General features: G+C 71.0%; 54 protein-coding genes and 1 pseudogene (2 of these 55 running past the window's edge). 28 read left to right on the forward strand and 27 right to left on the reverse strand.

Annotated elements, in window-relative coordinates:
- Together E3N83_RS08600 and E3N83_RS08605 are read right to left on the reverse strand one after the other, a co-directional pair.
- Nucleotides 1-1965: the 5' portion of a penicillin acylase family protein gene (locus E3N83_RS08600; RefSeq protein ID WP_238343130.1), read on the reverse strand. It extends 456 nt beyond the left edge of the window; the window shows 1965 of its 2421 coding nt (coding positions 1-1965); it begins with the start codon at nt 1963-1965; its stop codon lies beyond the left edge, outside the window.
- Between the two features lie 78 nt (nt 1966-2043).
- On the reverse strand, nt 2044-2379 hold the full coding sequence (locus tag E3N83_RS08605; RefSeq protein WP_151082880.1) for a TfoX/Sxy family protein: 336 nt from the start codon (nt 2377-2379) through the stop codon (nt 2044-2046).
- Nucleotides 2380-2512: 133 nt separating this feature from the next.
- On the opposite strand from E3N83_RS08605, the gene E3N83_RS08610 reads away from it, so the two are divergent.
- A complete protein-coding gene (locus E3N83_RS08610) occupies nt 2513-3007 on the forward strand; it encodes a CoA-binding protein (protein WP_151082881.1) in 495 nt (164 codons plus the stop codon).
- A gap of 15 nt (nt 3008-3022) precedes the next feature.
- Here the strand turns inward: E3N83_RS08610 and E3N83_RS08615 are convergent, their stop codons facing one another.
- Nucleotides 3023-3925 carry an LCP family protein gene (locus E3N83_RS08615; RefSeq protein ID WP_238343131.1) on the reverse strand — a complete coding sequence of 301 codons (903 nt, stop codon included), beginning with the start codon at nt 3923-3925 and terminating at the stop codon, nt 3023-3025.
- A gap of 11 nt (nt 3926-3936) precedes the next feature.
- Nucleotides 3937-4602, reverse strand: coding sequence for a hypothetical protein (locus tag E3N83_RS08620; protein WP_151082883.1), 666 nt, complete (start codon nt 4600-4602; stop codon nt 3937-3939).
- 186 nt (nt 4603-4788) lie between these two features.
- On the opposite strand from E3N83_RS08620, the gene E3N83_RS08625 reads away from it, so the two are divergent.
- Genes E3N83_RS08625 through E3N83_RS08630 form a run of 3 tightly spaced genes read left to right on the forward strand, consistent with a single transcriptional unit; the run spans nt 4789 to nt 9329 of the window.
- The gene (locus tag E3N83_RS08625; RefSeq protein WP_151082884.1) at nt 4789-8601 is read left to right on the forward strand and encodes a multifunctional oxoglutarate decarboxylase/oxoglutarate dehydrogenase thiamine pyrophosphate-binding subunit/dihydrolipoyllysine-residue succinyltransferase subunit; all 3813 of its coding nucleotides are present in this window, start codon (nt 4789-4791) and stop codon (nt 8599-8601) included.
- Between the two features lie 10 nt (nt 8602-8611).
- Nucleotides 8612-8788 carry a DUF6104 family protein gene (locus E3N83_RS19520; RefSeq protein WP_191908020.1) on the forward strand — a complete coding sequence of 59 codons (177 nt, stop codon included), beginning with the start codon at nt 8612-8614 and terminating at the stop codon, nt 8786-8788.
- A 25-nt stretch (nt 8789-8813) separates the two neighbouring features.
- Nucleotides 8814-9329 (forward strand): nitroreductase family deazaflavin-dependent oxidoreductase, encoded by a 516-nt coding sequence (locus tag E3N83_RS08630; protein ID WP_151082885.1) that lies wholly within the window; start codon nt 8814-8816, stop codon nt 9327-9329.
- Nucleotides 9330-9750: 421 nt separating this feature from the next.
- Here the strand turns inward: E3N83_RS08630 and E3N83_RS08635 are convergent, their stop codons facing one another.
- The 5 genes from E3N83_RS08635 to E3N83_RS08655 all read right to left on the reverse strand — a co-directional run bounded on the left by E3N83_RS08635 (nt 9751) and on the right by E3N83_RS08655 (nt 16043).
- Nucleotides 9751-12594 carry a penicillin acylase family protein gene (locus E3N83_RS08635; RefSeq protein ID WP_151082886.1) on the reverse strand — a complete coding sequence of 948 codons (2844 nt, stop codon included), beginning with the start codon at nt 12592-12594 and terminating at the stop codon, nt 9751-9753.
- A 64-nt stretch (nt 12595-12658) separates the two neighbouring features.
- Nucleotides 12659-13342: an SDR family oxidoreductase gene (locus E3N83_RS08640; protein WP_151082887.1), complete on the reverse strand. Its 684-nt coding sequence runs from the start codon at nt 13340-13342 to the stop codon at nt 12659-12661.
- Nucleotides 13339-14307 (reverse strand): zinc-binding dehydrogenase, encoded by a 969-nt coding sequence (locus tag E3N83_RS08645; RefSeq protein ID WP_151082888.1) that lies wholly within the window; start codon nt 14305-14307, stop codon nt 13339-13341. Before E3N83_RS08645 ends, E3N83_RS08640 begins: the two co-directional genes overlap by 4 nt.
- Nucleotides 14308-14465: 158 nt before the next feature.
- Nucleotides 14466-15581, reverse strand: a complete 1116-nt coding sequence (locus tag E3N83_RS08650; RefSeq protein WP_151085061.1) for an NAD(P)-dependent malic enzyme — start codon at nt 15579-15581, stop codon at nt 14466-14468.
- Nucleotides 15582-15743: 162 nt separating this feature from the next.
- Nucleotides 15744-16043, reverse strand: coding sequence for a S24 family peptidase (locus E3N83_RS08655; RefSeq protein ID WP_238343132.1), 300 nt, complete (start codon nt 16041-16043; stop codon nt 15744-15746).
- Between the two features lie 125 nt (nt 16044-16168).
- On the opposite strand from E3N83_RS08655, the gene sodN reads away from it, so the two are divergent.
- The 3 genes from sodN to E3N83_RS08670 all read left to right on the forward strand — a co-directional run bounded on the left by sodN (nt 16169) and on the right by E3N83_RS08670 (nt 17942).
- A complete protein-coding gene (sodN, locus tag E3N83_RS08660) occupies nt 16169-16570 on the forward strand; it encodes a superoxide dismutase, Ni (protein ID WP_151082889.1) in 402 nt (133 codons plus the stop codon).
- Between the two features lie 135 nt (nt 16571-16705).
- Complete coding sequence (locus E3N83_RS08665; RefSeq protein WP_151082890.1) at nt 16706-17125, forward strand: ATP-binding protein; 420 nt, start codon at nt 16706-16708, stop codon at nt 17123-17125.
- A gap of 1 nt (nt 17126) precedes the next feature.
- A complete protein-coding gene (locus E3N83_RS08670; protein WP_151082891.1) occupies nt 17127-17942 on the forward strand; it encodes an RNA polymerase sigma factor SigF in 816 nt (271 codons plus the stop codon).
- An 11-nt stretch (nt 17943-17953) separates the two neighbouring features.
- On the opposite strand, the gene E3N83_RS08675 is transcribed toward E3N83_RS08670, so the two are convergent.
- Complete coding sequence (locus E3N83_RS08675) at nt 17954-18370, reverse strand: hypothetical protein (protein WP_151082892.1); 417 nt, start codon at nt 18368-18370, stop codon at nt 17954-17956.
- Between the two features lie 188 nt (nt 18371-18558).
- On the opposite strand from E3N83_RS08675, the gene E3N83_RS08680 reads away from it, so the two are divergent.
- Complete coding sequence (locus E3N83_RS08680; protein WP_151085065.1) at nt 18559-18810, forward strand: WhiB family transcriptional regulator; 252 nt, start codon at nt 18559-18561, stop codon at nt 18808-18810.
- A 6-nt stretch (nt 18811-18816) separates the two neighbouring features.
- On the opposite strand, the gene E3N83_RS08685 is transcribed toward E3N83_RS08680, so the two are convergent.
- Nucleotides 18817-20289, reverse strand: coding sequence for a sensor histidine kinase (locus E3N83_RS08685; RefSeq protein WP_151082893.1), 1473 nt, complete (start codon nt 20287-20289; stop codon nt 18817-18819).
- A 99-nt stretch (nt 20290-20388) separates the two neighbouring features.
- Between E3N83_RS08685 and E3N83_RS08690 the strand changes: the two genes are divergently transcribed.
- The 5 genes from E3N83_RS08690 (at nt 20389) to E3N83_RS20330 (ending at nt 24011) form a co-directional block, all read left to right on the forward strand.
- A complete protein-coding gene (locus tag E3N83_RS08690) occupies nt 20389-21234 on the forward strand; it encodes a DUF2785 domain-containing protein (protein WP_151082894.1) in 846 nt (281 codons plus the stop codon).
- Between the two features lie 52 nt (nt 21235-21286).
- Nucleotides 21287-22972 carry an acetolactate synthase gene (locus E3N83_RS08695; RefSeq protein ID WP_151082895.1) on the forward strand — a complete coding sequence of 562 codons (1686 nt, stop codon included), beginning with the start codon at nt 21287-21289 and terminating at the stop codon, nt 22970-22972.
- 5 nt (nt 22973-22977) lie between these two features.
- Complete coding sequence (locus tag E3N83_RS08700; RefSeq protein ID WP_238343133.1) at nt 22978-23475, forward strand: GNAT family N-acetyltransferase; 498 nt, start codon at nt 22978-22980, stop codon at nt 23473-23475.
- Nucleotides 23472-23828 (forward strand): thioesterase family protein, encoded by a 357-nt coding sequence (locus tag E3N83_RS08705; protein WP_191908021.1) that lies wholly within the window; start codon nt 23472-23474, stop codon nt 23826-23828. The genes E3N83_RS08700 and E3N83_RS08705 overlap by 4 nt, the downstream gene beginning before the upstream one ends.
- A gap of 108 nt (nt 23829-23936) precedes the next feature.
- Entirely contained in the window at nt 23937-24011 is a 75-nt protein-coding gene (locus E3N83_RS20330) for a 50S ribosomal protein bL37 (protein ID WP_396408713.1), read from the forward strand.
- A gap of 69 nt (nt 24012-24080) precedes the next feature.
- Here E3N83_RS20330 and rsrA read toward each other — a convergent pair whose 3' ends face one another.
- The 5 genes from rsrA to E3N83_RS08730 form a co-directional block, all read right to left on the reverse strand.
- Complete coding sequence (rsrA, locus tag E3N83_RS08710; RefSeq protein WP_151082896.1) at nt 24081-24335, reverse strand: mycothiol system anti-sigma-R factor; 255 nt, start codon at nt 24333-24335, stop codon at nt 24081-24083.
- Nucleotides 24332-25015, reverse strand: a complete 684-nt coding sequence (locus tag E3N83_RS08715) for a sigma-70 family RNA polymerase sigma factor (RefSeq protein ID WP_238343134.1) — start codon at nt 25013-25015, stop codon at nt 24332-24334. Before E3N83_RS08715 ends, rsrA begins: the two co-directional genes overlap by 4 nt.
- 72 nt (nt 25016-25087) lie before the next feature.
- Nucleotides 25088-25738: an alpha/beta hydrolase family protein gene (locus E3N83_RS08720; protein WP_151082897.1), complete on the reverse strand. Its 651-nt coding sequence runs from the start codon at nt 25736-25738 to the stop codon at nt 25088-25090.
- A gap of 7 nt (nt 25739-25745) precedes the next feature.
- Nucleotides 25746-26519: an SOS response-associated peptidase gene (locus E3N83_RS08725; RefSeq protein WP_151082898.1), complete on the reverse strand. Its 774-nt coding sequence runs from the start codon at nt 26517-26519 to the stop codon at nt 25746-25748.
- A gap of 54 nt (nt 26520-26573) precedes the next feature.
- Complete coding sequence (locus E3N83_RS08730; protein ID WP_191908022.1) at nt 26574-27335, reverse strand: hypothetical protein; 762 nt, start codon at nt 27333-27335, stop codon at nt 26574-26576.
- Nucleotides 27336-27479: 144 nt separating this feature from the next.
- Between E3N83_RS08730 and E3N83_RS20215 the strand changes: the two genes are divergently transcribed.
- The 4 genes from E3N83_RS20215 to rsgA are packed head-to-tail and all read left to right on the forward strand — an operon-like array spanning nt 27480 to nt 32837.
- A complete protein-coding gene (locus tag E3N83_RS20215) occupies nt 27480-29927 on the forward strand; it encodes a sigma-70 family RNA polymerase sigma factor (protein WP_191908023.1) in 2448 nt (815 codons plus the stop codon).
- Nucleotides 29928-29979: 52 nt separating this feature from the next.
- Complete coding sequence (locus E3N83_RS08740; protein WP_151082901.1) at nt 29980-30510, forward strand: DoxX family membrane protein; 531 nt, start codon at nt 29980-29982, stop codon at nt 30508-30510.
- 34 nt (nt 30511-30544) lie between these two features.
- A complete protein-coding gene (aroA, locus tag E3N83_RS08745; RefSeq protein ID WP_238343135.1) occupies nt 30545-31837 on the forward strand; it encodes a 3-phosphoshikimate 1-carboxyvinyltransferase in 1293 nt (430 codons plus the stop codon).
- Between the two features lie 10 nt (nt 31838-31847).
- Nucleotides 31848-32837 (forward strand): ribosome small subunit-dependent GTPase A, encoded by a 990-nt coding sequence (gene rsgA, locus E3N83_RS08750; RefSeq protein ID WP_151082902.1) that lies wholly within the window; start codon nt 31848-31850, stop codon nt 32835-32837.
- On the opposite strand, the gene E3N83_RS08755 is transcribed toward rsgA, so the two are convergent.
- Complete coding sequence (locus E3N83_RS08755) at nt 32834-33307, reverse strand: DUF2231 domain-containing protein (protein ID WP_151082903.1); 474 nt, start codon at nt 33305-33307, stop codon at nt 32834-32836. The genes rsgA and E3N83_RS08755 overlap by 4 nt on opposite strands.
- Nucleotides 33308-33379: 72 nt before the next feature.
- Between E3N83_RS08755 and E3N83_RS08760 the strand changes: the two are divergent.
- A pseudogene (locus tag E3N83_RS08760) lies at nt 33380-34263 on the forward strand (inositol monophosphatase family protein).
- Between the two features lie 33 nt (nt 34264-34296).
- On the forward strand, nt 34297-34731 hold the full coding sequence (locus E3N83_RS08765) for a CBS domain-containing protein (protein ID WP_475442112.1): 435 nt from the start codon (nt 34297-34299) through the stop codon (nt 34729-34731).
- 19 nt (nt 34732-34750) lie between these two features.
- Here the strand turns inward: E3N83_RS08765 and E3N83_RS08770 are convergent, their stop codons facing one another.
- Nucleotides 34751-35332, reverse strand: a complete 582-nt coding sequence (locus E3N83_RS08770; RefSeq protein WP_151082904.1) for a hypothetical protein — start codon at nt 35330-35332, stop codon at nt 34751-34753.
- A gap of 255 nt (nt 35333-35587) precedes the next feature.
- Here E3N83_RS08770 and E3N83_RS08775 point away from each other — a divergent pair, with 255 nt between their 5' ends.
- Together E3N83_RS08775 and E3N83_RS08780 are read left to right on the forward strand one after the other, a co-directional pair.
- Nucleotides 35588-35962: an FKBP-type peptidyl-prolyl cis-trans isomerase gene (locus E3N83_RS08775; protein WP_151082905.1), complete on the forward strand. Its 375-nt coding sequence runs from the start codon at nt 35588-35590 to the stop codon at nt 35960-35962.
- 5 nt (nt 35963-35967) lie between these two features.
- A complete protein-coding gene (locus E3N83_RS08780; RefSeq protein ID WP_151082906.1) occupies nt 35968-36195 on the forward strand; it encodes an RNA-binding S4 domain-containing protein in 228 nt (75 codons plus the stop codon).
- Between the two features lie 34 nt (nt 36196-36229).
- Here E3N83_RS08780 and E3N83_RS08785 read toward each other — a convergent pair whose 3' ends face one another.
- The gene (locus E3N83_RS08785) at nt 36230-37492 is read right to left on the reverse strand and encodes a DUF445 domain-containing protein (RefSeq protein ID WP_151082907.1); all 1263 of its coding nucleotides are present in this window, start codon (nt 37490-37492) and stop codon (nt 36230-36232) included.
- An 83-nt stretch (nt 37493-37575) separates the two neighbouring features.
- Here E3N83_RS08785 and E3N83_RS08790 point away from each other — a divergent pair, with 83 nt between their 5' ends.
- The 7 genes from E3N83_RS08790 to egtD all read left to right on the forward strand — a co-directional run bounded on the left by E3N83_RS08790 (nt 37576) and on the right by egtD (nt 46204).
- Nucleotides 37576-37980: an FAD synthase family protein gene (locus E3N83_RS08790; protein WP_151082908.1), complete on the forward strand. Its 405-nt coding sequence runs from the start codon at nt 37576-37578 to the stop codon at nt 37978-37980.
- A gap of 109 nt (nt 37981-38089) precedes the next feature.
- Nucleotides 38090-39628 carry an MXAN_6640 family putative metalloprotease gene (locus E3N83_RS08795; protein ID WP_151082909.1) on the forward strand — a complete coding sequence of 513 codons (1539 nt, stop codon included), beginning with the start codon at nt 38090-38092 and terminating at the stop codon, nt 39626-39628.
- A gap of 221 nt (nt 39629-39849) precedes the next feature.
- On the forward strand, nt 39850-41616 hold the full coding sequence (locus tag E3N83_RS08800; protein ID WP_151082910.1) for an ABC transporter substrate-binding protein: 1767 nt from the start codon (nt 39850-39852) through the stop codon (nt 41614-41616).
- Between the two features lie 109 nt (nt 41617-41725).
- Nucleotides 41726-42736, forward strand: coding sequence for an ABC transporter permease (locus E3N83_RS08805; protein WP_151082911.1), 1011 nt, complete (start codon nt 41726-41728; stop codon nt 42734-42736).
- A gap of 61 nt (nt 42737-42797) precedes the next feature.
- Nucleotides 42798-43808: an ABC transporter permease gene (locus E3N83_RS08810; RefSeq protein ID WP_151082912.1), complete on the forward strand. Its 1011-nt coding sequence runs from the start codon at nt 42798-42800 to the stop codon at nt 43806-43808.
- A 129-nt stretch (nt 43809-43937) separates the two neighbouring features.
- The gene (gene egtB / locus E3N83_RS08815) at nt 43938-45227 is read left to right on the forward strand and encodes an ergothioneine biosynthesis protein EgtB (protein ID WP_151082913.1); all 1290 of its coding nucleotides are present in this window, start codon (nt 43938-43940) and stop codon (nt 45225-45227) included.
- Entirely contained in the window at nt 45224-46204 is a 981-nt protein-coding gene (gene egtD / locus E3N83_RS08820; RefSeq protein ID WP_151082914.1) for an L-histidine N(alpha)-methyltransferase, read from the forward strand. The genes egtB and egtD overlap by 4 nt, the downstream gene beginning before the upstream one ends.
- A gap of 59 nt (nt 46205-46263) precedes the next feature.
- Here egtD and E3N83_RS08825 read toward each other — a convergent pair whose 3' ends face one another.
- The 8 genes in view from E3N83_RS08825 to E3N83_RS08860 are tightly spaced (at most 31 nt apart) and all read right to left on the reverse strand, a layout consistent with a single transcriptional unit that may run on beyond the window.
- Nucleotides 46264-47931 carry a glucoamylase family protein gene (locus E3N83_RS08825; RefSeq protein ID WP_151082915.1) on the reverse strand — a complete coding sequence of 556 codons (1668 nt, stop codon included), beginning with the start codon at nt 47929-47931 and terminating at the stop codon, nt 46264-46266.
- A gap of 24 nt (nt 47932-47955) precedes the next feature.
- A complete protein-coding gene (locus E3N83_RS08830; RefSeq protein WP_202879360.1) occupies nt 47956-48762 on the reverse strand; it encodes an ABC transporter ATP-binding protein in 807 nt (268 codons plus the stop codon).
- Complete coding sequence (locus E3N83_RS08835) at nt 48755-49765, reverse strand: ABC transporter ATP-binding protein (RefSeq protein WP_151082917.1); 1011 nt, start codon at nt 49763-49765, stop codon at nt 48755-48757. Before E3N83_RS08835 ends, E3N83_RS08830 begins: the two co-directional genes overlap by 8 nt.
- On the reverse strand, nt 49765-50709 hold the full coding sequence (locus E3N83_RS08840; protein ID WP_151082918.1) for an ABC transporter permease: 945 nt from the start codon (nt 50707-50709) through the stop codon (nt 49765-49767). The genes E3N83_RS08835 and E3N83_RS08840 overlap by 1 nt, the downstream gene beginning before the upstream one ends.
- Nucleotides 50706-51692 carry an ABC transporter permease gene (locus E3N83_RS08845; RefSeq protein WP_151082919.1) on the reverse strand — a complete coding sequence of 329 codons (987 nt, stop codon included), beginning with the start codon at nt 51690-51692 and terminating at the stop codon, nt 50706-50708. Before E3N83_RS08845 ends, E3N83_RS08840 begins: the two co-directional genes overlap by 4 nt.
- A gap of 31 nt (nt 51693-51723) precedes the next feature.
- Nucleotides 51724-53391 (reverse strand): ABC transporter substrate-binding protein, encoded by a 1668-nt coding sequence (locus tag E3N83_RS08850; protein WP_151082920.1) that lies wholly within the window; start codon nt 53389-53391, stop codon nt 51724-51726.
- Nucleotides 53388-55325 carry a GH39 family glycosyl hydrolase gene (locus E3N83_RS08855; protein WP_151082921.1) on the reverse strand — a complete coding sequence of 646 codons (1938 nt, stop codon included), beginning with the start codon at nt 55323-55325 and terminating at the stop codon, nt 53388-53390. The genes E3N83_RS08850 and E3N83_RS08855 overlap by 4 nt, the downstream gene beginning before the upstream one ends.
- Nucleotides 55322-56172, reverse strand: partial view of a LacI family DNA-binding transcriptional regulator gene (locus E3N83_RS08860; protein WP_151082922.1) — the 3' portion only. Its footprint extends 193 nt past the window's final position; the window shows 851 of its 1044 coding nt (coding positions 194-1044); the start codon falls outside the window, past its right edge; it ends in the stop codon at nt 55322-55324. The genes E3N83_RS08855 and E3N83_RS08860 overlap by 4 nt, the downstream gene beginning before the upstream one ends.

Genomic DNA, 56172 nt, shown 5'->3' on the forward strand with positions numbered 1-56172 from the left:
GCTCAGCGGGTGCCGGTAGTCGAACGGCACCTTCCAGACCCCGGTCGTGGGCACCCGGGCCGCGAACGCGTCGAAGATCTGGTAGCCGACGGAGCCCTTGTTGCTGTGGCCGTCCCAGGCCGCGAGGATCCTGCAGGCGCGCTTCTTGCCGGTCCGTGCGCAGGCCCGGTCGAGCGCGCCACCGGCGCGCATGACCTCGCCGGCCCGGACCCGGTTCTCGAACTCGGTGGCGCGCAGCGTCCGCGGGCTCTCGAGGTCACCCTTGGCCAGGCCGTCGCGCCCGGCGAGGCGGTCCATCACGTAGGCGTCGACCATCCGGGTGCGCATCGTGCGCTGGCAGCGCTCGCACCCGATGATCGAGGCGTAGCCCTCGATCGGCGACTTCGGGTTGGGCAGCCAGTAGGAGTCGTTGGCGTTGGTGACCCAGTCACGTCGTACGACGGCGGGCAGGTGGTGCGGCCCGAAGATGCCCGGCCGCTCGGCCCCCGCGTCGGTGCCCCACTTGCAGGACGAGTCGGCGCGGGTCCCGTCCAGACCGGGTAGGCCGGCGACGATGTTCAAGAGGCGACCTGTCGTGGTCAGGCAGCGGGCGACCTCGGCGTTGGAGACGTGGGGCACCACCGAGTGGTCGGCGTACAGCACCCGGCCGTCCCGGTCGGCCGCGGTGGTGTTGACCCACGGCATCCCGCCGCCGGCGTCCTGGCGCCGGAGCAGGTCGCGGACGTCGTGCGCCTTGCCCATGTTCAGGAAGGTGTCGATCGTGCGCAGCTGCTCGGCGTTGGCGTCGCGGATGGCCCAGAAGCTGGTCGGCGACCAGGGCATCAGCACGCTCGGCGCGTTGATCACAAAGCCCTGCGGGGTGCGGTAGAGGTCCTCGGGGATCTGCTTGATCGACCCGTCCTTCTGCCGCGCGGCGATGCTCACCACGTCGTGCATGAGGGTCTGCGTGCCGTGGTCGGTGGCGTAGGAGAGACCGCCGAGGTAGGGGTACTCGTACGGTGTGAAGCGGAAGGCGGTCGAGACGGTGTGGCTCCACGCGACGTTCTTGTTCCAGCCGATGTTGACCACCGGCGACCCGATCAGGGAGGCGCCGGCGACGTCGTACTTCCCGGGGATGGTCAGCTGCTGCTGGGTGAAGCGGTAGCGGCCGACCCACGGGAAGTGCGGGTTGCCCAGCAGCATGCCCTTGCCGGTGGTGGTGTCCCGACCGCCGACGGCGGTGGCGTTGGAGCCGAACGCCGGCCCTCGGTCGCGACCGAGTCCCTTGAGCAGCGCCGACCGGTCGACCGCCCCGGGACGGGTCGGCAGTGCCTTCGGGGTGACGCCCGGTGCCGGCGGCGCCGCGTTGACGATCGAGGAGACGAACTGGGCGTCCGAGGCGTTCAGGTTGGCGATGTAGATGCCGTACCAGATGTCGAGCGGGGTGACCGGCTGGTCGAGGTACGCCGCTCCCTTGCACGCCGGGTCGGTGACCTGGTGGGCCTTCTCCCACGAGTTGATGCCGGCGGCGTAGCCACGGACCATCCGGCGGGCCTGCTTGCCGGGGCCGGCGAGGGGGTCGGCGAGCAGCCCCTCGACGACGTGCCGGTCACGCAGGTCGGTGACGAACGCGTCCACCTCGAGGTTGCTGGCATCGATGGCCGTGCCGTCGTTGTAGCGGTGGTCGGCGCCGAAGTAGCGCGACCGCTCACCGCGACCGGTCACGAAGGTGTCGGCCAGGGTGCAGATGGAGGATCCCGCCGCGGCGTACCCGGACCCGAAGCCGAGACTGCCCCAGGTCTCGGCGGTGATGTGCGGGATCCCGTGCGCGGTGGTCCTGATGGTCGCCCGGTAGCGCGATGCCGCCTGCTGCGCGGCGGCGGTGGCCGCGGCCGGGCTGCCGACCGCGGACGGGGCCTGGAGGGACAGACCGACGAGAGCGAGGCCGGACGCGGTGGCGACGAGGGCACGGGAGAGCAGGGGCATGCGGTGATCATGCCGGAGTTCGGGGCCGAGCGGGGGTGCCGAAGGACCCGGACTCCGGATCGCCCGACGCCGGTGTCGTCAGGTCGTGGGCGCCAGCGACTTCGCGTGTGCCAGGCCACGCTCGACCCAGCGCTCCAGGACCGCGTCGTCCTCGATCACCTCGGGGGCGACGCGGAGCCAGCCGGCCATCGGCGCGCGGTTGCCCATCTGCATCAGGGTCACGCCGGGCTCGTCGAGGAGAGCGTCCGACTCGTCCGGTTCGACCCGCACAAGCAGACCGCCCTGTCCGCTCGCGGAGACGCTCAGGTGGCCGTTCACCAGGAACGCCAGGCCACCGAACATCTTCTTCTCCACGACCGGCTCGCCGGCGACGTGCTCGCGGATCCGGGCCGCAAGGGCCTCGTCGTACGCCATGACGGCACGGTAGCCCGTCCAGGACGGGACCGTCGTCGGGCAGGACTCGGGACATCCTGCTCTGCCCGACGACGTCCGGGCGGCGTCGAATGGAGGTGGACGCCACGACCGCGGCGTCGGTGAGGAGCGTGCGATGAAGACGTCGAAGGTGGCCGAGAGCTTCCTGGCCTGCCGGCGGGTCGCGGTGACCGGAGTGTCCCGAGACTCGGCGAACCACGGCTCGAACGTCGTCTACTGCCGGCTGCGCGAGCGCGGCTACGAGGTGTTCGCGATCAACCCGAACGCGGAGACCGTCGAGGGCGACCGCAGCTACGCCCGGCTGGAGGACGTGCCCGGAGGCATCGACCTGGTCGTGATCGGGACCCGGCCCGAGCGCGCCGAGGAGACGATGAAGGAGTGCATCGCCCTGGGCATGACCCGGGTCTGGATGCACCGGGCCTTCGGTGGCGGCAGCGTCGACCGGAGCGCCGTGGACCTCGGTCGCGCCCACGGCATCACCGTGATCGACGGGGGCTGCCCCTGCATGTTCGCGCCGACCGATGACGGGGCGCACCGCTTCCTGCGTCGCGTGTGCATGCTCACCGGCGCCGTGCCGCGCCAGGTCCCGGAGGCGGTCGTCGGCGGGTGACGTCCAGCTCGCCGGTCAGCCGCAGTGCGACAGGGTGCCGTCGTGGCGGATCTGGTTGCCCATGTCCTGCGCCTGCGAGACGTAGGGCAGGACGATGCTCGCGCCGTACGACGAGGTGCCGATGCCGCCCTGGACGACGCACGAGCGCACCTTGTGCGGGTCCACCTGTGCCAGCACCTGGGCCAGCCGGAACAGCTCCGCGGGCGGGACGTTGGTCGACAGGTGGCTCATCGCGTCCAGCACGCCGCTCTCGATGAACCCCGGCTTGCCGGCGTTGGCCCGCACCTTGGCCTGGATCGCCTTGAGCACGATCTCCTGGTGCTCGGAGCGCTGGAAGTCGCCCCGGGGCAGGGTGTGCCGGATCCGGGAGTAGGCCATCGCGTCGTAGCCGCTGAGGTGGATCCGCCCTGCCGGGAAGCCGCCGGGCTTGAGCGGGATGTCGCTGAACGCGTAGGGGTTGTCGACCTCGATCCCGCCGATCCGCTTGACCATGTGCATGAAGAACTGGAAGCGGGTGACGAAGACGTACTTCGGCTGGACGCCGATCAGGTTGCCGATGGTCTGGCCGAGCAGCTGCGGGCCGCCGTAGTAGAGGGACGCGTTGATCTTGTCCATGCCGTGGCCGGGGATGTCGACCCACGAGTCACGTGGCACGCCGATGATGCTGGCGGCGTGCGTCTGGGTGTTGATCGTGACCAGCTGCAGGGCGTCGCCCCTGGTGTGGGTCATGTCCTCGCCCGGCCGGGCGTCGGAGCCCACGGCCAGGATCGTGATCAGTTGGCTGTTCAGGGCCGCGGCGTTGCCCTGGTCGATCCTGACCAGCGTCCACTCGGTCGGCTTCACCGCGGAGTCGGGGATCGTCAGGGCGACCACGCCGAGCACCAGCGCGAGGGTCGCGATCCGGGTGACCTGCTTCATCCGGCGCCTCATCACTTCACGCCCTGGGACACGTCGTACCCGAAGATCTGCCAGTGGCCCTGAGGGTTCCGGGTCAGGAACAGCCGACCGGCCACGGTCACCTTCTTCACCTTGTCACCCGTCGTCACGAACCTCAGCCGGACCCGGGCGGTCACCCCGGCCGGCCGGCCCTTCGGGGCGAGCACGTCGAGGGTCACCTTGCGCTGTGTGACGGTCACGCCGTCGATGTGCCGGCCCCACGTCTGGTTGGTCATCAGCTTCGGCTGGTGGCGGGCGTCCGCCGCGGCCCGGGTGGTGAACGTGTCGAACGCGTGCGGGTAGCTGCCGGTGGGGTAGCTCACGCCGACGAACGCCCCTTCGAACCAGCCGTCGACCGCGGTCCGGACCTGCGTCTCCAGGGCTCCGCTGCGCTTCTTGAACTCCTTGCGGAAGTGCTTGCGGACGGTCCCGGAGACCTGGCCGAGACTGACCTGGGTCGCCATCGGGGGTGAGCCCCCGTCGGTGGCCGAGGCACCGGGCGAGCCGGCCGGCCCACCTTGGGGGGACGACGAGTCGCTGCCACCGCAGCCGCCGGTCGTCAGGGCCACCGCCAGCAGCGCCGCCGCGACCGTCGTACGACGTCGCGAGAGCGGTCGGGAACGGGTCGGCCGGCCGTGGTCCCGGAGGGGTGGCGACACGTCGAGACGGGGCAAACCACGGTCCTTTCGGCGGTCCGAGGACGGGGAGACAGGGGGTGGTGGTGCTGATCGGTTACACCTTGCACCAACCCGGCACGGTACTTCGGCATTTGTTCGCGTGGGGGACTACCTTTGGTGACGCACCCGACCACCACGCGCACGTATCCGGAAGAGGCGAAGCCACCCGTGCCGCAGCAGCAGACCAGCCCGTCCGACTCCACGCCCGGTTCCGCAGGGCCCTCCTCCGACTTCGGAGCCAACGAATGGCTCGTCGAGGAGATGTTCGAGCAGTTCCAGCGTGACCCCGGGAGTGTCGACCCCACCTGGGCGTCGTACTTCAAGGCTCACCCCGGCGGCGGGAACGGCACCAACGGCACCAACGGGACGGCGAGCGCGAGCGCCGCGGCCCCGGTCGCTGCGGAGCCCGCGAAGCCCGCCGCGCCCGCCCAGCCCGCGGCCAAGGCGGCGGCCGGCGCCGCGGCCGAGTCTCCGGTGAAGCCCGCCGCTCCCGCGCCACGGGCGACGCCGCGACCCGAGACCAAGGCCGCGGAGCCCGCGAAGGGCACGACCCAGCCGGTGCCGAAGGAGAAGGCCGACCCCGCTCCGGCCGATGCGAAGGACCAGCCGACCTACACCGTGCTGCGCGGCGCCCCGGCCCGCACCGTCGCGAACATGGACGACTCTCTGACCGTGCCGACGGCGACCTCGGTGCGCTCGGTGCCGGTCAAGCTGCTGTGGGACAACCGGATCGTCATCAACAACCACCTCTCCCGCGCCCGCGGCGGGAAGGTCTCCTTCACCCACCTGATCGGCTACGCGCTGGTCAAGGCGCTCAAGGCCACCCCGGAGATGAACGTCGGCTTCGACATCGTCGACGGGAAGCCCACGCAGATCACCCCGGCCCACATCAACCTCGGCCTGGCGATCGACATGGTGAAGAAGGACGGCACCCGCCAGCTCCTCGTCCCCAACATCAAGGGTGCCGAGACGATGGACTTCGCCGGCTTCTGGACCGGCTACGAGGAGGTCGTGCGCAAGGCCCGCGACGGCAAGCTCACCGTCGAGGACTTCGCCGGTACGACGATCTCGCTGACCAACCCGGGCACGATCGGCACCAACCACTCGGTGCCCCGCCTGATGCGCGGCCAGGGCGCGATCATCGGCGTCGGCGCCATGGAGTACCCACCCGAGTACCAAGGTGCCGCCCCGGAGACGATCGCGCGCAACGCCATCAGCAAGGTGATGACGCTGACGTCGACCTACGACCACCGGGTGATCCAGGGCGCCCAGTCCGGCGAGTTCCTCAAGCGCCTGCACGCCCTGCTGCTCGGCGAGGACGGCTTCTACGACGAGATCTTCCGCGCGCTGCGCATCCCCTACGAGCCGATCCGCTGGAAGAACGACATCGCGACGTCCCACGACGACGAGATCAGCAAGCAGGCCCGGATCCTCGAGCTGATCCACGCCTACCGCGTGCGCGGCCACCTGATGGCCGACACCGACCCGCTGGAGTACCGCCAGCGCAGCCACCCCGACCTCGAGATCGAGTCGCACGGGCTGACCCTGTGGGACCTCGACCGCGAGTTCGCCGCCGGCACGTTCGGCGGCGAGGGCCGGCCGTTCATGAAGCTGCGCAACGTGCTCGGCATCCTGCGTGACTCCTACTGCCGCACCACCGGCATCGAGTACATGCACATCATGGATCCCGACCAGCGACGCTGGATCCAGGAGCGGGTCGAGCGCCCGCACGTGAAGCCGCCCCGCGAGGAGCAGCTGCGGATCCTGCTGAAGCTCAACCAGGCCGAGGCCTTCGAGACCTTCCTGCAGACCAAGTTCGTCGGTCAGAAGCGCTTCAGCCTCGAGGGCGGCGAGACCACGATCCCGCTGATCGACGAGATCTGCGAGGCCGCTGCCGAGGCGGGGCTCGACGAGGTCACGATGGGCATGGCCCACCGGGGTCGGCTCAACGTGCTGGCCAACATCGTCGGCAAGAAGTACAGCCAGATCTTCCGCGAGTTCGAGGGCAACATCGACCCGCGCACCGTCCAGGGCTCCGGCGACGTCAAGTACCACCTGGGCGCCGAGGGCGAGTTCGTCGCCGGTTCAGGTGCCCAGATCAAGGTCTCGGTCGCTGCCAACCCGTCGCACCTCGAGGCGGTCGACCCCGTGCTCGAGGGCATCGCCCGGGCCAAGCAGGACGTCCTCGACAAGGGCGCCGCCTACCCCGTGCTGCCGCTGCTGGTGCACGGTGACGCGGCCTTCGCGGGGCAGGGCGTGGTGGCCGAGACCCTCAACCTCTCCCAGCTGCGCGGCTATCGCACCGGGGGCACGATCCACGTGGTCGTCAACAACCAGGTCGGGTTCACCACCTCCCCCGGGTCGTCACGTTCGTCGCTGTACTGCACCGATGTGGCCCGCATGGTCCAGGCCCCGATCTTCCACGTGAACGGCGACGACCCCGAGGCCTGCATCCGGGTGGCGCGGCTGGCGTTCGAGTACCGCCAGGCGTTCAACAAGGACGTCGTGATCGACCTGGTGTGCTACCGCCGGCGCGGGCACAACGAGGGTGACGACCCGTCGTACACCCAGCCCCTGATGTACGACCTGATCGAGCAGAAGCGCTCGGTCCGCAAGCTCTACACCGAGTCCCTGATCGGTCGTGGCGACATCACGATCGAGGAGGCCGAGCAGGTCCTGCGCGACTACCAGCTCCAGCTCGAGCGGGTGTTCACCGAGGTCCGCGAGGCCGACTCGCAGCCCTCGGAGTGGACCACCGTGCCCGACTATCCCGACAAGCCGGTCGGCACCGCGCAGACAGCGGTCACCCCCGAGGTGATGAAGCGGATCGCGGACGCCTACGTCACCCCGCCCGAGGGCTTCACCGTGCACCCGAAGGTGATGCCGCAGCTCCAGCGCCGGGCCAATGCCATCTCCGACGGCCCGATCGACTGGGGCACCGGCGAGATCCTGGCGCTCGGGTCGCTGCTGATGGACGGCCGCCCGGTACGGCTGGCTGGGCAGGACTCGCGGCGCGGGACCTTCGTGTCGCGGTTCGCCACGATCATCGACCGGGTCAACGCGCACGAGTGGACGCCGCTGAGCGCCCTGACCGAGGACCAGGCGAAGTTCCACGTCTACGACTCGCTGCTCTCGGAGTACGCCGCGCTCGGCTTCGAGTACGGCTACTCCGTGGCCCGCCCCGACGCGCTGGTGCTGTGGGAGGCGCAGTTCGGGGACTTCGCCAACGGCGCGCAGACGGTGATCGACGAGTTCATCACCTCCGGGGAGACCAAGTGGCGCCAGCAGTCCGGCGTCGTACTCCTGCTACCGCACGGCTACGAGGGGCAGGGTCCCGACCACTCCTCGGCCCGGATCGAGCGCTGGCTGACGATGTGCGCCGACGAGGCGTTCGTGGTCGCCCAGCCCTCCACGCCGGCGTCGTACTTCCACCTGCTGCGCCAGCACTCGCTCGGCGAGGAGCACCGGCCGATGGTCGTGTTCACGCCGAAGTCGATGCTCAAGCGCAAGGAGGCGGCGTCGCAGCCCGGCGACTTCACCGAGGGCACCTTCCGGCCGTTCATCGCCGACGCGACCGCCGACCCCGAGCAGGTCGACACGCTGCTCCTGTGCTCGGGCCGGATCACCTGGGACCTCATGGTGGAGCGGGCCAAGCGGGACGACTCCGAGCGGTTCGCCGTCGCCCGGGTCGAGCAGCTCTACCCGCGGCCGTTCGACGAGATCGTCGCCGAGGTCCAGCGCTTCCCGAAGCTGACCACCGTCCGCTGGGTGCAGGACGAGCCGCTGAACATGGGTCCGTGGCCGCACTACCAGCTCAACGTGTGGCCCCGGCTGCCCGGCGACCTCGTCGTCGAGCCGGTCACGCGGCCGGGTCTCTCCTCGCCGTCGGTCGGCACCGCCAAGCGGCACGCCGAGGAGTCCAAGGCCCTGATGGCGGCGGCGTTCGCGCCGGGAGCCGACCGGGTCGAGCACCACTACTGAGCGGCGACCGATGTACTTCACCGACCGTGGCATCGAGGAGCTCCAGCAGCGCCGGGGTGACGAGGAGGTCACCCTGGCGTGGCTGGGCGAGAGGCTCCAGGAGTTCACCGACACCCACCCGGAGTTCGAGACTGCGGTGGAGCGGTTCGCCACCTGGCTGGCCCGCCTCGACGACCCGGACGACTGACCGAAGGCCCTGTTAGGTTCTCGGCATGGGCCTCGCTGACGACCTGGGCTACCGGCTCCGCCGCCCCAACCCGTTCCAGGCCCTGATGCAGCGGTTCGCGTCGACCCGCCCCGGCGCCTGGGTCTTCTCCAAGGCCCTGCGTCACCTTGACGACGCCGTCGGCCGGCTCTCCCGCGGCCGGACCAGTGCACCCGAGGTGCTGGCGGGGCTGCCGGTCATCGACGTCACGACCACCGGACGAAAGAGCGGCCTGAAGCGGCGCTCGCACCTGATCGCCGTACCCCTCGACGGCACCCTCGCCGTGCTCGGCACCAACTTCGGGCAGCCCTCCACCCCCGGCTGGGTGCTCAACCTCGAGGCCAACCCCCGCGCCTCGGTCACCTATCGGCGACGTACCGTCCAGGCGTCGGCACGACCGGCCACCGACGACGAGTACGCGCGGGTGCTGGCCGGGTCGTCCCAGGTGTACGCCGGCTACCTGAAGTACCAGCAGCGGATCACCGGTCGCCGCCTCCGGATCTTCCTCCTCGACCCCGCCTGACCCACTCGGCACAAACCGGCACCCCCAAGCCGCTCAGTCGGCGCAAACAGGCACGCCCAAGCCGCCGAGTCGGCGCAAACACGCACGCCCAAGCCGCTGCTTCGGCGCAAACAGACACGCCCAAGCCGCCGAGTCGGCGGAAGCAGGCACGTCCAAGCCGCTGACTCGGCGCAAACAGGCACGTCCAAGCCGCTGACTCGGCGCAAACAGGCACGTCCAAGCCGCTGACTCGGCACAAACAGACACGCCCAGACCGCTGACTCGGCGTACAGGTGCGGTCACTTTGCGCCGACTCGAGGTCGTACGTCTGCCTCTTTGTGCCGACTCGGCGACGTACGTCTGCCTCTTTGTGCCGACTCGGCGACGTACGGCGGTCTCTTTGTGCCGACTCGGCTACGTACGGCGGTCTCTTTGCGCCGACTCAGCGGTGGCGGGGGAACTCCACCACCTGCTGGAAGGTGGGGCGGTTCTGCCAGTCGATGTTCGGCTGGCCGACGATGCCGAGCGCCTGGAAGCCGATCGAGTCGAACTCCGGCATGGTCTGCCCGGCCGCCTTCGACAGGGTCGACGCGGTCCACGAGGCGACGTCCGGGCTGCCGTTGGCGGTGACCAGCGCGTCGTACGTCCGCGACAGCGCGCGGGAGATCGCGCGACGGCAGGTCAGCGGGCCTCCCCCGCACTCGTGCCGGGTCAGCTCACGCCCGAAGCCGTCGACCGGGTGCCGACCGAGCAGCTGCTGGAGCGACGACATCAGGTAGCCCTCGTAGCCGCCGTCGTACGCCGAGCCGAGGTGCGCGCCGCCGCTGTTCGGCGTGTTCACCCACTGCATCGGCAGCTTCGCGTAGCCCGCGGTCGTCGCGCCCCCGGTCGAGCCGACGCCCGACTCGCCGCCCTTGGCGAGGATCGGGTCGTAGAGCGCCCGGATCAGGTACGGCGTGAGCTCGTCGTCGATCGCGATCGCGGCCGCGTGCTGGTACTGGGTGTCCGAGGCCTTCGCCTTGCGCCGATGCGCGCCGTCGGCCACCCACGCTCTCAGCTGGCGCAGCATCGCCGTGGTGTGCGCGCTCTGGTGATGACCCTTCAGATAGCGCAGCAGCAGCGGCGCGACCTCGAGACCGTCGAGGTCCTGGCTGGCGGCGGTCTCCATCGCCGTGACCACGTCGACCCGGGTGACCCGGTCGTGGGTCCGGCGCAGCTGCCGCTCCAGCTGGTCGACGAGCATCACCGAGCGGTAGGTCTGGCCGTTGGCGTACTCGCCGTCGGTGGCGAAACCGGGCGCGGGCTTGTTGTTCCAGCTGACGAAGAAGCCCTGGCGCGGGTTGACCTGGTGCACGTGCTGCCGGAACGACAGGAAGCCGCGCCACTCGGCCTTCCCCGTGCCCCACGTCGGCAGCGTCGGGTCGGCGTGCGGGTTGCGCCGCGGGTCGCGCCCGCTCACGAAGTAGCCGGTGTCACTGCTGTCGACGTAGAGCCAGTTGAAGGTGTAGCCGATCTGGTTCGCCGCCCGCATCCAGCTGTGCACGCCTCGGGTGCGGCTCGGGTCGGCGAAGCCGAGGAACCCGATCACCGAGTCGATGTCGTGGTTGTACGTCGACCGCTGGCTCACGATCGCCACCGGCCGGCCGTGCACGCGGGTCCACCCCTGCACGACGCCGTGGCGGGTCAGGTAGATCTGGTGGTCCAGCGTCGCCGGCGCACCGCCGCCGCTGCCGGCCTTGGGCACCACCGACTCGCTGAAGGTCTCGTGCACCATCGGCACGCACCGCCCCTGGAAGAGGTACGACGTGCCCGTCGCCGACGGCGGGCCGCCGCCGGGGTCGCAGATCCGCTCGACCCGCTGGTCGATCAGGTCGCTGCCGGCCGAGGTCGCCGACCACGCGTAGTCGCGACCCCGCCCGAGCTCCACCAGCCCGGTGCCGGGGAAGGACGCCCCCATCGCGTCGTACCCGGGCGCGTGCAGGTCGAGCATGCTCAGGATCTGCGGCGCGAAGTAGGACACCTGCGGCCCGAACACCGCGACCGGGTGGCCCGAGCGCGTCCGCGAACCGTTGACCACCAGGGCGTTGCTCATGTGCCGCGGCATCGCCTGCAGCGCGGCGATCAGGTGTGCCCCCTCCTGGGCTCGCAGCGACGCGGGGCTCGACGTGGGGCTCGACGCGGGAGACGCGGGCAGCGCCGAGGCCTGTCCGCAGCCCGCCGACGTCGAGACCGGACCTCCCGTGAGCGCCTGCGGTCCGGGGATCGCGTTCAAGGAGCGGTGCCAGGGCTTGGTGCGCACGTCGTAGGTGAACCGCTTCTGCGACGTCGTCGGAGCCAGCGGGTCGTTCTGGTGGTCGAGGTCGCGGTAGGCCGCGAGCCCGGCTCGGGCGCCGTACCGGCCGCGGAGGTACGTCAGCAGGTGGGCGTCGTCGGTCTCGGACCCACCGCCCTTGCCGAAGATCCCCCCGATCAGACCGGCGATGGCCACGACGTCCGCGTCGGTCCAGTGCTGCGGCACCGCCTGGTCCGGCCCGGCGGCGACGTAGTCGGCCGGCAGCAGCGCCGGGTTGCTGTTCGTGGCGTCGATGTAGGCGTTCACGCCCTGCACGTAGGAGTCGATCATCTGCTTGGCGCGCGCGCCCTCGGCGCCGTACCGCTGGGGCAGCCGGTCGACCTGCTGCTGCGCCTGCGCCTGCGTGTACGGCGCGAGCAGGAGCTGGTCGTGGTCCATCTGCTCGAACGCGCACGACGCGCCGAGGAAGCTCGACAGGGTGCCCGAGCCGTAGTGGCGCAGCACGTCCATCAGGAAGAGCCGGTCCTCGGCCTGGGCGTAGCCGGCACCGAAGGCAGCGGAGGCGTCGGTGTCGCCGTAGATGTGCGGTACGTCGTGGGTGTCGCGGTAGATCGTGACGCCGGGCCCGGGGTGCTCGGTGCGGGTGACGTCGGCCGCCTTCACGCCGAACGACTCGTCGTTGAAGTAGGTCCCGAGGTTCGCGTCGGTCAGGGACGGGTAGCCGTAGAGCAGCGAGCTGTACTCCCCCAGCTGGTCCTGGCTGTTCGCGGGCCGCTGGCCGGTGGCCTCGAAGGCGAGGGCCTGGGTGGCGGTGACCAGGCCGTTCTCCCCGGGCGGGAGCACGTAGCGAGCCTGGCCGTCGGCGTAGTCGTGCAGCCGGTACGACGGCCCGCCGCCGGCCGCGCTCGCCGCACCGAGCGGCGGCGAGAGCAGCGCGAGCACGGTCGCGGTGGCGGTGAGGAACAGGGTGAGCGAACCGGCGCGACGACGCATGCAGACCTCCTGGAGCGGCTGGAGATCCAACGGCTCCGCGGCCGGAAGGTCACGCAGGCGAGCGTCAGCGCGGCTTGACGGTGAGGTCGCTGATCGTCGCGTCGGGTGTGAGGTCGAGCACGTGGAGGATCGCGTCGGCCACGGTCGCCGGGTCGATCCAGTCACCGGCGTCGTAGGTCCGGCCCTCCTGGTCGTGCACCTTCTGCTGCATCGGCGTCGCGGTGCGCCCGGGGTAGACGCTGGTGACGCGTACGCCGTACCCCTGCTCCTCGGCGCGCAGGGAGTCGGCGAGGGCCCGCAGCCCGTGCTTGGACGCGGCGTACGCCGACCACTGCGGGCCGGCGAACAGGCCGGCGCCGGAGTTGACGAAGACGACCGTGCCGCCGGTGGCGCGCAGGGCCGGCAGGCAGAGGCGGGTCAGCACCGCGGGGGCCACGAGGTTGACCGCGAGCTGCTCCTGCCAGGCCTCGGTCGACAGGTCCGACACCGGGCCGAGCTCGACGACACCGGCGGCGTGCACCACGGAGGCGAGGCGCTCCGGGAGCTGGTCGGCCAGCCGGGCCACGGCGTCGGCGTCGGCCAGGTCGGCGACGAACACGGTGGCGCCGGGCAGGTCGGCCCGCAGGTCGTGGGCGCGCTCCGTCGAGCGGGCCAGCAGCACCAGCTCGTCGCCGCGCTCGACCAGTCGGTCGGCCAGGACCGCGCCGATCCCCGAGCCGGCACCGGTGACCAGATGGGTGGCCGTCATCGCGTGAAGACGACCTTCCCGAACAGCTCGCCCGCCTGCATCGCGGCGAGACCGGCCCGGGCTTCGGTCATCGGCAGCACCCGGTCGATCAGCGGTTCGGTGCCGGTGGCATCGAGGAAGCTGACCAGCCTGGCCAGCTCGTCGCGGGTGCCCATGGTCGAGCCGACCACCCGCAGCTGGAGGAAGAAGATCCGGTTCAGCTCGGTGAGCTCCGGGTTGGCTCCGCTGGTGGCACCGCTGATCACGACCGTGCCGCCCGGCCGCAGCGAGCGCAGCGAGTGCGACCACGTGGCCGCGCCGACCGTCTCCATCACGGCGTCGACGCGCGCCGGCAGCCGGGCACCGGACTCGAAGACCTGATGGGCACCGATCTCGAGCGCCCGGGCCCGCTTGGCCTCGTCGCGACTCGTGGCCAGCACCTGCAGCCCTCCGGCCCGGGCCAAAGTGATCAGGGCGGTGGACACCCCACCACCGGCGCCCTGGACCAGCACGGACTGGCCGGGCTTGAGGTCGCCCTGCACGAAGAGCATGCGGTACGCCGTGAGCCAGGCCGTGGGCAGGCACGCGGCCTGCTCGAAGCTCAGCGAGGCCGGCTTGGGCACGAGGTTGGAGCGCGGCACCGCGACCCGGTCGGCGAACGTGCCCTGGTAGCGCTCGGAGAGCAGCGAGCGCCGAGGGTCCTCGGTCTCGTCACCCCGCCAGGCCGGGTCGCCGATCACCGCGTGGACCAGCACCTCGTTGCCGTCCTCGTCACGGCCGGCGGCGTCGCAGCCGAGGATCATCGGGAGCGCGTCCTCGCGGAGCCCGACGCCGCGCAGCGACCAGAGGTCGTGGTGGTTCAGCGAGGCCGCCTTCACCTCGACCGTGGTCCAGTCGGCGGGCACCTCCGGATCGGGGCGCTCCCCCACCACCAGGCCGGCCAGTGGGTCGTCGGCGGAGCAGGACTCGGCGTACACAGCGAACATGCCACCGACCCTAGCGAGGCCCCCGCCGGCCCGGAACGCCGTGTCGCTCTGCGCCGACTCGGCGCGATCTGCATGTCCCTGTGCGCCGACTCGGCGCGATCTTTGTGTCTCTTTGCGCCGACTCGGCAGAGTTGCGGTGCCTGTTCGCGCCGACCGGGTCAGCGGCGGGCGACGCCGTCGGCCCGGGCCGCGGCGGAGACGGCGGCGGCGACGCTCGGACCCACGCGCGGGTCGAACGGCGAGGGGACGATCAGGTCCTCGGCGAGGTCGTCGCCGACCAGCCCGGCCAGGGCGCGAGCGGCGGCGAGCTTCATCCCGTCGGTGATCGCGGTGGCGTGGACGTCGATGGCGCCCCGGAAGATGCCGGGGAACGCGAGCACGTTGTTGATCTGGTTGGGATAGTCCGACCGCCCGGTTGCGACGACCCGCGCATGCCGGTGCGCGACCTCGGGCAGCACCTCCGGGGTCGGGTTGGCCAGCCCGAAGATGATCGCCTCGGGCGCCATCGTGGCGACGACCTCCTCGGGCACGGTGCCGCCCGAGACGCCGATGTAGACGTCCGCCCCGGCCATCACGTCGGCCAGCGATCCGGACCGGTCGTGCCGGTCGGCGGTGTCCTGGGCCAGGGCCCGCTTGACCGGCGTGAGGTCGGTACGCCGTGAGTTGAGCACGCCCTGGCGGTCCACGACCGCGAGGTCGGTGACACCCGCGCCCAGCAGGATCCGGGCCACGGCGACGCCGGCCGCGCCGGCGCCGGAGATCACCACCCGGGTCCCGGCCGGGGATCGGCCGGTCAGGCGCAGCGCGTTGGTGAGCGCAGCGAGGGCCACCACGGCGGTGCCGTGCTGGTCGTCGTGGAAGACCGGGATGTCGAGCATCCCCTTGAGCCGCTCCTCGATCTCGAAGCAGCGGGGCGCGGAGATGTCCTCGAGGTTGATCCCGCCGAAGCTGGGGGCCAGCCGGGCGACGGTGGCGATGATCTCCTCGACGTCGGTGGTGGCCAGGCAGATCGGGATCGCGTCGACGCCGCCGAACTGCTTGAACAGCACGGCCTTCCCCTCCATCACCGGCATCGCGGCAGCAGGCCCGATGTCGCCGAGGCCGAGCACCGCGGTGCCGTCGGTGACCACCGCAACGGTGTTGGGCACCCACGTGTAGTGCTGGGTCAGCGCCGGCTCGGCGGCGATCGCCTCGCAGACCCGGGCCACCCCGGGGGTGTAGGCGAGGGAGAGCCCCTCACGGTCGGTCAGGCCCACCGTCGAGCGGATCTCCATCTTGCCGCCGACGTGCAGGTCGAAGACCGGGTCGCCGGCGAAGGGGTGGTGGTCCGTGCGGTCGGCGTCTGGGCGTGCCACCTCGACACTGTGGCACAGGGAGTACGTCGTGCCCGACGCGTCCGCCGTCGGTGGACACCGGCCGGAGCCCGCGGCTCCGCGTCACAGGCGGCTCGCGCGGCCGGGGCGCGGCCAGACCCGCGCCCGGACCACGGCGACGACGTCCTTCTCGGCGACGACCCCTCGGTGACGCGAGTCGACTCCCTGCTCGGGGTTGTCGCTGAGCAGCCACCAGCCCGGCTCGCCGGCCCGTGCGGTGCGCCGCTCGGTCGCCCGCTTGACCGCCAGGGTGCCGTCGGCGAAACGGGCCAGCACCAGCGCGCCCGGCGTCACCGGCACGGCGTACCGGACCAGCAGGCGGTCACCGGGCCGCAGGGTCGGCCGCATCGAGTCGCCGCCCACCCGCGCCAGCCCGAATGGGTGGCCGGACGGAGGGTACGAACCCGGTCCGCGAGGGTGTCTCGGCACACGAGTAGTGTCCCAGTGGTGCCGCCAGACGGCACCCTTCCCTACACGAGAGGACTCCGATGCTCGCGAACCTGTTCGCTCCGACCGTCGATGTCTCGGCCCACTGCGACCTGCCCTGCGGCGTCTACGACCCGGCTCAGGCCCGCATCGAGGCCGAGTCGATCAAGGCGATCATCGCCAAGGTCGCCGACAACGACGACCACGACTTCCGCACCCGCGCGATCCTGATCAAGGAGCAGCGCTCGGAGCTGGTCAAGCACCACCTCTGGGTGCTCTGGACCGACTACTTCAAGCCCCCGCACTTCGAGAAGTACCCCCAGCTCCACACCCTCGTCAACGAGGCCACCAAGCTGGCCGGCGCGACCGGCACCAAGGGCGAGCTGGACGCCGGCAAGGCCGACGAGCTGCTCGCCAAGATCGACGAGATCGCCGAGATCTTCTGGGAGACCAAGAAGGCCTGAACGCAGTTCACGCCTGCTCGGTCGTCAGCACCGGGGGCCCGCCTTTTCGGCGGGCCCTCGTTGCATTTCCCGCAACCGGGTACGACGCCCCCTTAGGGTGGGCTCCATTCGTCCACCCACGACGAGAGGAAGACGATGGATCTCCCGCCACCGGCGAAGCCAGACGTCGTCCTGCGCGTGCCTGCCGACAGCGCCTACGTCTCGGTGCTGCGCACGATGACCGCCGGCCTGGCCGCGCGACTCGACTTCACCGTGGACGACATCGAGGACCTCCGGATCGCGGTCGGCGAGGCCTGCGCACTGGTGCTGCCCGAGGCGGCTCCCGGGGGCGACCTCGAAGCGGAGTTCCGGCTCGACCACGGTGCCCTGACCGTGTCGGTGAGCGTGCCGACCGAGGGCCCGTCCGCGCCCGACCAGGACAGCTTCGCGTGGCAGGTGCTGAGCACCCTGGCCACCTCCACCTCGGCCACGGCCGGCGACGACCGCTACGAGGTCACGTTCGTCACCGAGTCGAGCGTCCCTCCCGACAGAGCACGCAGCGGAGTCCTCGGCTGAGATGACTTTCGACACGTCAGGGGGCTCGGGAGCCCGCGGGTCGGATCCGAGGGTCGAAGGGGCCCGCCGACGCAATGCTCAGCTGTTCGCCGTCTTCCGGGACGAGACCGCGACGGAGCCGACGCGGCTGGCGGCTCGCGACGGTCTGGTCACGCTGCACCTGCCGCTCGTCGAGCACTGCGCCCGGCGGTTCCGCAACCGGGGCGAGCCGTTCGAGGACCTCGTGCAAGTGGGCACGATCGGGCTGATCAAGTCCATCGACCGCTTCGACCTCGAGCGCGGCGTGGAGTTCTCGACGTACGCGACCCCGACGATCATCGGCGAGATCAAGCGCTACTTCCGGGACAAGGGCTGGGCCATCCGGGTCCCCAGGCGGCTCCAGGAGCTCCGCATGCAGATCGGCGCCGCGACCGGTGAGCTGACCCAGACCCTCGGCCGCTCACCCACGCCGCGCGAGCTCGCCGAGGCCCTCGACTGCACGGTCGAGGACATCGTGGAGGGCATCGAGTCCAGCAACGCCTACTCCACGCTCAGCCTCGATGCCGCCGACGACAGCGGTGAGGACGGCGGCACGTCGATGCTGGACACCATCGGCATCGACGACGAGGGCCTCGAGCACATCGAGATCCGTGAGTCGATCAAGCCGCTGCTGGAGGCGCTCCCTGCCCGCGAGAAGCGGATCCTGCTGCTCCGGTTCTTCAAGAACCGGACGCAGTCCGAGATCGCCGACGAGATCGGGGTCAGCCAGATGCACGTCTCGCGGCTCCTGAGCCGGACCCTCGACCAGCTCCGGAGCTCGCTCGAGGAGACCGTCTGAGGCGGCTCCGCCTACGGCGCGTGGTCGCGGTCGCCGGCCCGCTCGCCCGGTCGGTCGCCGGCGAGCGCCGCGATGCTGGCCGGGTGCAGCAGACCGACCAGGACCACCGCGGCGACCACGGCGAGCCCGACCGCCACCCAGGTCGACGAGCGGACGTCCCAGGCCAGGCCCAGCACCATCACCTGGACCACGATGACCGGGCTGCGGGCGCCGGCCGTGCCGTGCGTCACCAGCCAGGCGCAGGCCACCAGGGCCCCACCCAGCAGCACGAAGAACACCGCGGAGGTCACGCCCATGGCCACCCGGTCCGCGTGCACGCTGGCGGCCTCCAGCACGCCGTACCCCAGCACCAGGAGCCCCTCGAGTCCCGCCAGGCTCGCCGCCACCACCAGAGGCGGTGGCAACGGCAGCGAGCGCGGTTCCGGCATGCCGGTCAGCCTACGAGGTCGGCCTCGGCCGGCCCACGGCCGCCTTTCTGCAGGCCTGTGACGAAACTGACCGCCGCCAGGGGTTGTCTCACCGGCGAATCCTTGCCACTGTGGAGGACGCGCTCGTGAATGGATTCACATCTGCGCGCCCCGACGATGTCTGCCGTGAAAGTGAGCTCTGCCCCTCCATGGATTGGCGTGACCGTTCTGCGTGCCTCGACGAGGACCCGGAACTGTTCTTCCCTATCGGCAACACCGGCCCGGCGATCCTCCAGATCGAGGAGGCCAAGCAGGTGTGCCGGCGCTGCGACGTGCGCGAGCAGTGCCTTGCGTGGGCGCTCGAGGCGGGACAGGACCACGGCGTCTGGGGCGGCCTGAGCGAGGACGAGCGCCGCGCCCTGAAGCGCCGCAACTCCCGCACCCGCGTGCGCACCGCCTGACGTCGGTCACGGATCCAGAGGTACGTCGACGACGACCCGCGCGCCCCGGTCGGGACCCGAACGGAGCTCCAGCAACCCCCCGAGCTCGGACTCGACCAGCGTGCGCACGATCGAGAGCCCCAGGTTGAGCGAGGTGTCGGGGTCGAAGCCGGTCGGCAGCCCGACGCCGTCGTCGTCGACGGTGACCCGCAGCCGCCCGGCGAGGCGTTGCGGCTCCACCGTGATCCGCCCGGCCTGCCCCTCGTCGGGGTAGCCGTGCTCGACGGCGTTCTGGAGCAGCTCGGTGAGCACCATGGCCAGAGCAGTGGCCGACTCGTTGGGCAGGACGCCGAACGACCCCTTCCGGTGTACGACGACCCGGTCGGCCCGTGCTCCCACGTCGGTCACCATGGCACCGAGCCGGTCGGCGATCTCGTCGAAGGCGACCTCGTCGAGCACCTCCTGGCTCAGGGTCTCGTGCACGATCGCGATCGAGCCGACTCGTCGGACGGCCTCCTCCAGCGCGAGCTTGGCCTCCACCGAGTCGATCCGCCGGGCCTGGAGCCGGAGCAGGGCGGCCACCGTCTGGAGGTTGTTCTTCACCCGGTGGTGGATCTCCCGGATCGTCGCGTCCTTGGTCACCAGCTCGCGGTCGCGGCGCCGCAGGTCGGAGACGTCGCGCAGCAGGACCAGCGCACCGATGTGCTCGCCCCGGGCGCGCAGGGGGATCGCCCGCACGATCAGCGACACCTGGTCGTCTCCGAGCTCGGTGTCGCGGTGCAGCCGACCACCCAGCACGGCGCTCAGCGTCTCCTCGTCCGGCCGGCGTCGCGGGGGCACCAGCCGACGGGTCAGCGCCGCCAGGTCCTGGCCGTCGAGGTCGCCGGACAGGCCGAGGCGGCGGTAGACCGAGAGCGCGTTGGGGCTGGCGTAGCCGACCCGGCCGTCGGCGTCGACGCGGACGAATCCGTCACCCACCCGCGGCGAGTCGGCATGGTCGCTGCGCTGCGCGCCGACCGGCGGGAAGTCGCCGGACGCGATCATCGCGGTCAGCTCGGCCGCGCTCTGGAGGTAGGACAGCTCCAGCCGGCTCGGGGTCCGCACGCCCAGCAGGTTGGTGTTGCGGGCGATCACCGCGATCACCCGGCCGCCGTGCGGGACCGGGATGGTCTCCACCCGGACCGGGACGTCGTCGCGCCATTCGGGGTCGCCCTCGCGTACCAGGCGTGCGTCGGCGTACGCGCGGTCCAGCATCTGCCGGCGCCCGACCGGGACGAAGGTGCCCACGATGTCGTCGACGTACGCCGTAGGTCCGGTCGTGGGCCGCATCTGGGCCGCGGCCCAGAAGCCCTCGCCGGCCCGGTCCGGGAGCCAGAGCACCAGGTCGGCGAACGACAGGTCGGCGATGATCTGCCAGTCGGCCATCAGCAGCTGGAGCACGCCGACGTCGGCCTCGTCGAGGTCGGTGTGGCTGCGGACCAGCTCCAGCAGGGACGGCACCGCCCCAGCGTAGGTCCAGCGTAGGTCCAGCCCAGGGCCGGTGCTCGAGGCCCTCCGGCGCCGTCGCGACCGTGGTGGGCGGCTGGCAGGATGGACCGCATGTCGACGGCGTACTGGGACCAGGTGCGGTCCGCCGAGATGGCGGTCCCGACCGACCGGCCGCTGCCCGACCTGACCGCGGAGCTGACGGTCATGCTCGGGTCCACGGACCCGGTCGAGCGGGACGAGACCGCCTACCCGATCCTGGCCAGCTGGGTCTCTGCGGGCGTGTACGACGACCTGCTGGCCGGCCTGGGCGACGGCATGGCCGCCGGCCTCACCCGCGGGCTGGGCGAGGTGGGCACCGACACCGTCTTCCGGCGCAGCTTCTCCGCGCTGGTGCTGGCCGAGTGCGTGGCCCGCGACAACGAGCACTCGCTGCTGCCCGACACCAAGATCCTCGACTGGGGCGACCGGATCGCCGGCTGGCTGGTGCGCGAGCGCGACGTGCGTGGCTTCGTGCCCGGGCGGGGCTGGGCGCACGCGATCGCGCACGGCGCGGACGCGATCTCGGTGCTGGCGGAGTCCTCGCACTTCGGGCTCAACGAGCTCACCGTGCTCCTCGACGTGATCGCCGACCGGGTGCTCGAGCCCACCTCGGCACCGCTGAGCGCCGGGGAGCCGGACCGACTGGCCCGGGCCACGATGACCATCCTGCGCCGCCGGCTGGTCCCGCTCCGGATGATCGAGCCCTGGCTGGCCCGGATCACCTCCGCCGCGCTGGCCGTGGTGCCCGCCGACCAGGACCCGTTCCTGACCACGGCCAACCCCGAGGCCTTCCTGCGGGCCCTGCACCTGCAGATCGCGCTCGCTCCCGAACCGATCGGCGTCCGGGCCGACCTCCTGCTGGCGGTGATGGATGCCCTGCGCACCACCAACCGGGTCCACGTGCTCCCGCCCGCGTGACGCTCCCCTCATCGAGGTGATCGCTGCGCGGACCGGTCGGTAACCTGCGCTCATGACCGAACCCCAGCCCGGCCAGGACCACCCCACCGACGCCCGTGAGATCAGCGGTCACTCCGGAGAGCTCGCCGTCCGCGTCGCGCGCGAGCACGGTGTCGAGACGATGTTCACCCTCTCCGGCGCGCACGTCTTCCCGATGTACGACGGTGCGGTCAAGGCCGAGCCGCCGATGCGCCTGCTCGACGTCCGGCACGAGCAGACCGCCGCGTTCGCCGCCGAGGCGACCGGCAAGCTGACCCGGGTGCCCGGCCTGGCCGTGCTGACGGCCGGGCCCGGCGTCACCAACGGCATCAGCGCGATCGCGCAGGCCCAGTTCGCCGGCTCGCCGATGGTCGTCGTCGGCGGCCGTGCTCCCCAGAACCGGTGGGGCAGCGGCAGCCTCCAGGAGCTCGACCAGCCACCCATCGTCGCGTCGATCACCAAGCTGGCCCGCACCATCCCGACCGCCGGTGAGGTGCTGGGTGGCTTCGACGAGGCGTTCCGCGCGGCCGGCTCGGCCCACCGCGGCCCGGTCTTCGTCGACGTGCCGATGGACGAGTTCTTCAACTCCGCCTCCGGCACCGTGCCGGACGCGTCCACGACCCGGCACCCCGTCGACACCGATGCCCTGGACCGGATCGCCGGCCTGCTGCGTGGAGCCTCACGGCCGGTCCTGATCATCGGCACCGACGTCTGGGCCGACGGCGCCGAGACCGCCGCTCTCGCCTTCGTCGAGGCGCTCGGCGTTCCCGCCATCACCAACGGGATGGGCCGCGGCGTGATCCCCGGGGGCCACCCGCTGCTGGTCACCAAGGCCCGCGGTGCCGCCTTGAACGGCGCGGACCTCGTCGTCGTGGCCGGCACCCCGCTCGACTTCCGCCTCGGCTACGGCGTCTTCGGCGGCAAGGACGGCGCCGAGCCCGCGCGCGTCGTCCACCTCGCGGACTCCCCGGCCCAGGTCTCGACCCACGCCACCCTCGCCGACTCGGCCTCGGGCGATCTGACCGCGGTGTTCGACGGCCTGCTGACGTCGCTCCAGAGCGGCGACCGAGCGAGCTGGACGCCGTGGGTGGAGAGCCTCCAGGACACCGTCCACGTAGCGGCCGCCCGCGACGCCGAGCTCCTGCGCGCCGAGGCCGACCCGATCCACCCGGCCCGGATCTACGGCGAGCTGCTCCCCCGGCTCGCCGACGACGCCGTGGTGATCGGCGACGGTGGCGACTTCGTCAGCTTCGCCGGGAAGTACGTCGAGCCCCAGCGGCCGGGCGGCTGGCTCGACCCCGGGCCGTACGGCTGCCTGGGCGCGGGCCTGGGCTCGGCGATCGCCGCCCGGCTGGCCCGGCCCTCCGCCCAGGTCGCCCTGCTCCTCGGCGACGGCGCGGCCGGCTTCTCGCTGATGGACGTCGACACCCTGGTCCGCCACGACCTGCCGGTGGTGATGGTGATGGGCAACAACTCCGCCTGGGCGCTGGAGAAGGGGCCGATGCAGATGCTCTACGGCTACGACGTCGTCGCCGACCTGGCCCAGCAGACGCGGTACGACGAGGTGGTCAAGGCCCTGGGCGGGGCGGGCGAGCTGGTCACCGACCCCACCGGGATCGGCCCGGCGCTCGACCGGGCCTTCGCCTCCGGGGTGCCCTACCTCGTCAACGTCGTCACCGACGTGAACGCGGCCTACCCGCGCAGCACGTTCGGCATCTGAGCACCGTGGAGATCAGACCCGCCACCACCGAGGAGCTCGCCGCCGTCGGCCGGCTGACGGTCGCGGCCTACACGCCGTACCTCGAGGGCAGCGACAGCGGCTACCTCGAGCACCTGCGCGACGCGACCCGTCGCGCCCGCGAGGCGGAGGTCCTGGTCGCGGTCGACGACGACGGCACCGTGCTGGGCTCGGTGACCTCGTGCCCCGAGGGCTCGCCGTGGCGCGAGCTGGCGACCCCGGGCGAGGGCGAGTTCCGGATGCTGGCGGTCGACCCGGCTGCGCAGGGTCGAGGCGTGGGGCAGTCCCTGGTGGAGCGGGTCGTCGCGGGCTTCCGGGCGGACGGCTCCCGCGGGGTCGTGCTCTGCTCGATGACCACCATGGGCGCCGCGCACCGGATCTACGAGCGTCTCGGTTTCACCCGGGCGCGCGACCTGGACTGGTCGCCGGTGCCGGGGGTCGACCTGATCGCCTTCCGGCTCGACTTCGGGACCGACACCCGATGACCACCCTGCCCTTCACCGTCACCGACGACGACACCGCGGTCGCCCTCGGCTCGGGCAGCCTGCCGGTGCTGGGCACGCCCCGGCTGCTGGCCTGGTGCGAGGCCGCCACCTGCGCGGCGATCGCCGACGACCTGGGTCCGGGCGAGACGTCCGTGGGCACCCGGGTCGAGATCGAGCACCTCCGGGCCAGCCCCGTCGGAGCCCGGATCGAGGTGACCGCCACGCCGGTCTTCTCCGACGGCCGGCTGCGCCGGTTCAGCGTGTCGGCGCGCCAGGAGGACGGCCGGGTGGTCGGCACCGGTGAGGTCACCCGGGTCGTGGTCGACGCCGAGCGGTTCCTGGGCCGGCTCTAGCCGACCTGCGGCGCCCCGCCCGTCGGCGCGGCGTACGGATTTCGCTCCGCGTCGGCCACCTGAGAGGATGGCCCTCGCCCCTTCGGGGCCGACGACCAGGAGGACACCATGGGCAAGACCGGACGCAAGCGTCGCGGCCGCAAGAAGAAGGCCGCCAACCACGGCAAGCGCCCCAACGCCTGAGCGCTGCTGCCACCGTGCACTGAGCCCCCGCCGGATGACCGGTCGGGGGCTCGTTGCTGTGCGGTGGCCTCAGCTGTCGCTGTAGCGCACCTGGATCTGCTGGATCTGCACCCGCACCCGCTGCCGGAGACTCTCGGGCGCGGTCTCGTGACACGAGCGGGCCACCATCGCCTTGACGGTGCGCTGGAGGTCGTAGTTCTGCAGGCAGGGCGCGCACTCGTCGAGGTGGACCCGGACGTCCGCGACGTCGGCCGCGTCGAGCTCGTTGTCGAGGAAGTACACGATCCGCTCGAGGAAGTCCGCGCAGGACTCGTCGCTGGTCACGACGCCCCTCCTCCGGTGTGGTCGTGCCCGACGGGGATCAGCTCCCCGTCGGCACGGGTGTAGCCGGACGCGTAGTCCGAGAGCATGTCGCGCAGCTGACGGCGCCCGCGGTGGAGGCGGGACATGACGGTGCCGATCGGAGTGCCCATGATCTCCGCGATCTCCTTGTAGGCGAAGCCCTCCACGTCGGCGAGGTACACCGCGAGACGGAACTCCTCGGGGAGCCGCTGCAGGGCGTCCTTCACCTGTGAGTCGGGCAGGTGCTCCAGCGCTTCGTTCTCCGCGGACTTCAGCCCCGTCGAGGTGTGGGACTCGGCCCGCGCGATCTGCCAGTCCTCGACGTCCTCGGACATCGACTGCTGCGGCTGGCGCTGCTTCTTGCGGTAGGTGTTGATGAAGGTGTTGGTCAGGATCCGGTAGAGCCAGGCCTTGAGGTTGGTGCCCGGCCGGAACTGGTGGAACGAGCCGTAGGCCTTGGCGAAGGTCTCCTGGACGAGGTCCTCGGCGTCGCTCGGGTTGCGGGTCATCCGCATCGCGGCGCCGTAGAGCTGGTCGAGGAACGGCAGCGCGTCGCGCTCGAAACGGGCGGTGCGCTGCGCATCGGTCTCGGTCGCCGGGTCGATCTCGTCGAGGTCGACGTCATCGGTGGCCGGGCCGGAGAGGTCAGGATGGTCTGTCATCGACTCCCACGATACCGGGGAGGCGGGGGGATCCATGAGGGCGAGCACGTCTGCCTCAACAGCCGCCTCCGCTCAGGGATTCCCGGCGACCTCGCGCACGATCCACTCCAGGGTCGCCTCGACCACCAGCGCCAGGGCGTCGGCCTGGCTCAGCGGCCCGCGCGCCGGCACCTTGAAGCCGTGGTCGGCGGCGGGTACGACGACCAGCTCGATGCCGTCGGGGAACTCCTCTGGCCGCCCCATCGGGTCGCGCTCGCCCTGGACGACCAGCGTCGGGACGCCGTGGGCGGCCGGTGCCTCCAGCTCGGCCAGCCTCGACGACTCGGGGCGGCCCGGTGGATGCAGCGGGAAGGCCAGAGCCAGGCAGCCGGCAGCACCCAGCCCGGCGGCGCAGCGGGCCGCCGACCTGGCCCCCGCCGAGCGGCCGCCCACGACGAACGGCGCCGGAGGGCGCAGAAGTCGGACCGCTGCCTCGATGCCCACGTCGAGGGTGGGCGGGGCCGTCGCGATCCGCCGGCCGGCCACCCGCCACGGCTGCTCGAACAGGGCCACGGTGATCCCCTGCCGCGGCAGGTCGGCGGCCAGGGCGGCGAGGTCGCGTGCCTCGACCCCGTTGCCGGCGCCGTGGCTGAGCAGCAGCGTGGCGAACCGGCCGCGCGGTGCCCGGTGGACCACCAGCCGCCCGTCGCCGTACGGCGTGCTGACCGGCCGCGCGGTGCTCATCGGCCGCTCACGCCGGTGCCTCCTCGGCCGGGATCGGCTCGACGAGCTCCGGGCCGTTGTTGCGGACGTTGTTGACGTCGCGCGAGACCGGGAACGCCTCGAGCCGCCCGGGCGCCGCCGGCACGAGCAGCCCGAGCAGGTCGTCGCGTCCCGAGACCGTGGGGTCGAGCCAGGCCGCCCACCGGTCCGGCTCCACCATCAGCGGCATCCGGTCGTGGATGTGCCCGACGGCGTCCTCGGCCTGGGTGGTGAGCACCGTGCAGGTCCAGCGGAAGCGGTCGGGGTCGTCGTCGGGGCGATCGGGGTCGCGCCAGATCTCGTAGAGCCCGGCCATCGCCAGCACCCCGCCGTCGCGCGGATGGATGAAGAAGGGCTGCTTGAGCGGCTTGCCGGCCTTGGTGCGCTGCTCGGTGGGATACCACTCGAAGTAGCCGTCGGCCGGCAGCAGGCACCGTCGTACGGCGAAGGCCCGCTTGTAGGCGGGCTTCTCGGCCACCGTCTCCATCCGGGCGTTGATCATCCGGTTGCCGATGGAGGGGTCCTTCGCCCACGAGGGCACCAGCCCCCAGGTGAGCACCCGCAGCTGCCGCTCCGGCGGCTCCTGCTCCCCGGCCTCACGAGCCTCGCGCGACGACGGGGAGCGCTCCAGCACGGCGTACACCTGCTTGGTCGGCGCGACGTTGTAGTCCGGCGCCAGCGCCTCCTCGACCAGGCTGTGCCGGATCTCGAACTCCTCGACGAGGTCCTCGGGCTTGCGGCTGGATGCGTAGCGCCCACACATGGGCGTCAGCCTAGGCCGTGGCCCCGACAGGGATCGACCGGCGACGGAGCACGATCAGGACGACTGGTCCCGCGAGAGCTCGTCGAGCAGGCTGGCGACGGAGTCGTTGGCCGACGGCAGGCTCTCGACCCAGATCCGGACGCCACCCGAGCCGATCTCGCCCACGTCGAGCAGCCGACGCAGCAGGGTGGTGCGGCGGCTCAGGCTCTCGTTGCGGCCGGCCAGCACCACGATCCGGCGCGGGCCGACCCGGCAGATCGTCTCGGCACCGGAGAAGACAGAACGCACGGACTCGCCGATCCGCGACATCCGGAGGTCGCCGCCGAACACCTCATCGGTGAGCCCGGCCGGGCGCGGCGAGGAGGCCTCCACGACCACGAGCGCGTAGGTGTCCCGCAGGGACGGCCCACGGGCGTCTCCGCGGTACATCTCCATCAGCCGGCCGCGCAGGTGGGCCATGCTCGCGAGCCCGGTCAGCGGGTCGGCACAGGACAGCTGATGGAGGTAGCCCAGCGTGGACTCGCTCCAGCCCAGGGCCAGGGCACAGGCGTCGGTGTAGGCGGGCTCGGCGTCCAGGACCACGGCGTACGTCGTCCGCAGGTCGGCCAGCGTCTCCGCCAGGGAGACTCCCTGGCTGCTCAGCAGGCGACCCACCACCTCGCAGGCGTCGGTGGCGGTGCGGCCGGCGGCCAGCGCCTCGCCCACGGCCTCGAAGGCGGGTGGGAGGGCGACCCTCACGTGCTCCGGGAGCGTTGCTGCGACGGAGTTGGAGGGAGGCGCGTTCAAGACCTTGTCCCGGAATGTCCAGAACCCCATGACGCCTCCCTCCATACCTCCGTGCAGCGCTCTCCGATGATGGGACGGACGTCCGTGACGAGCATGATGCCGTTTTCCCGGAAAAATCTCCGACGGACGCCCATACTGACGTCACAGGAGTCGAAACCGAGCGTTGGAGTAGTTGTGACCACCTCGCTGTCCCGCGTCGACGGCCCCGGGGACGCCGAGCTCATCTCAGCCGTCCGCGGCGGAGACGTCGACGCCTACGGCGAGCTGTTCGCCCGGCACGTGGACTCCGCGCGCCGTCTGGCCCGCCAGCTCGCGGGCCCGGGCGACGCCGACGACCTGGTCTCCGACGCGTTCACCAAGGTGCTCCTGGTCCTCCAGCGCGGCGGCGGGCCTGACCTGGCCTTCCGCGCCTACCTGCTGACCGCCGTACGCCGCCTGCACGTCGACCGGATCCGCTCGGGAGCCCGCCTGCGCTCGGTCGGCGACCTCACGCCGTTCGACCCCGGCCTGCCGTTCCACGACACGGCGGTCGAGGGCTTCGAGAACGCCGCCGCGGCCCGCGCCTTCGCCAGCCTGCCCGAGCGCTGGCAGATGGTGCTGTGGCACACCGAGGTCGAGCAGCAGAAGCCGGCCGACATCGCGCCCCTGCTCGGGATGAGCGCGAACTCCGTCTCGGCCCTGGCCTACCGGGCCCGCGAGGGCCTGCGCCAGGCCTTCCTCAGCCAGCACGCCGTCGACCCGGACGACGTGGACTGCGCCTGGACCCGCGACCACCTCGGCGCCTACATCCGCGGCGGTCTCTCGCGCCGCGACGCCGCCCGTGTGGACGACCACATCGAGGGCTGCCGGGCGTGCGCGGCGGTCTACCTCGAGCTCACGGAGGTGAACTCCGGCCTGGCCGCACTGCTGGCCCCCCTGCTCCTGGGCACCGCGGGCCTGGGCTACCTCACGACCGGGAGCGGCTCCAGCACCGTCGCCACCACCGTCACGGCCGCCAAGACCTGGGTGGCGACCCACGCCTCCCTCTCCGCCGCGGGCGGCGTCGTGCTCACCGCGACCGCGGCAGCCGCCGTGTACGCCCTCACGCAGCTCACCGGGCATCCGGCCCCGCCGCAGGGCGCTCCGCCGCTGGACCGACCGACCGCGTCGTCGACTCCCACCGCCGGGCAGCACCAGCAGGGCGGCCACCACGGCCGCGGTCCCGGGTCGCACGGCCACCGGGGGAACGGCCCGCAGCGCGGTGGCGGCACTCCCCCGACCGACCGGGCGAGCTCCTCCGACCCCAGCACGTCGACGTCCGGCCCGGCCGGCGGTCCCACCCCGCCCACCACGGGCCCGACCGGCGGACCGACCGGCGGACCGACGACCGGCCCGACCAGCGAGCCCACCTCGGCGCCGACCAGCGAGCCGACCACCTCGCCGACGAGCCAACCGACCTCGCCCCCGCCCACGCAGATCGCCTTCACCTCGACCCCCCCGTCCCGACCGACGTTCGGCAGCACCTACACGGTGAGCACGAACGGCTCGGGGACGGTCGTGATCTCGGTCGACCCGGCGACCACCGACTTCGGCACGGCGACGGCAGCGTGCCGCGTCAACGGCTCGACGGTCACCTTCCGGCACGCCGGCACGTGCGTGATCGCGGCCGACCGGACGGCGAGAGCAGCGTCGACCGACCACGCCACCCAGACCATCGACGTGCCCCAGGAGAGCCAGACGGTCGCGATCACCTCGGCGCCGCAGAATCCCGTGGTCGGCGGCACGTCGTACCCGGTCACCGCGGACCCGGGAGTCGCCGGGGCTCCCACGATCACCGGTAGCGACGCGTGCCAGGCGGTCGGTGCCACCGTCAGCTTCGTGCATGCCGCCACCTGCACGATCACCGCCAGCTGGGACGGCAACCAGGACTACCTGCCCGCCACCGACACCCAGACCTTCCAGGTGGGCCAGGGTGCGCAGGAGATCACCTTCACCACCACACCTCCGCCCACGAACCCCGCGGTCCAGGACGCCCCCTACACGATCCGCGCCACGAGCACCTCCGGCGGCGCGGTGAGCTTCTCGACGACCAGTGCCGCGTGCACGGTCGCGGACGCCGGCGTCTCGGCCGCCACGGTGACCTACGTGGCGCCCGGCGTCTGTGTGGTCGACGCCGACCAGGCGGGCACCCCCGACTACCTCGCGGCACCCCGGGTGTCCCAGACGATCACGGTCTCCGACGAGGTCCGGGCGCACCTGGAGGTCACGGCCGTCGCCCAGCAGCTGCACGGCAACGGTCAGCAGCGGGTGACCGCCTCGGTGACCGGGCTTCCTGTGGGGTCGACGGCCACCCTCACGGTCTCGGTCGACAGCTCCGCCCACATCACCACGAACGACCCGGCCTGCGCGGAGAAGACCCAGACGAGCGGCCAGACGTTCCAGTGCACCGTGACCAAGGCGGCCCAGACGTTCGTCTTCGACACCACGGTCAACAAGGGTCGACCGTTGATGACCTTCCACCTCGCTCCGGTCGCGCCACTGGTGTTCACGCCCGACTCGAAGCCGGACTTCCAGCTGCCGCTCGGTGACCCACTTCCGTTGACCGCGGCCCACAGCCCGTTCGCCCGGCGTACCCAGAACTGAGATTCGGCCACCCACACGTGTGGGCAGGTCCCGGATCGGGTAAGAAGGTGGCGTGACCGCCATCAGACTGATCGCCCGCCCGATGCTCGCCTCCGTGTTCTTCGTCGGCGCGCTGAACGCCTTGAAGAACGCGCCCAAGCTCGGCCCCAAGGCGTCCCGGGTGACCGAGAAGGTCGTGCCACTCGCCCAGCGGGTGGCACCGGGCGCCCCGATCCCGACGGACCCGGTGACGATCGTCCGGCTCAACGCCGGCGTGCAGATCGCCGCCGCAGCGGCGCTCGCGACCGGCCGGCTGCCTCGCGTCTCGTCCACGGTGCTCGCCGCCTCGCTGCTGCCGACGACCGTGGCCGGTCACGCGTTCTGGAACGAGACCGACCCGGCGACCAAGGCCACCCAGCGGCTGAACTTCTTCAAGGGGATCTCGCTGGTCGGCGGGCTCCTGATCGCCGGGGTCGACACCGAGGGCAAGCCGGGCGTGGCCTGGCGGGCCAAGCGCGCCGCCAAGGACGTTCGCCGCGAGGCCGGCCAGCTGGCCCGCAACGCGCGCACCGAGGCCCGGCTGGCCAAGGCGCAGCTGACCTGACGTCGGCCCACGCCGCGCTCGGTACGCTGCGCCGGTGACGAACGCGGTGACGGCCGAGCCCCCCCGGGCAGGTGCCTGGGCGGCTCCGTACGCCCGCACGCCGGTGCACGCCGAGCTCTCGCTGCCGGGCAGCAAGTCGCTGACCAACCGGGCCCTGGTGCTGGCCAGCCTGGCGTCCGGCCCCAGCGTCGTACGCCGAGCCCTGCGCTCGCGCGACACCTCCCTGATGGCCGGGGCGCTGGCGGCGCTCGGGGCCGACATCGACACCTCGGGCGACGACTGGACGGTGACCCCCGCGGCCTTCGTCGGGGACGCCCGCGTCGACTGCGGCCTGGCCGGGACGGTGACCCGCTTCGTCCCCCCCATCGCGGGGCTGGCCCGCGGCGAGGTCGCCTTCGACGGCGATCCCCACATGCGCAACCGTCCGGTCGGGGAGGTGCTGAGCGCGCTGCGAGCCCTCGGGGTGAGGATCGACGGTGACCGGCTGCCGTTCGTGGTGCACGGCTCCGGTGCCGTGCCGGGCGGGCAGGTGGTGCTCGACGCCTCCGGCTCCAGCCAGTTCGTCTCCGCGCTGCTGCTCGCCGGGGCCCGCTTCGACCGGGGCGTGGACGTGCTCCACGACGGCAAGCCGGTGCCCTCCCAGCCGCACATCGAGATGACCGTGGCGATACTGCGCAGCCACGGGGTCGAGGTCGACGACGCCGAGCCGGACCGCTGGCGGGTGGCCCCCGGCCCGATCGCGCCGGTCGACCTCACGATCGAGCCGGACCTCTCCAACGCCGCGCCGTTCCTGGCCCTGGCCGCGGTCACCGGCGGGTCGGTGACCGTGCGCGACTGGCCCAAGGCGACCACCCAGGCCGGCGACGCCCTGCGCGACCTGCTCGCCCGGATGGGCTGCACCGTCGACCTGACCGACCGGGGCTTGACGGTCACCGGGCCGGGCACGATCTCCGGGCTGGACGCCGACCTGCACGACGTCGGCGAGCTCACCCCCGTCGTCGCCGCCCTGTGCGCCCTGGCCGACGGCCCGTCGTACCTGCGCGGGATCGGCCACATCCGCGGCCACGAGACCGACCGCCTCGCTGCTCTGGCCACCGAGCTGACCGCCCTCGGCGCCGACGTCGTCGAGCACGCCGACGGGCTGGAGCTGCGGCCCGGCCGACTTCACGCCGGGCTCTTCCACGCCTACGCCGACCATCGGATGGCGCACGCCGGGGCGGTCCTGGGCGCGGCCGTCGAGGGAGTGCTGGTGGACGACGTCGACGCCACCTCCAAGACGTTCCCGGACTTCCCGCGGGTGTGGGCCTCCGCGCTGGGTGTGTCGTGAGGAGCACGCCGTGAGCGGACGCTACGGCGAGCACGACCAGGAGCACTACGAGCGCCCGCGGCGCCACACCCGCCCGCGGACCAAGGAGCGACCGTCGTACGACGACGCAGCCGACGGGGTGGTGACCACGGTCGACCGGGGGCGCCTCACCCTGCTCGTCGACGGGCAGGTGGTGATGGCGATCAAGGCCCGGCCACTGGGCCGCAAGGGGGTCGTGGTCGGTGACCGCGTCCGGGTCGTCGGCGACGTCAGCGGCACGCCGGGAGCCCTGGCCCGGATCGTGGAGGTTCGGGAGCGCACGACTGTGTTGCGTCGTACCGCGGACGACGACGACCCCGTCGAGCGGGTGATCGTCTCCAACGCCGAGCAGCTGGTCGTGGTCACCGCGCTGGCCGACCCGGAGCCGCGCCCCCGCCTGATCGACCGGGCCCTGGTGGCGGCCTTCGACGCGGGGATGAAGCCCCTGCTGTGCCTGACCAAGGCCGACCTGGCCGACCCGGAGACGCTGCTGGTCACCTACCGGTCGCTGGGCGTGCCATGGGTGGTCACCCAGCGCGGTGGCGACCTGTCCGAGCTGCGCTCGGCGCTGCACGGCCGCACCAGCGTGCTGATCGGGCACAGCGGCGTCGGCAAGTCGACGCTGGTCAACGCCCTGGTGCCGGAGGCGATGCGCGACGTGGGCATCGTCAACGCGGTCACCGGACGCGGTCGCCACACGTCGACGTCGGCGATCATGATCCCGCTGCCCGACCAGGCCGGCTGGATCATCGACACACCCGGGATCCGCTCCTTCGGGCTGGCCCACGTCCGGCCCGAGGACCTGATCGAGGCCTTTCCCGATCTCGACGAGATGACCGAGGAGTGCCCGCGCGGTTGCACGCACGGCGCGGACGAGCCGGAGTGCGGCCTCGACGAGGCGGTGACGCGCGGGGATGCCGACCCGGTCCGGGTCGAGTCCTTCCGGCGGCTCCTGGTCGCGCGGTCGGAGCCGGCGTACTAGCCCCAGATCGAGCGGGCGCCCGAGTCACCGGTCAGGAACACCCACACCAGCAGGATCACCGCGGAGACGACGAGCAGCACCTGGATCGCGACGGCGACCGCGCCGGTGCGGCCGGTGCGCGCCCCCCAGCCGGAGACGACCGGTGAACCGCCGCCGAGGAAGGCCGCGGCGAGACCGGTCGGGACCAGGAAGGCCAGCATCAGCCAGCGCAGGATGCTGCCGCGGTGCTGGTGGGTCCGCACCGTTGCCAGCTGCTGGAGCTGGCGGGCGTGCTCGAGGGAGTAGCCGGACTGGGCGGCGACGACGCCGGCGACCGCGGCGATCACGGCGGAGGCCACGAAGGGCCAGCGCAGCCACCAGCGCCAGGCCGGCTTGACGGCGTAGAGGATCCCGCCGAGGCCGGCGAGCGGGGCGAAGACCACCACCACATGCACGATGAGCGGGTGCAGTGGGAGACCGTTGAACGTCATGGTGACAGGTATACGGCACAGCGCGGCGTTCGGTTCGGACGTGGAAGGGACGGATCGGTTTAGCCTGTGCCCATGTCGCCCGCCGCGTCGGACTACACCGACGACCTCCGCCTCGCCCACGTCCTCGCCGACGACGCGGACTCCCTGACCACGGCGCGCTTCAAGGCGCTCGACCTCCACGTGATGAGCAAGCCCGACCTGACGCCGGTCACCGACGCCGACGAAGGCGTCGAGGAGGCGATCCGGCGCACCCTGTCGCGGGTGCGCTCGCGGGACGCGGTGCTCGGTGAGGAGCAGGGCAGCACCGGGCACAGCCAGCGGCGCTGGGTCGTCGACCCGATCGACGGCACCAAGAACTTCGTCCGCGGGGTGCCGGTGTGGGCCACCCTGATCGCCCTGGTCGTCGAGGACGAGGTCGTGCTGTCGGTGGTCTCGGCCCCCAGCTCCAGCGGCGCTGGTGGGCCTCCGCGGGCAACGGGGCGTGGACCGGTAGGTCGCTGCTCAAGGCGACTCGGTGCCAGGTCTCCGACATCCGTCGGCTGGAGGACGCGTCGTTCGCCTACTCCTCGCTGCACGGCTGGGAGGAGCGCGACCGGCTCGACGACTTCCTGTCGCTGATGCGGCGCTGCTGGCGCACGCGTGCGTACGGCGACTTCTGGTCCTACATGTTGATCGCCGAGGGGGCGGTCGACCTTGCCGCCGAGCCGGAGCTCCACCTCCACGACATGGCCGCCCTCGACATCATCGTGCGCGAGGCGGGCGGCCGCTTCACCTCCCTGGACGGGACCGACGGGCCCTTCGGGGGCAACGCCCTCGCCTCGAACGGGCACCTCCACGACGCCGCCCTCTCCTTCCTCGGCACCCTGCCCGATGACGACGACGACCCCGACTCCCCGCGGCGGGAGCCGGGCTCGGTCCATGACCTGATGTCGCACCGGACCCGCGGTGAGGACTAGCCTGCGAGTCACGACCCCCCAGCGCGAGGAGTGATGATGCGCATCAGCGACGTACTCACGAGCAAGCCGGGCCACCAGGTGATCACCATCGGCCCGGACGCCACCGTGCGCGAACTCCTCGGCCTGCTGGCCGAGCACAACGTCGGCGCGGTCGTGGTCAGCGCCGACGGCGAGGCCGTCGACGGCATCGTCAGCGAGCGTGACATCGTGCGCCGGCTCGCCGAGAGCGACGCCGTTCTCGACGGCGCGGTCAGCGTGATCATGACCAGCGACGTGCACACCTGCGCGCCGGACGTGCCCGTCGACGACCTCCGCGCGCTGATGACCGAGCGCCGGATCCGGCACGTCCCCGTGGTCACCGACGGCAAGCTGGTCGGCATCATCAGCATCGGAGACGTCGTGAAGTCGTCGATCGGCCAGCTGGAGTTCGAGCGCGACCAGCTCGACAGCTACCTCCACCAGACCTGACCCCGCAGCGGTCCGGGGCTCACGCCGTACGGCGGGTGCCGGCGTACGGTTGCGACCCCAGCAGGAGCCACGCGGGTCCCGGGCCGGTCACCAGGCGTCGCTCGGTCACCTGGCGCGTCCATCGCGAGGACTCCTCGCTGGGTTCCCGAAACTCCACCGCCACCCGCTGCTGCGCCCAGTGGCTGCCCGAGGCGCTCGCACCGGGCAGGACGGCCAGACCGGTCAGCTCGGCGAGCCGGACCGGGTAGCCGCAGACTGTCGCCACCAGCGGCACCGACCCGTGCTCCTCGATCCGGGCCCGTACCTGGCTCCTGATGATCTGACCCGCACCTGCCAGCGTCTCCACCGGCGCCGCCCGCTCGTCGCCTCGTCCGAGCCTGACCACGAGCGGTCCGCCGGGGCACTGCGCCAGCACCTCCGCGTGGTCGGCCTCCGGCCACCTCGCCAGGGACCGCACCAACGCCTCGTCGTACAGGAGTGACCCACCCGCACGGGTACCCTGACCCGCCAGCCCGCTCAGCAGCACCCGACGGGACTGTTGGCGGACCAGGCCGGTCTCCTCCTCGAAGATCCTGGACGCTGCCCGAGCGCTGATCAGCATGCCGGCACGCTAGGTCGCCCCACCGACCGCCCGCTCGTGCGGACTCCGCCCGGTTCACCGGCCAGGTCTCCTCGACCAGTCCGGTGACCCAGCGAGGCCTGCGAGGTGGGGACCGGCTGGTCCCCACCTCGCAGTGGTCCTGGGGTCGGCCCGCGGAGGACCACGTGTCGCCCCGGCGGTACCCACCTGCGGCGGCTCCCCCTCCGCCGGGAGGCCGTAGGCTCGGGCCGACCCACGCCGAGAGGAACCACTGCCATGAGCACCGAGAAGCCCGAGATCGACTTCCCCGACTTCGACCCGCCCACCGACCTGGTGATCGACGACCTCGTGGAGGGCGACGGCGCCGAGGCGACGGCCGGGGCCACGGTGAAGGTGCACTACGTCGGGGTGGCGCACTCGACCGGCGAGGAGTTCGACGCGTCGTACAACCGGGGCGAGCCGCTGCAGTTCCGGCTCGGCGTCGGCCAGGTCATCTCCGGCTGGGACACCGGCGTGCAGGGGATGAAGGTCGGCGGCCGGCGCAAGCTGGTCATCCCGCCGCATCTGGGGTACGGCGACCGCGGCGCCGGTGGCGTGATCAAGCCCGGCGAGACGCTGATCTTCGTGTGCGACCTGATCGAGGTGCGCTGACCGGCGTGGGCGAGGCTGCCCGGGTGGTGCCGATCCGCGACGCCGGCATCCGGCTCGGCCAGTTCCTGAAGCTCGCCGACCTGATCGACCAGGGGGCCGACGCCAAGCCACTGCTCGCCACCGGCGACGTGACCGTCAACGGCGAGGTCGAGACCCGGCGGGGCCGCCAGCTGGTCCGGGGCGACGTGGTCACGGTCGCCGGCCCGCCCGCCGACACGGCCACGGTCGGCTGACGGCTGACAGCTGGGGGCGGACGGCTGGACGGCGCTAGCCGGCCAGCACCGCCACGGTGTGGATCAGCACGCCCACCAGACCACCGACGATGGTGCCGTTGATCCGGATGAACTGCAGGTCACGGCCGACGTGGAGCTCGATCCGCCGGGCCGCCTCCCGGCCGTCCCACCGCTCGATGGTGTGCGTGATCACGGCGGTGAGCTCTGCGCCGTACCGCTCGACGGCGAAGACCGCGACGTCCGCGGCCGTCCCGTCCAGCCGCGCCCGCAGGGCCTCGTCGTCACGCAGGCGTACCGCGAAGGCGTTCACCTCGCTCACCAGCCGGGCCCGGACGGCACCCTCGGGGTCGACCAGCGAGGACTGCAGGGCACGACGGAAGGCGTTCCACAGGGCGATGCTCGACTCGACCACCTGCGGGTGCTCGAGGAGCCGCAGCTTCAGCTGCTCGGCGCGCTCCTGCGTCTCGGGGTCGACCAGCAGGTCGTGCGCGAGCCGGCCGAGCATCGAGTCCAGCGCCTGCCGGGCGGGGTGGGCAGGGTCGTCGCGGATGACCGCGAGCCAGTCCACCAGCTCGATGTAGACCCGGCGGGTCACGGCGTCGTTCAGGCGCTCCGGAGCCCACCAGGGCGCGCGCTCACCGAGCACCTCCGCGAACGTCTCGGGGTGCTCGACCATCCAGGCGTGGAGCTCGCGCAGCGTCAGGTCGACCAGACCCTGGTGCAGGTCGTCGCGCACCACCTCGGCCAGGAGCCCGCCGAGGAGCGGGGAGATCGGCTCCTCGCGGAAGCGCGGGACCAACGCCTCGGTCACGAAGTCGGCGACGTGGTCGTCACGGACCTTGCCCAGGCCGATCGCCACCACCTCGGAGACCTCGTCGACGACCCGGCGGGCGTTCTCCGGCTCGGCCAGCCAGCGTCCCACCCGCAGCGAGATCGTCGCCGCGGCCACCCGCTCACGGATGATCCCCTCCTGCAGGAAGTTCTCCCCCACGAACTCCTCGAGACCGCGCCCGAGCTCGTCCTTGCGCCGCGGGATCAGAGCCGTGTGCGGGATCGGCAGCCCGAGCGGGTGCTTGAACAGCGCGGTGACCGCGAACCAGTCGGCGATGGCGCCGACCATCGACGCCTCGGCGCCCGCGTTCACGAACCCCAGGAAGCCGTCCTGACCGAGCGTCACGAGGTAGACCACGGCCGCGAACGCCAGCAGCGAGACGGCCAGGGTCCGCATCCGCCGCAGCGCCCGTCGCCGACGGTCGTCGGCCTCCGGATCGGGGGTGATCATGCCGAGGGTCGTCATCGTGCCCGATTCTCGCCCATCCGGTTCCGCCCGGACGCAGGGCGTCCCCGGAGGGACGGACGACGGGTGCCACAATGCCGCCCATGGCTGCTCCTCGCACCGTGATCACCTTCGGCACGTTCGACGTCTTCCACGTCGGGCACCTGCGCGTCATCGAGCGCGCGGCAGCGCTCGGCGACCGGCTGGTCGTCGGGGTCTCCGCAGATGCCCTCAACCTCAGCAAGAAGGGCCGCGAGCCGGTGTTCAGCCAGTCCGAGCGGATGGCCATCGTCGGCGCGCTGAAGAAGGTCGACGAGGTCTTCGTGGAGGAGAGCCTGGAGCTCAAGCGCTCCTACATCGAGCAGTACGACGCCGACGTCCTGGTGATGGGTGACGACTGGGAAGGCAAGTTCGACGAGTTCCGCGACATCTGTGAGGTCGTCTACCTCTCGCGCACACCGGCCATCTCGACCACGGCCCTGATCGAGAAGATCTCGTCGGCCGGCTGACACGTTTAGGGTGGCCCGGTCTCGGGGCAGGCTGCCCGCAGACGTCCGGCGACCGCCGTCGCCGTTGCCGTTGCACGACCGCCCGCAGTCGACCCCAGGGGAGCTCTCCATGCGCCGTTCCGTAGCCGCCGTCGTGGTGGCACTGAGCACGGCTCTGACCGTCACGTCCGTCACGTCGTCCGGCTCGGCGGCCGCCACCGGAGGGGCCGGCGCGTCGTCCGCGACGCAGGGCGATGCGCGCGCCCAGGCCCGGGCCGCCCTGCACTCGGCCCAGCACGCGCTGTCGACCTCGAGCACGGCCCGCCCGACCGACCCGACCATGGCCCTGCTGCACCTGCGGCTGAGCATGGGCGACCTGTCCGGCAGCGAACGACGCCAGGCGGCCGCGATCCTGGCCCGGCCCACCGACCACCCCGACTTCTTCGGCCAGACCTACACCGTGAAGGCGAAGAAGAAGTGCCGCGGCCACATCTGCATCCACTGGGTGCCGACGACGGCCGACGCCCCGCCCAACCGGCACTGGGTGAACAAGATGCTGAAGATGATGAACCAGGTCTGGTCCTACGAGGTGGGCCGGCTCGGCTACCGACCGCCCCTCTCCGACGGTCACCGGGGCGGCAACGGCAGGTTCGACGTCTACCTCAAGGAGCTGTTCCACCAGGGCCTGTACGGCCTCACGACCGCCGAGCGGCCCACGTCGTACAACCGGAGCCTCTACTCCGGCTACCTCCTGCTCGACAACGACTTCGCCCGCAGCCAGTACGGCGCCAAGCCGATCCAGGTCGCCCGGGTCACCGCCGCCCACGAGTTCTTCCACGCCATCCAGTTCGGGTACGACGTGCAGGAGGACTCCTGGCTGATGGAGGCCACGTCGACCTGGATGGAGGACCAGTTCGACGACAGCAGCAACGACAACCGCCAGTACCTCCCCTTCGGCCAGCTCGCGCACCCCGACCAGCCACTCGACACCTTCGAGGCGACCGGCGCCGCCCAGTACGGCAACTGGGCCTACTTCGAGCACCTCAGCCATCGCTTCGGCCGGGGCATCGTCCGCCAGATCTGGCACTCGGCCGCGGCCTTCTCCGGCGGCGGCGACCGCTTCTCCGCCCACGCCCTGCGCTCGGTGCTCAGCCATCACGGTGGTTTCGACCGGGACTTCGCGCGCTACTCGGCCGGCAACCTCACCCCCGGCCACTCCTACCCGGAGGGCGGGCACTATCCCAGCCCGCCGGTCCTCGCCCGGTGGCAGCTCACCGGAGCAGCCCCGTCGGTGGGCCCGTCGGCCTTCGCGGTGCCGCACCTCGCGTCCGGCAGCGTCGAGGTGACGCCCGGGGCCGACCTCACCCAGCGGGGCTGGCGGCTGCGACTGAAGGTCGCGGGACCGCGCAAGCGCAAGGACCCCGTGGCCTACGTCGTCGTGCACACCAAGAAGCACGGGTGGATCCGGAAGTCGGTGGCTCTCAACCGGTACGGCAACGGCCGGCTCGCGGTGCCCTTCAGCAACCGCAAGGTCGACTCCGTGACCCTGACCGTGGCCAACGCCTCGACGTCCTTCCGGCGCTGCGGCAAGGGTGCGTACTCCTGCTCCGGCAGCCCGCGATACCCCCATCCGGCCTACTCGGTCACCGTGACCGCCTTTCGGCGGTAACCGAGACAGGGCCGATACCCGCTCGTTATCCAATTGATATCCGAGACCTATTCGTGACCTTTTCACCTCGATATTGATTCGTTATCCCGCTGATGCACGACAGCGATTATCGGATGGTTGTGTGAAGTCCTGGCCACGCGCGTGTGCCGGCCTCATCGGTCGGCGTGCGCCGGCCACTCCCGGCGGACTCGTCGGGAGGACACCCACCGAAAGGCGCGTACATGCGACTCAAGACTCCCCTGGTCGCCCTGTCGTCCGTCGGACTGCTCGCTCTGGCGGCGTGCGGCAGCGGTTCCTCGGGCACTCCCACCAGCAACCCCCCGGTCAAGGGAGGTGACACCGGCAACGGCCAGGACGCGACAGCCAAGGGCCCGGTCACGATCTCCGGCGCCCAGAAGGGCGGCATCGTCACGGTGCTGACCCTGACCGGCCTGAGCACGACGATCGACCCGAGCGAGATCTACTACACCGACACCTCCTCGATCATGAGCGGTCTGGTGACCCGGTCGCTGACGCAGTACAAGTACGACCCGGTCAAGAAGCAGATGATCCTGGTGCCCGACCTGGCCACCAACCTGGGCACGCCCAACGACTCCTTCACCAAGTGGACGTTCCCGATCCGGACGGGGGTGAAGTGGGAGGACGGCTCGCCCGTCACACCCAAGGAGATCGCGTGGGGGATGCAGCGCTGCATGGACGCCGCGACGTTCCCGACCGGCCCCTGCCAGTACTACTCCAACGTGTACTTCAAGGGCGGCTCCACCTACAAGGGCCCCTACACCGACCCCGGGCAGAAGTTCACCTCGGTCAAGGCCGTGGGCAACAAGATCGTGATCAAGATGGACAAGCCCTTCCCGGACATGCCGTACTGGGGCACCTTCCCGGCCAACGGCCCGATCCCGCTGGGCAAGTCGGCCTCGGACCCGAAGACCTACAAGAACCACCCGATGTCGACCGGTCCGTACATGATCAAGTCGTTCAGCCCGTCCAAGGAGCTGGTCCTGACCCGCAACCCGAACTGGGATGCCTCGACCGACCCGGCTCGCACGCAGTACCCCGACGGCTACGACTTCAAGATGCAGCAGCAGTCGGAGAAGATCGACCAGATCCTGCTCGCCGACTCGGGGTCGGGCCAGAGCACGTTGACCTACGACAACCTGCTGGCGCCCGACTTCGCCAAGATGCAGACGACTGCTCCGGACCGCCTGACCCTGGGTGGCACGCCGTGCACCTACTACTGGGCCCCGGACAACCGTCAGATCACCAGCAAGAAGGTGCGTGAGGCGCTCTCGTGGGCTTACCCCTACAAGAACAACATCCTCGCCGCCGGCCTGATCCCCGGAGTGACCGCCATCCCGGCGTCGAACCTGATGCCTCCGGGCCTGCCCGGTCGCACGCCGTACAACGTGACCGGTCGCAAGGGCTTCCAGACCGACGCCGCCAAGGCGCGCGAGCTGCTGAAGTCGGCCAACGCGTTGGGCTTCGAGATCAAGTTCCTGTTCCGGACCGATGACCCGATCAGCGTCAAGACCAAGGACTCCACGGTCAAGGCACTGACCCAGGCCGGCTTCAAGGCCACCCCGGTGCCCACGACCACGGCCGACTACGTCGCGGCGCGGGACAACACCACCGAGGACATCAACGTCCGCTCCGCGGGCTGGTGCTCGGACTGGCCGTCGGGCTCGACCTGGCTGCCGACGCTCTTCGCCTCCACCAACCCGGACACCACGAAGTCCTTCGGGTCGAACTACTCCGCGTTCTCGAACAAGTCCGTGGACTCGAGGATGAACGCCATCCAGCACCTGCCGCTCGACCAGCAGGCCGCTGCGTGGAACAGCCTCGACAAGCAGATCGCAACGAAGTACTTCCCGCTGTTCACGACCTACTACACCGGTATCGCGCAGGCACACGGATCGAAGATCAACGGTGACTACGACGACACCACGTTGGGGATGCCGACCTGGAAGAGCATCTGGGTCTCCCCGTAGGCCATCGGTCGTACCACCGCACCTGATCGACCCACCCGGTGGTGGGACGCGTAGACCGAGCGCGTCCCACCACCACCTTCCGCCCGACGATCGAGAAGGAAGAACTGGGATGACGGGATTCATTCTCCGGCGGCTGGTCAGCTCGATCCTCGTGGTGATCCTGACCTCGATCTTCGTGTTCGTGCTGTTCTTCAAGGGGCTCGGCGACAGTCCCGCCCGCAACTACTGCGAGAAGCTCGGGCCGGGCAAGTGCACCGCCCAGAAGCTCGGCTCCATCGAGCATCAGATGGGGCTCGACCAGTCCGTGGCCCACAACTACGCCGTGTGGGCCGAGGGCATCTTCGCCGGACGGCACGACGTGTACGTCGACGGCAAGCTCTACGACTGCCCGGCTCCGTGCCTGGGCATCTCGATCAGCTCCGGCAACACGGTGTGGCACGACCTCGAGCAGAAGTACCCCGCGACGATCACCCTGGCCATCGGCGGGTCCCTGATCGGGCTGGTGGTGGGCGTCCTGCTCGGGGCCTTCGCGGCATTGTGGCGCGGCTCGGCCACCGACCGGCTGCTCGTGGGTGGGTCGCTGGTGATCTCGGCGATCCCCTTCTACGTCATCGCCCTGCTGGCGTGGATCTACCTGACCCTCCAACTGAAGATCTTCCCGACCACCGGCTACTACCCGGTCACGCAGAACCCGGCGCGGACGGTCGCCTGGATGATGCTGCCCTGGCTGGTGATCGGCCTGACCAGCTGCACGCAGTACGCGCGCTTCACCCGGGCGCAGGTGGTCGAGACGCTGGCCGAGGACTACATCCGGACGGCCAGGTCCAAGGGACTACCGGGTCAGCGGGTGCTCTTCAAGCACGCCCTGCGGGCCGCGATCGTCCCGGTCACCACGATCTTCGGTCTCAACTTCGCGGCCCTGCTCGCCGGCACCATCTTCACCGAGCGGATCTTCGAGATCGACGGCATCGGCAAGTGGAGCCTGGATGCCCTCCAGACCCCGATCGACCTCCAGGTGGTCAGTGCCACCGTCCTGGTCTCCGCGATCCTGGTGGTGCTCGCCAACCTGCTCGTCGACATCTTCTACAGCTTCCTGGACCCGCGCACCAGCGTGTCCTGACCTGGCGTCCTGCGGTTGGGCGGCCCGGGTAGGGTTCCGCCGGACCCAGGACAGGAGATCGATGACCGGATTCATCGTGCGCCGGCTGCTCAGCTCGGCGGTGGTGGTCGTGCTGACCTCGATCTTCGTGTTCGTGCTCTTCTTCAAGGGGCTCGGCGACTCGCCGGCGCGCAACTACTGCGAGAAGCTCGGGCCGGGCAAGTGCACCGCCCAGAAGCTCGACTCCATCAAGCACCAGATGGGCTTCGACCGGTCCGTGGCCTACAACTACGGCCAATGGGCCAAGGGGATCGTCGTGGGCCGGCACGACGTGTATGCCGACGGCAAGCTCTACGACTGCCCGGCTCCGTGCCTGGGCATCTCGATCACGACTAGCGCGCCGGTCTGGGATGACCTCAAGCAGAAGTACCCCGCCACGGTGACAGTCGCCATCGGTGGAGCGTCGCTCTACCTCACCTTCGGCGTGCTCATGGGCGCCATGGCCGCCCGGTGGCGAGGGACCCCGCTCGACCGCTTCCTCGTCGGTGGCTCGCTGGTGTTCTCCGCGATCCCCAACTACCTGATCATCCTGCTCTCCTGGATCTTCTTCTCATTGCGCTGGCAGATCTTCCCCGACGTCGGGTACTACCCGATCACCCAGAACCCGGCCAAGACCGTCGCCTGGATGATGCTGCCCTGGCTCGTCCTGGGCCTGACCAGCCTCACCGACTACGCGCGGTTCACCCGCGGGCAGATGGTCGAGACGCTGGAGGAGGATTACATCCGCACCGCCCGCTCGAAGGGCGTCCGGCCGACGATCGTGCTCTACCGGCATGCACTGCGCGCGGCCATCGTCCCGGTGATCACGATCTTCGGGATCGACTTCGCGGGCCTCCTGTCGGGCACCATCTTCATCGAGCAGATCTTCGGTATCGACGGCATCGGGCACTGGGGCCTCCAGGCACTCCAGACCCCCATCGACATCAACGTGGTCAGTGCCACGGTGCTGGTCGGCTCGGTCCTCGTCGTGGTGGCCAACCTGGTCGTCGACATCGTCTACGGGCTGCTGGACCCCCGTGTGACCATCGCCTGATCGGGTACGGCGCCCGACGTAAGCATTCCGAAACCCGACCGTGACCACGTTGTCGGTGGCCGTGGCTAGGGTTGACCAGGCTCGGTGACCACTCCACCCGGACGTCTGCCCACAGTGAGGTGCCTGCAGATGACGACCACAGCCCGCGACCCGTTCGACCTCCTCGACCGCTACGGCCGGGTGCGCGCCCAGACCGAGACCCTGGCGGCGCCGCTCTCCCCGGAGGACCAGACCGTCCAGTCCATGCCGGACGTCTCCCCGACGAAGTGGCACCGCGCCCACGTGACGTGGTTCTTCGAGACCTTCGTCCTCGCCGACAGCGAGCCGTCGTTCGAGCCGTTCCAGGACACCTACTGGTTCCTCTTCAACAGCTACTACGAGGCGGTCGGCCCTCGCTACGCGCGGGCCGAGCGCGGTCAGATCAGCCGGCCGGGCGCCCACGACGTGGGCGTCTACCGCAGCAACGTCGACGACCGGATGCGCGACCTGCTCGACCGGCTCGACGAGGGGTCGCTCAGCAAGATCGCGGACACCATCGAGCTCGGCTTCCACCACGAGCAGCAGCACCAGGAGCTGCTGCTGATGGACATCAAGCACGTCCTGTCCCGCAACCCGCTGCGGCCGACGTACGCCGGTTCCCCCAGCGCGGAGTCCGCCCCCGACACCCTCGGCTGGGTGGACGTCGAGGGTGGCCTGGTCGAGATCGGTCACGACGGTGACGGGTTCAGCTTCGACAACGAGCTCCCCCGTCACCAGCAGTGGCTCCAGCCCTACCGACTGGCCGACCGGCTGGTGACCAACGCGGAGTGGCTGGAGTTCATCGCCGACGGCGGCTACCGGCGCCACGAGCTGTGGCTGTCCGACGGCTGGGCGCGGGTCAACACCGACGGCTGGCAGGCTCCGGCGTACTGGTTCCAGGTCGACGGCCAGTGGTTCGAGCACAGCCTCAACGGCACCTGGCCGGTCAACCCCGGGCTGCCGGTGAGCCACGTCAGCTACTACGAGGCCGAGGCGTTCGCGACCTGGGCCGGCAAGCGCCTGCCCTCGGAGGCGGAGTGGGAGCACGCCGCCGAGCTGGCGCTGGCCGGTGCCGGCCCTGGCATCGAGGGCGGCAACCTCGCCGACTCCGAGACCTTCCACCCGCGGGCGGCCGCGCCGGGGAGCGGCGGGCTGCGGCAGCTGTTCGGCGACTGCTGGGAGTGGACCTCGTCGGCCTACCACCCCTACCCGGGCTTCCACCCGGCCGACGGGGCCATCGGCGAGTACAACGGGAAGTTCATGTCCAACCAGATGGTGCTGCGCGGAGGCTGCGCGTTCACCCCGTCCGGTCACACGCGCTCCTCCTACCGCAACTTCTTCCCGCACGGCGCCCGGTGGGCACTGTCGGGCGTCCGTCTGGCCGAGGGGCGGCGGGCATGAGCGGCCGGACCACCGTCTCGGTGCTGCTCCCTCCGGGTTCCGCCGGCGCCGCCCTCGTCGAGGACGTCCGCCGCGGCCTGGCCTCGCAACCGCGGACCCTGCCACCGAAGTGGCTCTACGACGACGAGGGCTCGCGGCTCTTCGACCGGATCACCCGCCTGCCCGACTACTACCCGACCGAGGCCGAGCGCTCGATCCTGCTGGCAGCGGCGCCGGAGATCGCGGCGCTGACCGACGCGACCACGCTGGTCGAGCTCGGCAGTGGCACCAGCGACAAGACCCGCGCCCTGCTCGACGCCTTCACCGCGACCGGCCGGCTGACCCGGTTCGTGCCGGTGGACGTCTCCGAAGGCATCCTGCGCGAGGCCGCGGAGGAGCTCGCCTCGACCTATCCCGACCTCACCGTCCAGGCGATCGTCGGCGACTTCACCCTGCACCTGAGCCACCTGCCGAGCGACCACCGCAAGCTGGTGGCCTTCCTCGGTGGCACCATCGGCAACCTCTACGTCGAGGAGCGCGGTGCCTTCCTGGGTGCGCTGGCCGACTCGTTCGCACCCGGCGACTGGCTGCTCCTGGGCACCGACCTGGTCAAGTCCGCCGACCGGTTGATCGCGGCGTACGACGACCCCGGCGGCGTGACCGAGCAGTTCGTCCGCAACGGGCTCCGCGTGCTCAACCGCGAGCTCGGTGCGGACTTCGACGAGGCCGCCTTCACCTACGTCCCGTTCTGGGACCCTCACATGCACCGCATGGACCTGCGGCTGCGCGCGGACATGCCCCAGCACGTCCACGTGCCCGGAGCCGCGATCGACTTCTTCCTGGCCAGCGGCGAGGAGATCCGGATGGAGATCTCGACGAAGTTCACCCGCGACACGGTGCGCGACGAGCTCGGAGCCGTGGGGCTCGAGGTGGTCCAGACCTGGACCGACGCCGCCGGCGACTTCGCGGTGACGCTCGCCCGCAAGCAGGCCGGCTGACACACGGCCCTGACCGCCGTGCCCGGGTCAGGGCAGGTCGACCCGGGACACGGCGGGGTTCAGAGGGACATGTGCTCCATGCCGAGGTACAGCCGGGCCATGGCGGACACGTGGTCGGCGGCGAAGTGGCGCTGCAGCGCGCGGTCACGCAGCGCGTTGTCGATCGAGCCCATGATCATCGACTGGTCGAGCACCAGGATCCGGTGCCCGACGGCACCCGTCGTCGGGTTCACAGCGTCGTAGAAGCCACGTGAGCCGTAGACGTCCGGGAACAGCTGCTTCAGCTTCATGATGTTCCGGTACGCCGCTCCCGGCGCCGGGTCGAGCGCGATGAACGACGCGTGCGGCGTCACCACCGACTCGTCGGCGCAGTCGGAGCACTGGGCGAGGCGCAGGTTGGGGTCGGCGGTCGTGGCCCCGGCCCCGTGGTAGGGGAAGGCCTTGCCGGCGACGCCGTACCCGGCGTACCCGCCCGTGTCGTCGGCGGTGCTCGAGGGCGACATGCCCCAGACCGGGTAGCCGAGCTGCTGGGTGGCGTACCGCTTCTGCACCTGGACGATCCGCTTGTCGGCCAGACCGAAGCTGTGGGTGCCCCACGACGTCTCCGGCACGACCTGGTTGACCATCAGGGCCTCGAACATGCCGCCCGCGAACGGCGGGATGTAGGTCAGGTCGGTTCCCGGGTAGCGGTAATGACCCTCCCAGACCGGGAACGTCTTGCCCGACTGCGGGTCGGTGATGTTCTGCCAGCTGCCCTCCATGGGCCACTGGCCCTGCCAGGAGAAGTCGGGGTCGTCCGCACAGTCGGCGAACGGCGCCGGCGGGGGCAGCTCGCGCCAGCTGCGCCACCACACGTTGCCGGGCATCTCGTGCCGGCCCATGCCGAGGTACGCCGAGATCCGCGGGTCCGAGTAGAGGGCGCCGTTGTGGTAGTAGTGGCCGCCGGTGTCGGTCTCCGGTGGGCTTCCCTTGTAGTAGCCGCCGTACATCTGGCCGGTCGGCTGGTTGCCCGGGATGTCGCGGTTGACGTTGCAGTGCGTCTCGGCGCGGGCGTCGTAGAAGATCGAGAAGTCCATCTGGCGCGACAGCCGGTCGGCGAGGGCCCGGGCCCCCGGGAACGCCTGGCGGGCCTCGACCAGCCCGGCGGCGTAGAGGCCGTTGTCCACGTTGGAGACGAACGAGCAGTTGTCGAAGGTGCCGCCGGTCGAGGCACAGTCGCCCTGGCCCGGGTTGAGCAGCACGTGTCCGTTGGAGGTGTCGTACCACTGGAACAGGAAGCCGTGGAACCGGTCCAGGCTGCTCACCTCGCGCAGCGTCTGGTTGGCCAGGTGGGTCGCGGTGGCCTTGCTCACGATCCCGAGATCGCTGGCCGAGACCAGGGCCATGAGGTACCAGCCCACGTTGGCCGACGAGGTGTAGGTGCCGCGGTCGGTCGGCGTCGCCGAGCCACCGGCGTAGGTGAGGTTGTCGAGCGGCAGGTGCGTGTGCGGGTCCACGTCGTCGGCATAGAACTTCCACGAGTCCCGGGCGATCGCCATCAGCTTGTCGCGCTGGGCCGAGGTCAGCCCGGTGTACGGCGCGACGCCGCCCCGGTGGGTGGTGCGCGCGGCGGAGCCGCTGCCCGACGTGGCGTCCGGGGCGTGCGCCTGAGCAGGGATCGCGAGCAGCCCGGCGGCCGCCATGGCCGCCGACGCCGCGAGCGCCCCGAGTCGTGTCCTGTTGCTCACTGGCTGTCTTCCTTCCGAGAACCCTCAGCCGGCGGCTGAGGGGGTGGCGACCGCGTCGAGCAGCGCCACGGTGTAGTCGTCCTGCGGATGCTGCAGGACGTGCTTGGTCTCGCCCTGCTCGACGACGCGACCGTGGTTGAGCACGAGGATCCGGTCGGTCACGACGCGGGCACTGAGCAGGTCGTGGGTGATGTAGAGCAGGCTCAGGCCGCGGTCGCGGCGGAGCTTCTCCAGCAGCCGCAGGACTCCGGCCCGCAGCGAGACGTCGAGCATCGAGACCGGCTCGTCGGCGATGATCAGCTGGGGGTCGCAGGCCAGGGCCCGGGCGATGACCACCCGCTGGCGCTGCCCCCCGGACAGCTGGTGCGGCAGCTTCGCGGCGTACTGCTCGGTGGGCGTGAGCCCGACCGTGTCCAGCAGCTCGTGCACCCGGTCGCGGGCCTGCCGCGCGTTCATGCCGAGGTAGTTCTGGCAGGGCCGGGAGACGATGTACTCGACGGTGTGCAGCGGGTTCAGGGCGCCGTAGGGGTCCTGGAAGACCAGCTGCACGTTGCCGTGGAACCGGCGCAGCGCCCGCCCCCGCAGGCGGTCGACCTGCACGTCTCCGAAGGTGATCGAGCCGGAGGTCGGTCGCTCGGAGGCCGTGACCAGCTTGGCGATGGTGCTCTTGCCGCTGCCGCTGGCTCCCACCAGCCCGACCGAGGCGCCGGGCTCCAGGGTGAACGAGACGTCGTCGACCGCGGTGACAGGTCCGCTGCCGCGGGACGTGTAGACCTTGCTGACGCCCTCGACGGTGAGGGCGGGGACCTGGGCCGTGCGATGGTCAGACAAGGCTGGGCTCCTCGCGGTCGCTCCGGCCGGCGCTCCCGGCGCGGACGTGGCAGGCAGCACGGCCGGCGCCGAGCGGCATCAGGTCGGGGTCGACCCTCACGCAGACGTCCTCGGCCAGGCTGCACCGCGGGGCGAATGCACAGCCGGACGGCGGCTGCGCCAGGTCGGGCGGCGATCCCGGGATCTCGCCGAGGTCGACGTCGTCGGCCCTTGGGTCGGCGTAGCAGCCCAGCAGGGCCTCGGTGTAGGGGTGGTGCGCCCCGCGCAGGAGCTCGGAGCTCGGCTGGTCCTCGGCGATCCGCCCGGCGTACATCACCAGCACCCGGTTGGTGGCCTCGAGCACGACCCCGAGGTCGTGGCTGATCAGGATGCCGGTGAAGCCGTTCTCCTGCTGGAGCTCGCGGATCGTCTGCATCACGGCCTTCTGCACGATCACGTCGAGGGCGGTGGTGGGCTCGTCGAAGACGATCAGCTTCGGGTCAAGGGACAGGGCCAGCGCGATCGAGACCCGTTGCCGCATGCCTCCGGAGAGCTCGTGGGGGTACCTGCCCAGCACGTCCGCGGGCAGCCGCACCTTCTCCAGCAGCTCGATCCCGCGACGGTGGACCGCTCCCCGCGAGACGTCCTCGCCGTCGCGCGCGTGGGCCTTGAGGATGTCGCGGAGGTGCCCCTCCACGCTGCGGACCGGACTGAGCGCGTTCATCCCGCTCTGAAGGACCAGGGCGATGCCGTTGCGGCGCTGCTCGCGCAGTGCCTCACCGTCGAGCGAGGCGAGGTCGACCCCGTCGAAGACGATCCTCCCGCCGGTCAGGCGGGCCGGCGGCTGGAGGAGCCGGGTCAGGGCGAAGCCGAGCGTCGACTTGCCGCAGCCCGACTCGCCGACGAGGCCGACGAACTCACCCTGCTCGAGGCTCAGGCTGACATCGCGGACGGCGTGCACCGCCGCGCCGCCGGGCTGTTGGTAGGTGACGCTGACGTCGGTCGCCTCGAGGATGGTCGCCATCACTTCTCCCGCAGTCTGGGGTTGGAGAGGGCGTCCACGCCGAAGTTGATCAGCGTGAACGAGACCGCGAGCAGCGCGATCATCAGGCCGGGCGCGAAGACCAGCACCCACTGCCCCGTGAGCAGCGCGTTCTGCTGCTGGGCGTAGTAGAGGATCGTGCCCCAGCTGACCGTGTTGGGGTTGCCGAGGCCGAGGAACTCCAGGCTCGCCTCCGCCATCACTGCCGCGGTCGCCGCGCCGAAGAAGCTGCCGGCGACCAGCGAGGTCATGTTCGGCAGGATCTCCCGGAACACGATCCGGAACAGGCCCTCCCCGGAGAAGACCGACGAGGTCACGAAGTCGCGCTCCCGGATCGAGGTCGCCTGGCTCCGCACCACCCGGGCGCCGGTGGCCCAGGAGGTGAAGGCGACGACCAGCACGATGGTCCAGATCGAGCGGCTCGGGACGTAGGCGGCAAGGATGATCATCAGCGGCAGGCCCGGGATCACCAGCGCCAGGTTGGTGAAGAAGCTGAGCACCTCGTCGACCGCACCGGGCCGGTAGCCCGCCACCAGGCCGATCGTGACCGCGATCAGGGTGGCCACGGCACCGGCCACCAGCCCGACCAGCAGCGAGACCCGGGCGCCGTACACGATCTGCGAGAAGACGTCCTGGCCGTTGCCGGTGGTGCCGAACCAGTTGCTCGACGAGGGGTTCTGGTACGGCGTGAAGTCGGTGGAGCTCGGCGAGTGGTTGGCGATCAGCGGCGCCAGCACGGCGATCAGGATGAACAGCGTGAGCAGCACGATGCCGATCCGGGCCTTGCCGTTGGACCACAGGGTGCCGAACGCGCGGGCCAGGAAGAGCAGCGGGCCGGGCAGCCGGGACTCCGAGGCGGGCTTGGAGACCACGACCTTCGTGCCCGGGTCGCTGGTCGGCGGTGTCGCGGAGGTCAGCAGGCTCATGAGCGGCGCACCCTCGGGTCGAGACGGACGTAGAGGAGGTCGACGACGAAGATCGCGACCAGCATGCTGATGCTGATCACCAGGAACAGCGCCTGCATCAGCGGGAAGTCGTGGTTGGTCACCGCGATGTAGAGCAGGTTCCCGAGGCCGGGGTAGCTGAACACCCCTTCGACCAGCACCGAGCCGCCGATCACCGCGCCCAGCGACAGCCCGAAGGCGGTCACGTTGGGCAGCAGAGCGTTGCGGGCGGCGTACTTCAACGCGATCGTGCGGCGCCGCAGCCCGTTGGCCTCGGCGAAGGTCACGTAGTCCTCACCGAGGGTGTTGATCATGTTGTTGCGCATCCCGAACACCCAGCCCGACAGCGAAGTGATCGCCAGGGTCAGCGCCGGAAGGAAGCTGTGCGAGACGGCGTTGGCCAGGAAGCTGAGACCGAGGTTCGGCGTCAGCCCCGGGCTGTAGCCCCCCTTGATCGGGAAGGCGTTGAGCTTGAACGCGAAGACGAACAGCAGCAGCAGCCCCAGCCAGAACGGCGGGAACGCCGCGAACAGCGTGGCACCCACCGTCACGGTGGCGTCGGACTTGGTGCCGCGCCGCCACCCGGCGTACACCCCGAGCAGGGTGCCGACCACGAACGCCACGATCGTGGTGATCCCGACCAGCAGCAGCGTCCACGGCAGCGCGGTCAGGATGGTGTGCGCGACCGTCTGGTTGGGGAAGGAGTACGACGACCCGAACCGGAAGCGGGCCGTGTTCGCGAGGTAGTCGACGTACTGCGAGATGAAGCTCCCGTGCGGGGAGCCGAGCTGGATCTCGATCGCACGTCGCTGCGCGTTCGTGACCGGCTGGCCCCCCTGAGAGAGTTTCGCGATGGCGGCGTCCACGGGCGACCCCGGCATCAGCCGCGGCAGCAGGAAGTTCATCGTCACCGCGGCCCAGAGCGTGACCACGAAGAGAATGGTCTTGCGGAGGACGTAGTTCATGACGTGAGCTCCCTGCTGCCGACGGTCATGGTCAGCCCACGCTCTTCAGGTGCGTGACAACGGTGAGGATCGCGTTGTTGTAGCTCGTCGGCAGCGTGTACGGGTCGCTCTGCGACGGCCAGCCGGTGAAGTTCTTCGTCGAGAAGAGCCCCCAGCTGCCGCCGTAGTACATGAGGACGACCGGGACCTGGCTGTACATGATCTTCTGGAGCTGGTCGGTCGCCTTCTGCTGCTGCGCATGGCTGGTGGCACCGGCCAGCTTCGCCAGCGCGGCGTCCACCTGCGGGTTCTTGTACCGCTCGAAGTTGTTCGCGGTGGCGGTGCCGATGGGCGCCGCGAACGCGCTGTTCAACGTGTTGTTGAAGTCGGTGTAGGGGTCACCCGTGCCGCCGTAGCCACCGAAGGCGGCATCGAACTTCCCGCTCTGCGTGGCGCTGGTGTACGGCGTGGCCTGCGGGGTGTCGAGAGTGACCTTGATGCCGATGGCACCCAGCTGGTTGACGACCTCCTTGCCGGCCGCGACCCAGTCGCTGTAGTTGGCCGGCATCATGATCGACATCGCGACCTGGTTCCCCGAGGAGTCGAGGAGCTTGCCGCCGGACTGGTGGTAGCCGGCCTTCTGGAACTCCTTGAGCGCATCGGCGGTGTTCTGGGTGATGTTGCCGTTGGCGGGGATCTGCGGGTCCAGCCACTTCTGCAGGTTGGGCAGGATCAGCCCCGACTGGCTGGCGCCGGTCGTGTAGCCGTTGACCGCCTTCTGTGCGATCTGGTCCCGGTTCAGCGCCAGGCTGATGCCGCGCCGGAAGTCGACGTTCTGGTACTGCGGCTTGGTCTGGTTGAGGAACAGTCCGATCGTGCCGCCGGGCGGGAACCAGTAGATGTTGTGGCTCGAGTCCTTGCTCACGTAGGTCTTCTGCACGTCGGGCAGGTAGTTGTAGGACCAGTCGAACTTGCCGCTGGTCACGTCGAGCTGGTTGGTCGACTGGTTGCTCGACTGCGCCGGCATCACGACCTCGGTCGGCGCGATCTTGCTGGCCTGCCAGTACTGGGGGTTCTTCTTCAGCGAGTACTGCGTCGGCGCGAACTTGTCGAGCATGAAGGGACCGGTGCCGACCGGGCTGGTGTTGGCGAACTTCTCCGGGTCGGACACGTTGGCCCACAGGTGCTGCGGGACGATCACCTGGCCGGCCAGGACGCCGACGAAGGGCACGTTCGGCTGCTTGAACTTCACGGTCACGCTGTCGCTCGACGCCGAGACGCTCTTGATCTGGGTCCAGATCCCGTTGGAGTCCAGCGCCGGGTCCTTCTTCAGCAGGTCGTAGGTGAAGACGACGTCCTGCGGGGTGAAGGGCTTGCCGTCGCTCCAGGTCACGCCCTTGCGGATCTTGAACACCACGGTGGTCGGGTTCTTGAACGTGTGACCGGTCGCGAGGTACGGCGTGAACGAGCCGTCGATCGGGCTGCGGATCTCCAGCGGCTCGTACATCAGCTGGGCGCCGTGCAGCTCGGTCGGGATGACGAGCGGGTTGAAGTTCTCCACCAGCTGTGGGTTCCCCGCGTCGCCTTGGATCGTCAGCGTGGTCCCACCGGCGGCGCCGGTGTTGTTGTCGCTGCCCGCGCAGGCTCCCAGAGCCAGGGCGGACACGACGAGCAGCGACGACGCGAGCGCGGTCGACCTCGTCCGAGAGTGGTACTTCATCGGGTTTTCTCCTCAGGGTTCGCCGACGGTTGTCCGTCGCCGGTGCGGCGGGGCGCCGCCTTCAGTCGGATCCGGACCACGCCCGGCTGCGGCAGCGTGACGCTGACCGAGCCGGACCCGGATGCGGCGACGAGGTCGTCGACCTCGTCGATGTGCAGGTGGTCGGCCTCGCGGAGGCGGGCCCACTCGGCCTGCTCGGGCCAGTCGGCGCCGCTCGCGACGCTGCCGATGTTGGAGTGCTCGCCGTCGACGCGGGCGACCTCGACGGCGTACCGGTCCGACGACAGGCCGGCCAGGGCGACGGTGACCTCGCGGACCAGCCGTGGGTCGCCGTGCATGAGATCGGCGTTGACGGTGCCGTTCCAGACCAGGACGTCGACCGTGCCGTCGTCGTGGCGGGTGGCCCACGACCGCACCAGCACGTCGGCGCCGTCCCCCTCGAGGGTGCTGGGCAGCACCTGGTCGCCCTGGTGCGCGGCGAGGTGCAGCGCCCAGTAACGCGGCTTGCGCAGGTTGCCGAGGGTCAGCAGGCCGAAGCCGTCGTGGAAGAGCCGCGGTGCCCGCCCGAGCTCCTCGAAGTGGTCGCTGACCACCCAGTACGCCAGTGCCTTGAGCCGACCTTGGGCGCTCTGCATCCCGCTGAGGACGAACGGTGCGCCCGCGACCCCGTCGTGGATGGGGCCGAAGTGCGTCGAGCCGACGCCCCACTCGGTCCACAGGATGTCGGCGCCGCCGAAGCCGTGGTGCTCGAGCACGCCCCGGAAGTCCAGGGGCAGGTTGCCGTAGGTGTGAGTCGTCGCGAGCTCCAGCGGCAGTGCGTGCTTCTCGGCGTACGCCGCCAGCGCCTCGACCCACTCCGAGGCCGCGGTCGAGGGGCCGCCGACCGTGAGCCGCGCGTCGACGTCCTTGATCGCGCGAGCCGCCTCCTCGTACAGGCGGAGGTAGTCGTCCTGGGTGCCGGTCCAGAAGACCTCGAGGTTGGGCTCGTTCCACACCTCGAAGCCCCAGCCGGCGACCTCGTCGACGCCGTACCGCTCGACGAGGTGCGCGGCGAGCGCGCCCACCGTCTGGTGCCACTCGGACCACTCGCGGGGCGGCGAGATGATCCCGCGGTACTCGAAGACCGTCTGCTCGAGGTCACGGGCGATCGCCGCCGGCATGAAGCCGAGCTCGACCACCGGATGGATGCCGAGCGCCAGGATCTGGTCGTAGAGGTCGTCCACGATCGTGAAGTCGAAGGCCAGGGAGCCGTCGTCGGCGCGGGTCACGACGTGGTTGTCGTCGTGCAGGATCGCGTGGGCACGCACGGCGGTCACGCCGAGGTCGGCGTGCGCGATCCGCAGCGCCTCGGTGAACTCCTCGCCGATCGGGTGGCCGTTGCCCAGGTCGCCGAACCGGAGCTGGGTGAGCCGCTCGGAGCCGACCAGCCACCACACGCGGTCCAGCTCGCCGGCGTCACCCGCAGCGTCCACGGAGACGGTCAGCTCACCACCCGCGTGGCCGCTGGTCGTGCCGTCGACCGGGTCGCTCCAGTGCCAGACGGGGTGCTCGTTGCCGAGCACGGCCCCGACCCGGTAGCGGTAGGTGACGTCGTCCTCCACGCCGGTGTCGGCGAACGCGACGTCGACCACAGCGGGCACGTCGCTGCCGCCGTGGGACACGATCGCCGGCTCGTCCTCCGGGTCGCCGCTACGGCCGCGCTCGAGGACGTAGCCGGCGGCACCGCGGACCGGCTGCCACTCGAGCCTCACGAAACCGTTGCCCGGGCTCGCGGACAGGCCCGTCGGCGCCGGCAGCTCGGAGGCCGGGTCGGCCTCCGTGGTCTCGGTCAGCCGGCGGTAGATACGCCGCTCCCAGTCGGCCCGGGCATCGTCCTCGGGCGCGGCCACGGCTTCGGGCTCGAACCCGGTTCCGGCGTGCGGTGTCTCGGTCACTTCTGTCCTCCTCGAGCGGAGCAGCCACAGCTCGCGCGGAGCACGAGCTCGGTGGGCAGCACGGTGGTCTGGCGGGGGCCGGTCCGGTCGGCGAGCCGCGACAGCAGGGTCCCGACCGCGGTCTCACCGATGTCGCGCATCGGCTGGCGGACGGTGGTCAGCGTCGGTCGGACGTGCCGGCTGGTGGCGATGTCGTCGAAGCCGGTGACCGCCACGTCGGCGGGTACCCGGAGCTTGTGGCGACGCAGGACCGTCAGGGCGCCGATCGCCATCTCGTCGTTGCCGAGCACGATCGCGCGGGGCGGCGTACGACGGGCGGCCAGCAGTGCCTCCACCGCCTCGGCGCCGCCGGACTCGGTGAAGTCTCCATGCGCTTCGGGGGCGTCGGGCACCTCGAGTCCCGCCGCGAGCAGCGCATCCCGGAAGCCGACGAAGCGCTCTCTCGAGTCCGGCGATCGTCGCGGCCCGGCCACGAAGGCGATGTCGTCGTACCCGTGGGTCGAGGTCAGGTGGCTCGCGAGTGCTGCCGCGCCACCGCGGTTGTCGGCGCCGACGAAGTCCAGCCGGTGCGGAGCCGTGTGGGTCGCCATCATCACCACCGGCACGCGGGTCGAGATGTCCGCGAGGTCCTTGGCCGCGAGGCTCCCGGCCATCACGACCATGCCGTCGACCTTGCCGACCACCGACCGCGCCAAGTCGAGACCCTCCCGACCGCGGGTGGCGGCGATCAGGATGGCGTCGCCGGCCAGGGTGGCCGCGCGCTCGGCGCCGCGGATGACCTGGTCGACGTACAGCGCGGACTCACTGCCCGGGCCGTCGTCGCCGAAGTCGGGGAAGAGCAGCCCGA

The organism is Nocardioides cynanchi (assembly GCF_008761635.1).
Taxonomy (GTDB): Bacteria; Actinomycetota; Actinomycetes; order Propionibacteriales; family Nocardioidaceae; genus Nocardioides; species Nocardioides cynanchi.

Coding starts and splice junctions, on each gene's coding strand:
- E3N83_RS08605 (WP_151082880.1), bottom strand. CDS start 2,379: ATGGCGTACGACGAGGCCCTTGCGGCCCGGATCCGCGAGCACGTCGCC.
- E3N83_RS08610 (WP_151082881.1), top strand. CDS start 2,513: ATGAAGACGTCGAAGGTGGCCGAGAGCTTCCTGGCCTGCCGGCGGGTC.
- E3N83_RS08615 (WP_238343131.1), bottom strand. CDS start 3,925: ATGAAGCAGGTCACCCGGATCGCGACCCTCGCGCTGGTGCTCGGCGTG.
- E3N83_RS19520 (WP_191908020.1), top strand. CDS start 8,612: ATGTACTTCACCGACCGTGGCATCGAGGAGCTCCAGCAGCGCCGGGGT.
- E3N83_RS08630 (WP_151082885.1), top strand. CDS start 8,814: ATGGGCCTCGCTGACGACCTGGGCTACCGGCTCCGCCGCCCCAACCCG.
- E3N83_RS08635 (WP_151082886.1), bottom strand. CDS start 12,594: ATGCGTCGTCGCGCCGGTTCGCTCACCCTGTTCCTCACCGCCACCGCG.
- E3N83_RS08640 (WP_151082887.1), bottom strand. CDS start 13,342: ATGACGGCCACCCATCTGGTCACCGGTGCCGGCTCGGGGATCGGCGCG.
- E3N83_RS08645 (WP_151082888.1), bottom strand. CDS start 14,307: ATGTTCGCTGTGTACGCCGAGTCCTGCTCCGCCGACGACCCACTGGCC.
- E3N83_RS08650 (WP_151085061.1), bottom strand. CDS start 15,581: ATGGAGATCCGCTCGACGGTGGGCCTGACCGACCGTGAGGGGCTCTCC.
- sodN (WP_151082889.1), top strand. CDS start 16,169: ATGCTCGCGAACCTGTTCGCTCCGACCGTCGATGTCTCGGCCCACTGC.
- E3N83_RS08665 (WP_151082890.1), top strand. CDS start 16,706: ATGGATCTCCCGCCACCGGCGAAGCCAGACGTCGTCCTGCGCGTGCCT.
- E3N83_RS08670 (WP_151082891.1), top strand. CDS start 17,127: ATGACTTTCGACACGTCAGGGGGCTCGGGAGCCCGCGGGTCGGATCCG.
- E3N83_RS08675 (WP_151082892.1), bottom strand. CDS start 18,370: ATGCCGGAACCGCGCTCGCTGCCGTTGCCACCGCCTCTGGTGGTGGCG.
- E3N83_RS08680 (WP_151085065.1), top strand. CDS start 18,559: ATGGATTGGCGTGACCGTTCTGCGTGCCTCGACGAGGACCCGGAACTG.
- E3N83_RS08690 (WP_151082894.1), top strand. CDS start 20,389: ATGTCGACGGCGTACTGGGACCAGGTGCGGTCCGCCGAGATGGCGGTC.
- E3N83_RS08695 (WP_151082895.1), top strand. CDS start 21,287: ATGACCGAACCCCAGCCCGGCCAGGACCACCCCACCGACGCCCGTGAG.
- E3N83_RS08705 (WP_191908021.1), top strand. CDS start 23,472: ATGACCACCCTGCCCTTCACCGTCACCGACGACGACACCGCGGTCGCC.
- E3N83_RS08715 (WP_238343134.1), bottom strand. CDS start 25,015: ATGACAGACCATCCTGACCTCTCCGGCCCGGCCACCGATGACGTCGAC.
- E3N83_RS08720 (WP_151082897.1), bottom strand. CDS start 25,738: ATGAGCACCGCGCGGCCGGTCAGCACGCCGTACGGCGACGGGCGGCTG.
- E3N83_RS08725 (WP_151082898.1), bottom strand. CDS start 26,519: ATGTGTGGGCGCTACGCATCCAGCCGCAAGCCCGAGGACCTCGTCGAG.
- E3N83_RS08730 (WP_191908022.1), bottom strand. CDS start 27,335: ATGGGGTTCTGGACATTCCGGGACAAGGTCTTGAACGCGCCTCCCTCC.
- E3N83_RS08755 (WP_151082903.1), bottom strand. CDS start 33,307: ATGACGTTCAACGGTCTCCCACTGCACCCGCTCATCGTGCATGTGGTG.
- E3N83_RS08765 (WP_475442112.1), top strand. CDS start 34,297: ATGATGCGCATCAGCGACGTACTCACGAGCAAGCCGGGCCACCAGGTG.
- E3N83_RS08770 (WP_151082904.1), bottom strand. CDS start 35,332: ATGCTGATCAGCGCTCGGGCAGCGTCCAGGATCTTCGAGGAGGAGACC.
- E3N83_RS08775 (WP_151082905.1), top strand. CDS start 35,588: ATGAGCACCGAGAAGCCCGAGATCGACTTCCCCGACTTCGACCCGCCC.
- E3N83_RS08785 (WP_151082907.1), bottom strand. CDS start 37,492: ATGACGACCCTCGGCATGATCACCCCCGATCCGGAGGCCGACGACCGT.
- E3N83_RS08790 (WP_151082908.1), top strand. CDS start 37,576: ATGGCTGCTCCTCGCACCGTGATCACCTTCGGCACGTTCGACGTCTTC.
- E3N83_RS08795 (WP_151082909.1), top strand. CDS start 38,090: ATGCGCCGTTCCGTAGCCGCCGTCGTGGTGGCACTGAGCACGGCTCTG.
- E3N83_RS08800 (WP_151082910.1), top strand. CDS start 39,850: ATGCGACTCAAGACTCCCCTGGTCGCCCTGTCGTCCGTCGGACTGCTC.
- E3N83_RS08805 (WP_151082911.1), top strand. CDS start 41,726: ATGACGGGATTCATTCTCCGGCGGCTGGTCAGCTCGATCCTCGTGGTG.
- E3N83_RS08810 (WP_151082912.1), top strand. CDS start 42,798: ATGACCGGATTCATCGTGCGCCGGCTGCTCAGCTCGGCGGTGGTGGTC.
- egtB (WP_151082913.1), top strand. CDS start 43,938: ATGACGACCACAGCCCGCGACCCGTTCGACCTCCTCGACCGCTACGGC.
- egtD (WP_151082914.1), top strand. CDS start 45,224: ATGAGCGGCCGGACCACCGTCTCGGTGCTGCTCCCTCCGGGTTCCGCC.
- E3N83_RS08835 (WP_151082917.1), bottom strand. CDS start 49,765: ATGGCGACCATCCTCGAGGCGACCGACGTCAGCGTCACCTACCAACAG.
- E3N83_RS08840 (WP_151082918.1), bottom strand. CDS start 50,709: ATGAGCCTGCTGACCTCCGCGACACCGCCGACCAGCGACCCGGGCACG.
- E3N83_RS08845 (WP_151082919.1), bottom strand. CDS start 51,692: ATGAACTACGTCCTCCGCAAGACCATTCTCTTCGTGGTCACGCTCTGG.
- E3N83_RS08850 (WP_151082920.1), bottom strand. CDS start 53,391: ATGAAGTACCACTCTCGGACGAGGTCGACCGCGCTCGCGTCGTCGCTG.